At 63.8% G+C, this 56021-nt stretch carries 57 protein-coding genes, 1 tRNA gene and 1 riboswitch (2 of these 59 cut by a window edge); of the genes, 5 read left to right on the top strand and 53 right to left on the bottom strand.

What is annotated here, in order from left to right:
* From GWC77_RS10895 to GWC77_RS10860, 8 genes are all read right to left on the bottom strand, one after another.
* Positions 1–199 carry the start of an AAA family ATPase gene (locus tag GWC77_RS10895; protein WP_173256915.1) on the bottom strand. The gene continues 806 nt to the left of window position 1, outside the view, so only the first 199 of its 1005 coding nucleotides appear in the window; the start codon lies at positions 197–199; its stop codon lies off the left edge, out of view.
* A 494-nt stretch (positions 200–693) separates the two neighbouring features.
* Positions 694–769 (bottom strand) — tRNA-Thr (locus GWC77_RS10890).
* A 20-nt stretch (positions 770–789) separates the two neighbouring features.
* Complete coding sequence (locus GWC77_RS10885; protein ID WP_173256914.1) at positions 790–1272, bottom strand: ClpXP protease specificity-enhancing factor; 483 nt, start codon at positions 1270–1272, stop codon at positions 790–792.
* A gap of 70 nt (positions 1273–1342) precedes the next feature.
* On the bottom strand, positions 1343–1954 hold the full coding sequence (locus GWC77_RS10880) for a glutathione S-transferase N-terminal domain-containing protein (RefSeq protein WP_006052302.1): 612 nt from the start codon (positions 1952–1954) through the stop codon (positions 1343–1345).
* Between the two features lie 100 nt (positions 1955–2054).
* Positions 2055–2828, bottom strand: a complete 774-nt coding sequence (locus GWC77_RS10875) for a cytochrome c1 (RefSeq protein ID WP_173256913.1) — start codon at positions 2826–2828, stop codon at positions 2055–2057.
* A gap of 22 nt (positions 2829–2850) precedes the next feature.
* The gene (locus tag GWC77_RS10870; protein WP_173256912.1) at positions 2851–4236 is read right to left on the bottom strand and encodes a cytochrome bc complex cytochrome b subunit; all 1386 of its coding nucleotides are present in this window, start codon (positions 4234–4236) and stop codon (positions 2851–2853) included.
* Complete coding sequence (gene petA, locus GWC77_RS10865) at positions 4236–4856, bottom strand: ubiquinol-cytochrome c reductase iron-sulfur subunit (RefSeq protein ID WP_173256911.1); 621 nt, start codon at positions 4854–4856, stop codon at positions 4236–4238. Before petA ends, GWC77_RS10870 begins: the two co-directional genes overlap by 1 nt.
* A gap of 227 nt (positions 4857–5083) precedes the next feature.
* On the bottom strand, positions 5084–5830 hold the full coding sequence (locus tag GWC77_RS10860; protein WP_173256910.1) for a Nif3-like dinuclear metal center hexameric protein: 747 nt from the start codon (positions 5828–5830) through the stop codon (positions 5084–5086).
* A gap of 19 nt (positions 5831–5849) precedes the next feature.
* On the opposite strand from GWC77_RS10860, the gene GWC77_RS10855 reads away from it, so the two are divergent.
* The gene (locus GWC77_RS10855) at positions 5850–7055 is read left to right on the top strand and encodes a Do family serine endopeptidase (protein WP_173256909.1); all 1206 of its coding nucleotides are present in this window, start codon (positions 5850–5852) and stop codon (positions 7053–7055) included.
* Positions 7056–7139: 84 nt separating this feature from the next.
* On the opposite strand, the gene tatC is transcribed toward GWC77_RS10855, so the two are convergent.
* The 29 genes from tatC to GWC77_RS10710 form a co-directional block, all read right to left on the bottom strand.
* A complete protein-coding gene (gene tatC, locus GWC77_RS10850; RefSeq protein ID WP_173256908.1) occupies positions 7140–7937 on the bottom strand; it encodes a twin-arginine translocase subunit TatC in 798 nt (265 codons plus the stop codon).
* A gap of 78 nt (positions 7938–8015) precedes the next feature.
* Complete coding sequence (gene tatB / locus GWC77_RS10845) at positions 8016–8543, bottom strand: Sec-independent protein translocase protein TatB (protein WP_173256907.1); 528 nt, start codon at positions 8541–8543, stop codon at positions 8016–8018.
* A gap of 45 nt (positions 8544–8588) precedes the next feature.
* Positions 8589–8834, bottom strand: a complete 246-nt coding sequence (gene tatA, locus GWC77_RS10840; protein WP_173256906.1) for a Sec-independent protein translocase subunit TatA — start codon at positions 8832–8834, stop codon at positions 8589–8591.
* A gap of 141 nt (positions 8835–8975) precedes the next feature.
* Complete coding sequence (locus GWC77_RS10835) at positions 8976–9338, bottom strand: histidine triad nucleotide-binding protein (RefSeq protein ID WP_173256905.1); 363 nt, start codon at positions 9336–9338, stop codon at positions 8976–8978.
* A 28-nt stretch (positions 9339–9366) separates the two neighbouring features.
* The gene (locus GWC77_RS10830) at positions 9367–9759 is read right to left on the bottom strand and encodes a hypothetical protein (protein ID WP_173256904.1); all 393 of its coding nucleotides are present in this window, start codon (positions 9757–9759) and stop codon (positions 9367–9369) included.
* A gap of 51 nt (positions 9760–9810) precedes the next feature.
* Positions 9811–10173 (bottom strand): phosphoribosyl-ATP diphosphatase, encoded by a 363-nt coding sequence (locus GWC77_RS10825; protein ID WP_173256903.1) that lies wholly within the window; start codon positions 10171–10173, stop codon positions 9811–9813.
* A 14-nt stretch (positions 10174–10187) separates the two neighbouring features.
* On the bottom strand, positions 10188–10595 hold the full coding sequence (gene hisI / locus GWC77_RS10820; RefSeq protein WP_173256902.1) for a phosphoribosyl-AMP cyclohydrolase: 408 nt from the start codon (positions 10593–10595) through the stop codon (positions 10188–10190).
* A gap of 18 nt (positions 10596–10613) precedes the next feature.
* Entirely contained in the window at positions 10614–11387 is a 774-nt protein-coding gene (gene hisF / locus GWC77_RS10815; protein ID WP_173256901.1) for an imidazole glycerol phosphate synthase subunit HisF, read from the bottom strand.
* Positions 11388–11478: 91 nt separating this feature from the next.
* Positions 11479–12231, bottom strand: a complete 753-nt coding sequence (hisA, locus tag GWC77_RS10810; protein ID WP_173256900.1) for a 1-(5-phosphoribosyl)-5-[(5-phosphoribosylamino)methylideneamino]imidazole-4-carboxamide isomerase — start codon at positions 12229–12231, stop codon at positions 11479–11481.
* A gap of 142 nt (positions 12232–12373) precedes the next feature.
* Entirely contained in the window at positions 12374–13015 is a 642-nt protein-coding gene (gene hisH, locus GWC77_RS10805; RefSeq protein ID WP_173256899.1) for an imidazole glycerol phosphate synthase subunit HisH, read from the bottom strand.
* Positions 13012–13632: a YchE family NAAT transporter gene (locus GWC77_RS10800; RefSeq protein WP_173256898.1), complete on the bottom strand. Its 621-nt coding sequence runs from the start codon at positions 13630–13632 to the stop codon at positions 13012–13014. The genes hisH and GWC77_RS10800 overlap by 4 nt, the downstream gene beginning before the upstream one ends.
* Before the next feature lie 39 nt (positions 13633–13671).
* Positions 13672–14259 (bottom strand): imidazoleglycerol-phosphate dehydratase HisB, encoded by a 588-nt coding sequence (hisB, locus tag GWC77_RS10795; protein WP_173256897.1) that lies wholly within the window; start codon positions 14257–14259, stop codon positions 13672–13674.
* A 90-nt stretch (positions 14260–14349) separates the two neighbouring features.
* Positions 14350–15423, bottom strand: coding sequence for a histidinol-phosphate transaminase (gene hisC, locus GWC77_RS10790; RefSeq protein WP_173256896.1), 1074 nt, complete (start codon positions 15421–15423; stop codon positions 14350–14352).
* 11 nt (positions 15424–15434) lie between these two features.
* Positions 15435–16757, bottom strand: coding sequence for a histidinol dehydrogenase (hisD, locus tag GWC77_RS10785; protein WP_173256895.1), 1323 nt, complete (start codon positions 16755–16757; stop codon positions 15435–15437).
* 52 nt (positions 16758–16809) lie between these two features.
* Entirely contained in the window at positions 16810–17475 is a 666-nt protein-coding gene (hisG, locus tag GWC77_RS10780; RefSeq protein WP_173256894.1) for an ATP phosphoribosyltransferase, read from the bottom strand.
* Positions 17472–18788 carry a UDP-N-acetylglucosamine 1-carboxyvinyltransferase gene (gene murA / locus GWC77_RS10775; RefSeq protein WP_254366903.1) on the bottom strand — a complete coding sequence of 439 codons (1317 nt, stop codon included), beginning with the start codon at positions 18786–18788 and terminating at the stop codon, positions 17472–17474. The genes hisG and murA overlap by 4 nt, the downstream gene beginning before the upstream one ends.
* A 34-nt stretch (positions 18789–18822) precedes the next feature.
* A complete protein-coding gene (locus tag GWC77_RS10770) occupies positions 18823–19062 on the bottom strand; it encodes a BolA family protein (protein ID WP_173256893.1) in 240 nt (79 codons plus the stop codon).
* Positions 19063–19075: 13 nt separating this feature from the next.
* Positions 19076–19831 (bottom strand): ABC transporter permease, encoded by a 756-nt coding sequence (locus GWC77_RS10765; protein WP_173256920.1) that lies wholly within the window; start codon positions 19829–19831, stop codon positions 19076–19078.
* A 26-nt stretch (positions 19832–19857) separates the two neighbouring features.
* Positions 19858–20784: an ABC transporter ATP-binding protein gene (locus GWC77_RS10760; RefSeq protein ID WP_173256892.1), complete on the bottom strand. Its 927-nt coding sequence runs from the start codon at positions 20782–20784 to the stop codon at positions 19858–19860.
* A gap of 223 nt (positions 20785–21007) precedes the next feature.
* Positions 21008–21310 carry a lipid asymmetry maintenance protein MlaB gene (locus GWC77_RS10755; protein ID WP_173256919.1) on the bottom strand — a complete coding sequence of 101 codons (303 nt, stop codon included), beginning with the start codon at positions 21308–21310 and terminating at the stop codon, positions 21008–21010.
* 8 nt (positions 21311–21318) lie between these two features.
* Positions 21319–21963, bottom strand: a complete 645-nt coding sequence (locus GWC77_RS10750) for a phospholipid-binding protein MlaC (protein WP_173256891.1) — start codon at positions 21961–21963, stop codon at positions 21319–21321.
* 138 nt (positions 21964–22101) lie between these two features.
* On the bottom strand, positions 22102–23130 hold the full coding sequence (locus GWC77_RS10745) for a VacJ family lipoprotein (RefSeq protein ID WP_173256890.1): 1029 nt from the start codon (positions 23128–23130) through the stop codon (positions 22102–22104).
* A gap of 61 nt (positions 23131–23191) precedes the next feature.
* Positions 23192–23782, bottom strand: a complete 591-nt coding sequence (gene mlaD / locus GWC77_RS10740) for an outer membrane lipid asymmetry maintenance protein MlaD (protein WP_173256889.1) — start codon at positions 23780–23782, stop codon at positions 23192–23194.
* A 59-nt stretch (positions 23783–23841) separates the two neighbouring features.
* Entirely contained in the window at positions 23842–24618 is a 777-nt protein-coding gene (gene mlaE, locus GWC77_RS10735) for a lipid asymmetry maintenance ABC transporter permease subunit MlaE (protein WP_173256888.1), read from the bottom strand.
* Complete coding sequence (locus GWC77_RS10730; protein WP_173256887.1) at positions 24615–25442, bottom strand: ABC transporter ATP-binding protein; 828 nt, start codon at positions 25440–25442, stop codon at positions 24615–24617. The genes mlaE and GWC77_RS10730 overlap by 4 nt, the downstream gene beginning before the upstream one ends.
* A gap of 89 nt (positions 25443–25531) precedes the next feature.
* Positions 25532–26638, bottom strand: a complete 1107-nt coding sequence (thiE, locus tag GWC77_RS10725) for a thiamine phosphate synthase (protein WP_173256886.1) — start codon at positions 26636–26638, stop codon at positions 25532–25534.
* A gap of 10 nt (positions 26639–26648) precedes the next feature.
* Positions 26649–27458 (bottom strand): thiazole synthase, encoded by an 810-nt coding sequence (locus tag GWC77_RS10720; protein WP_173256885.1) that lies wholly within the window; start codon positions 27456–27458, stop codon positions 26649–26651.
* A gap of 45 nt (positions 27459–27503) precedes the next feature.
* Positions 27504–27701 (bottom strand): sulfur carrier protein ThiS, encoded by a 198-nt coding sequence (thiS, locus tag GWC77_RS10715; RefSeq protein ID WP_173256884.1) that lies wholly within the window; start codon positions 27699–27701, stop codon positions 27504–27506.
* Between the two features lie 160 nt (positions 27702–27861).
* Positions 27862–29064, bottom strand: coding sequence for an FAD-dependent oxidoreductase (locus GWC77_RS10710; protein ID WP_173256883.1), 1203 nt, complete (start codon positions 29062–29064; stop codon positions 27862–27864).
* Between the two features lie 133 nt (positions 29065–29197).
* Positions 29198–29330, bottom strand: a riboswitch (TPP riboswitch).
* A gap of 363 nt (positions 29331–29693) precedes the next feature.
* Between GWC77_RS10710 and GWC77_RS10705 the strand changes: the two genes are divergently transcribed.
* Positions 29694–31457 (top strand): ABC transporter ATP-binding protein/permease, encoded by a 1764-nt coding sequence (locus GWC77_RS10705; protein WP_173256882.1) that lies wholly within the window; start codon positions 29694–29696, stop codon positions 31455–31457.
* Between the two features lie 20 nt (positions 31458–31477).
* Here GWC77_RS10705 and thpR read toward each other — a convergent pair whose 3' ends face one another.
* The 4 genes from thpR to GWC77_RS10685 all read right to left on the bottom strand — a co-directional run bounded on the left by thpR (position 31478) and on the right by GWC77_RS10685 (position 39421).
* A complete protein-coding gene (thpR, locus tag GWC77_RS10700; RefSeq protein WP_173256881.1) occupies positions 31478–32074 on the bottom strand; it encodes an RNA 2',3'-cyclic phosphodiesterase in 597 nt (198 codons plus the stop codon).
* A 32-nt stretch (positions 32075–32106) separates the two neighbouring features.
* Positions 32107–33573 (bottom strand): glutamate synthase subunit beta, encoded by a 1467-nt coding sequence (locus GWC77_RS10695; RefSeq protein ID WP_173256880.1) that lies wholly within the window; start codon positions 33571–33573, stop codon positions 32107–32109.
* 84 nt (positions 33574–33657) lie between these two features.
* Entirely contained in the window at positions 33658–38358 is a 4701-nt protein-coding gene (locus tag GWC77_RS10690; protein ID WP_173256879.1) for a glutamate synthase-related protein, read from the bottom strand.
* A gap of 346 nt (positions 38359–38704) precedes the next feature.
* Positions 38705–39421, bottom strand: a complete 717-nt coding sequence (locus GWC77_RS10685) for a transposase (protein WP_173256878.1) — start codon at positions 39419–39421, stop codon at positions 38705–38707.
* A 182-nt stretch (positions 39422–39603) separates the two neighbouring features.
* Between GWC77_RS10685 and GWC77_RS10680 the strand changes: the two genes are divergently transcribed.
* Both GWC77_RS10680 and GWC77_RS10675 read left to right on the top strand, forming a co-directional pair.
* Positions 39604–40329 carry an OmpW family protein gene (locus GWC77_RS10680; protein ID WP_173256877.1) on the top strand — a complete coding sequence of 242 codons (726 nt, stop codon included), beginning with the start codon at positions 39604–39606 and terminating at the stop codon, positions 40327–40329.
* 263 nt (positions 40330–40592) lie between these two features.
* Complete coding sequence (locus GWC77_RS10675; protein ID WP_173256876.1) at positions 40593–40970, top strand: YqjD family protein; 378 nt, start codon at positions 40593–40595, stop codon at positions 40968–40970.
* Between the two features lie 54 nt (positions 40971–41024).
* Here the strand turns inward: GWC77_RS10675 and ugpQ are convergent, their stop codons facing one another.
* From ugpQ to GWC77_RS10615, 12 genes are all read right to left on the bottom strand, one after another.
* The gene (gene ugpQ, locus GWC77_RS10670; RefSeq protein ID WP_173256875.1) at positions 41025–41786 is read right to left on the bottom strand and encodes a glycerophosphodiester phosphodiesterase; all 762 of its coding nucleotides are present in this window, start codon (positions 41784–41786) and stop codon (positions 41025–41027) included.
* Between the two features lie 36 nt (positions 41787–41822).
* Entirely contained in the window at positions 41823–42908 is a 1086-nt protein-coding gene (locus GWC77_RS10665) for a sn-glycerol-3-phosphate import ATP-binding protein UgpC (RefSeq protein ID WP_173256874.1), read from the bottom strand.
* Positions 42909–42959: 51 nt separating this feature from the next.
* Positions 42960–43805 (bottom strand): sn-glycerol-3-phosphate ABC transporter permease UgpE, encoded by an 846-nt coding sequence (ugpE, locus tag GWC77_RS10660; RefSeq protein ID WP_173256873.1) that lies wholly within the window; start codon positions 43803–43805, stop codon positions 42960–42962.
* On the bottom strand, positions 43802–44686 hold the full coding sequence (gene ugpA, locus GWC77_RS10655; RefSeq protein ID WP_173256872.1) for a sn-glycerol-3-phosphate ABC transporter permease UgpA: 885 nt from the start codon (positions 44684–44686) through the stop codon (positions 43802–43804). Before ugpA ends, ugpE begins: the two co-directional genes overlap by 4 nt.
* Positions 44687–44842: 156 nt before the next feature.
* The gene (gene ugpB / locus GWC77_RS10650; protein WP_173256871.1) at positions 44843–46171 is read right to left on the bottom strand and encodes a sn-glycerol-3-phosphate ABC transporter substrate-binding protein UgpB; all 1329 of its coding nucleotides are present in this window, start codon (positions 46169–46171) and stop codon (positions 44843–44845) included.
* 79 nt (positions 46172–46250) lie between these two features.
* Entirely contained in the window at positions 46251–47477 is a 1227-nt protein-coding gene (locus GWC77_RS10645) for a deoxyguanosinetriphosphate triphosphohydrolase (RefSeq protein WP_367949033.1), read from the bottom strand.
* Positions 47478–47525: 48 nt separating this feature from the next.
* On the bottom strand, positions 47526–48602 hold the full coding sequence (gene aroB, locus GWC77_RS10640; protein ID WP_173256870.1) for a 3-dehydroquinate synthase: 1077 nt from the start codon (positions 48600–48602) through the stop codon (positions 47526–47528).
* Positions 48599–49150, bottom strand: a complete 552-nt coding sequence (locus GWC77_RS10635; protein ID WP_173256869.1) for a shikimate kinase — start codon at positions 49148–49150, stop codon at positions 48599–48601. Before GWC77_RS10635 ends, aroB begins: the two co-directional genes overlap by 4 nt.
* A gap of 104 nt (positions 49151–49254) precedes the next feature.
* Positions 49255–50856 (bottom strand): type IV pilus secretin PilQ, encoded by a 1602-nt coding sequence (locus GWC77_RS10630; RefSeq protein ID WP_173256917.1) that lies wholly within the window; start codon positions 50854–50856, stop codon positions 49255–49257.
* A 23-nt stretch (positions 50857–50879) separates the two neighbouring features.
* Complete coding sequence (locus GWC77_RS10625; protein ID WP_173256868.1) at positions 50880–51794, bottom strand: hypothetical protein; 915 nt, start codon at positions 51792–51794, stop codon at positions 50880–50882.
* Entirely contained in the window at positions 51791–52441 is a 651-nt protein-coding gene (locus GWC77_RS10620; RefSeq protein WP_173256867.1) for a hypothetical protein, read from the bottom strand. Before GWC77_RS10620 ends, GWC77_RS10625 begins: the two co-directional genes overlap by 4 nt.
* Entirely contained in the window at positions 52438–53442 is a 1005-nt protein-coding gene (locus GWC77_RS10615; RefSeq protein WP_173256866.1) for a pilus assembly protein PilM, read from the bottom strand. The genes GWC77_RS10620 and GWC77_RS10615 overlap by 4 nt, the downstream gene beginning before the upstream one ends.
* Before the next feature lie 218 nt (positions 53443–53660).
* Here GWC77_RS10615 and GWC77_RS10610 point away from each other — a divergent pair, with 218 nt between their 5' ends.
* A protein-coding gene (locus GWC77_RS10610; RefSeq protein WP_173256865.1) for a penicillin-binding protein 1A crosses the window boundary here: on the top strand, positions 53661–56021 show its 5' portion. Its footprint extends 78 nt past the window's final position; 2361 of the gene's 2439 nt are visible here — the first part of the coding sequence; it begins with the start codon at positions 53661–53663; its stop codon lies off the right edge, out of view.

The following is a 56021-nucleotide window of genomic DNA, read 5'->3' as shown; positions in this document are numbered from 1 at the left end:
ACTTCTTGAGATTGACGACCGAAAGCGATGAAGCGGACGAAGGACGCCCATAGAGAACTTTTTCGAGATCGTTGGCAAGCAAATGATGCTGCTTCCCTCTTTCCTCGGCGATAACTGCCTCGGACGCCCGGCGAAAGGCCTCGTGGTCGCCCTCGACACCCGCGCGTACCAATTGTCGTAGAAGTTTTCCGTTCGCCATGGTCGATACCCCTGCCCTCGTCACTGCCGAAGGAATACTATATGTGTATACGTACAGTATAAAGAAAGCTGCCGGCTAAAGCGACAGAGGCGCAGCATACAGAATTGCCAAAATTCCGTCTTCTTCTCGAAGAACGACTCGGTGACATCACCTGGCGAGTATGACATGCCTAGCATCGTCCAATTGCACATCGAATCTTCTTGAACGCCTTCGGCTGCTCCCCTCGACCACGGGCCCGAACTCTAGGCTGTTTCTGCTTCGCTGCCTGCCAACGCTCGTCCCGGGCCGTTAAGCACTCGCGAAAGCGCGGGGCAGTCGGAGTCTTTCAGTTGCTTCCGCTACACCGAGACCGAGAGGTACAAACACGGTCTCACGCAGAATTTCGCCCGGATGCGAATGATGTTTCATCATGGCGCGCCCTCTCGCCGTTGACGATCCGTTGACAGTCCGCAGATGCAACAAGGGCCTAGCCGAAGCTAAGCCCTTGTCAGATATGGTGCCGGCTGCAGGACTCGAACCCGCCACCTGATGATTACAAATCAACTGCTCTACCAGATGAGCTAAGCCGGCGTTGAGCCCGTGATTCTACTTCATTTCACGACCTTGAGGTGCCCTTTGCCGCCGCCTTTCGAGCCGTCGTCGGATGAGGGTCCGTCACCGTCGTCTTTTGTTGCCTGCGTCGGGGCCCCGACGCCGACATCCTCCGGTTCCGCATCCAACACCTCGGATTCGACAGGCGTGCCACCGGCCTCCCCCACCGCGGGCTCCACCGGAAACGCCATACCCTGCCCATTCTCGCGCGCGTAGATCGCCAGTACGTTGGCCACCTGCACTTCGATCTTGTGCGCCTTGCCCGAGAAGCGCGCACTGAACTCGATCCACTCGTTGCCCATCTGCAGCTGCGTCGTCGCCTCGAAGCTGATATTGAGCACGATCTCGTCGTTGTGCACGAACTGCCGCGGCACGCGCGTCTGATTGTCGACCCTCACCGCGATGTGCGGCGTGTATCCGTTATCCGTGCACCACTCGTAAAGCGCGCGCAACAGATACGGTTTCGTTGGAATCTCTTGCATCGACTGTCCTCGCCAAGGTGCAGCGCTTGCTGCCGGACTTCCGCCGCAAGCGCCGCACCCTGAAATTACATCAGCGGCGCATGACCTTTTCCGACGGCGTCAGTGCTTCGATGTACGCCGGCCGGCTGAAAATGCGCTCAGCGTACTTCATGAGCGGCGCGGCATTCTTCGAAAGCTCGATACCGTAATGGTCCAGACGCCAGAGCAGCGGAGCGATCGCCACGTCGAGCATCGAAAACTCTTCGCCCAACATGTATTTGTTCTTCAGGAAAATCGGGGCCAGCTGCGTCAGACGATCGCGAATCGCAAGACGCGCCTTCTCGTGATTCTTTTCCGCCGCCTTGCCCTTCTCGTTCTCGAGCGTGCCCACGTGCACGAACAACTCCTTCTCGAAATTGAGCAGGAACAGTCGTGCGCGCGCGCGCTGCACCGGATCGGCCGGCATCAGCTGCGGATGGGGAAAGCGCTCGTCGATGTATTCGTTGATGATGTTCGATTCGTACAGAATCAGGTCGCGCTCGACCAGGATCGGCACTTGCCCATACGGATTCATCACCGCAATGTCTTCCGGCTTGTTGAAGAGGTCGACGTCGCGGATCTCGAAATCCATCCCCTTTTCGAACAGCACCAGCCGGCAACGCTGGGAAAACGGGCAAGTTGTGCCGGAATACAGAACCATCATGTCTAAAATTTCCTCAAAAAACTGAAGGGCCAGCACGCCGAAAAGCCCGCCGAAGCGGGCTTCGAATCGCGCCGACCCTCACACCGCCGTCACGGCGTGATTATTTAACGTCCTTCCAGTACGCCGCGTTCAGCCGCCAGGCCAGGAACGTCAGCACGCCCAGGAACAGCAGCACCCATACGCCAAGCTGCCGGCGCCCATGTTGCGTCGGCTCGGACATCCAGGTCATGTAGGCGACAAGGTCGGCCACGGCAGAATCATAATCTACCCGGGACATCGCCCCCGGTTTTGCCTGCACGAAGCCAACGAAACGATGCTCCTTCTCCCCCGTTTCGGGGTTCAACTCGTCCTCGTATTTCGCCGTCTGCACGCCCTGCAACTGCCACAGGACATGCGGCATGCCGACGTTCGGGAACACCATGTTGTTCCATCCCGTCGGCCGTGTTTCGTCCCGGTAGAAGCTGCGCAAATAGGTGTACAGCCAGTCGCTGCTGCGCGCCCGCGCTTCCACTGACAAATCGGGCGGCGTCACACCGAACCACGCTTTCGCATCCTCCGGACGCATGGCCACGGTCATCGTGTTACCGACTTTATCTGTCGTAAAAAGCAGATTCTGCTCGATCTCCTTTTGTGAAAGACCAAGCTGCGTCAACGCGCTGTAGCGCATGAGGCTCGCGCTGTGGCAACTCAAGCAGTAGTTTACAAACAATTGCGCGCCATGCTGCAACGACGCCAGGTTCTCCGTGTTGTCGGGCGCACGATCGAGCCGAAATCCCTCTTCCTGCGCCCAAGCCCCGGGGGCCACGAGCATGCCGGCGGCCAGCGTGAGCACCACCGCGCCAATGCGGGCAAGCTTCGAAAGCAATGTCTTCATATCGTCTTGTCCTCGCTCGCGATTAATGGGGCTTGAACCGCACACGCTCGGGCGGCTCCTTGAACGTGCCGCGCGGCGTCCAGAACGGCATGCCGAGGAAGAACGCGAAGTAGACCAGCGCGCAGATCTGAGCGATCAACGTCGCGGCCGGCGATGGCGGCTTGGTGCCCAGATAAGCGAGGGTCAAGAACGCAAGCACGAAGATTCCGTAGAAGAACTTGTGGAACAACGGCCGGTAGCGGATCGACTTGACGGGGCTGCGGTCGAGCCAGGGCAAAAAGCAAAGCGATACCACCGCGGAGCCCATCACGACGACACCCCAGAACTTCGATTGCGTCAGGTACATCGCAACGATCACGAGCACCGCCAGGACCGGCAGGCCGATCTTCCACTTGCCGCGCGCCCGTACGAGCGCAAGGAGCCCCAGCAGCCCGATCACGATCATCAGCACGATCTTGAACGGATCGGTCGTGGCACGCAGCATCGCGTAAAACGCAGTGAAGTACCACACAGGCGCGATCTCGGGCGGCGTTTGCAGCGGATTGGCCGGAACGAAGTTGTTCTGCTCGAGGAAGTACCCGCCCATCTCCGGTGCGAAGAAGATGATCGCGGCGAATACCATCAGGAACACGCACACGCCCATGAAATCATGGACCGAGTAGTACGGATGGAACGGAATACCATCGAGCGGGCGACCCTTCGGATCTTTTTTGGCCTTGATTTCGATGCCGTCGGGATTGTTCGAACCGACTTCGTGCAGCGCGACGATATGCACGAACACAAGGCCGATCAGCACGAGCGGAATCGCGATGACGTGAAACGCGAAAAAGCGGTTCAGCGTGACGTCGGATACGACGTAGTCGCCTCGAATCCACAGCGAAAGGTCAGGGCCGACGAACGGGATCGCCGAAAAGAGGTTCACGATCACCTGCGCGCCCCAATACGACATCTGCCCCCACGGCAGCAGATAGCCGAAAAATGCCTCGGCCATGAGGCACAGGAAGATCGCGCAACCGAAGATCCAGACGAGTTCGCGCGGCTTGCGATACGAACCGTAAAGCAGCCCACGGAACATGTGCAGATAGACGACGACGAAGAACATCGACGCGCCCGTGGAGTGCATGTAGCGAATGAGCCAGCCCCACGGCACCTCGCGCATGATGTACTCGACCGAGGCGAACGCGAGCGTCGAATCGGGCTTGTAGTTCATCGTGAGGAAGATGCCCGTTACGATCTGGTTCACGAGCACGAGCAACGCCAGCGAGCCGAAGAAGTACCAGAAGTTGAAGTTCTTGGGCGCGTAGTACTCGGAAAGATGGGCCTTCCAGGTCGACGTCATCGGGAAGCGGCGATCGATCCAGCCGGCAAGACCCGTCGTCGTTACGGCTTCTTTTTCGGTCGTCGCCATTACGCTTCTCCTTTTTCGTCCTTGCCGATCACGATCGTGGTCGCCGACGTGAACATGTAGGGGGGAACGTCGAGGTTCTGCGGTGCGGGCTTGTTCTTGAAGACCCGGCCCGCCAGATCGTACGTCGACCCGTGGCAGGGGCAGAGAAAGCCTCCGGGCCAGTCGCCGGGCAGGTTCGGCTGGGGTCCCGGGGTGAACCGCGGCGTCGGCGTACAGCCCAGGTGCGTGCACACGGCCACGAGGACGAGAATGTTCTTGTGATCGGGGCGCGAACGGTATTCGTTCTGGCAGTACGCCGGTTCGGGCATCGAAAACGGATTCTTCGTGTCCGGATCGGCCACTTCCTTGTCGGCCTTGGTCACGTCGGCCAGCATGGCGTCCGTCCGATTGATGATCCACACGGGCTTGCCGCGCCAGGCAACGGTCTTCATGTCGCCCGGCTTCAAATCGCTGATATCGACCTCGACCGGTGCGCCGGCGGCCTTGGCCTTTTCAGAGGGTTCCAACGAGCTTGCAAACGGTATGACAGCGGCTACGCCTCCAATGCCGCCTGCTACGGACGTCGCAATCAGCCAGGTACGGCGGCTGCCGTCGACGCGTTCCTCTTCTTTATCTCGCATTACACGCCCCACTTCTGAGTTGGATTTCCGTCACGCTTTTTGCCACCGCCCGCTAGTTTGCGGGAATGGAGTCGTCATTTACAAGACCTGTCCGCCAAAAACCATGCGAACCGCTTGATCCGTAAGGGTTTTCCCCAGACACCAACACCTCGTCGATCCGGCAAACGATCCTTGTTCAAGCATTTCGCGTATCGGGCGGATCGTGCAACGCAGCGCAATTCCAATAATCAGACGGGATTATCGATATCGATAAAGAGGTGTTCGATATCGAACTGCTCGGACAAATGGGCGCCGAGCGCCTGCACGCCGAAGCGTTCCGTCGCATGGTGCCCCGCCGCAAGAAACGCGACGCCGCTCTCGGCAGCGATGTGCGTAGTCGGCTCGGAAATCTCGCCCGTCAGAAAGACATCGGCGCCCGCGTCGATGGCGGCCTCGAAATAGCTCTGCGCGGCCCCCGTGCACCACGCGATGCGGCGCAATTCGCGCTCGGGGTCCCCTAGGACGAGCGGCGTACGGCTGAGCGTATGCTCGACTTGTGCCGTGAAGTGAGCGAGCGTGATCGGCATCGGCAGCGTCGCCATCCAGCCGAGGTCGTCGGCGCCGAAGTGTGCATCGGCAATCAAACCCATGCGCGCGCCGAGCTGGGCGTTATTGCCATGCTCGGGATGCGCATCGAGCGGCAGGTGAAACGCGAACAGATTCATGTCGCTGGCGATGAGCGCCTTCAGGCGCCGATATTTGCGTCCGACGATCTGCGGCATTTCGTTGCGCCAGAAGTAGCCATGATGCACGAGCAATGCGTCGGCCCCCCACTCGCGCGCGGCTTCGACGAATGCAAGCGACGCCGTGACACCGGTCGCTATCTTCTCGATGCGGCGGCGCCCCTCGACTTGCAGCCCATTGGGGCAATAGTCCTTGAAGCGTGCCGTGTCGAGCATGTCGTTCAAGTACAATTCAAGTTCGATCCGATCCATAGAATCCTCTAATCTTCAAATGCTTAGACGCTTTTGGCTGTTCTTTGCCCAAGCGGTCACGGTGCTGCTCGCGCTGATGTTCATCGTCGTGACGCTCAAGCCGCAATGGCTGCAGCGGCAAGGACAGCTCGGCAAGCAACTGGCCTCGCCCATCGTGGCGCTACGCGAAGTCGCGCCGGGTACGGGCTCGACGCCGACGATCACGTCGTATGCCGATGCCGCGCAAAAGGCGATGCCGGCCGTCGTCAACGTGTTTTCGGGCAAAGCCGGATCGTTGCCGCCCAACCCGCAGGCCAACGACCCATTGTTCCGCTACTTCTTCGGCAATCCGAAAGGGGGCAAGGAACCGCCGCAGGACGAGCCGGCAACGAACCTCGGATCGGGCGTCATCGTCAGCTCGGAAGGCTACATTCTAACGAACCAACATGTCGTCGACGGGGCGGACCAGATCGAAATCGCCTTGGCCGACGGCCGCCGGACCAATGCGAAAGTGGTGGGCGTCGATCCCGAAACGGACCTCGCGGTGCTCAAGATCGGCATGACGAATCTGCCGACGATCACGCTCGGGCGCATCGACGAGGCGCGCATAGGCGATGTGGTGCTTGCAATCGGTAATCCATTCGGCGTCGGTCAAACCGTGACGATGGGCATCATCAGCGCGCTCGGGCGCAATCACCTCGGCATCAATACGTTCGAAAACTTCATTCAGACCGATGCGCCGATCAACCCCGGCAACTCGGGGGGCGCACTCGTCGATGCGCGCGGCAATCTGCTCGGCATCAATACGGCCATCTACTCGCGCTCCGGAGGCTCGCTCGGCATCGGCTTCGCCATCCCCGTCTCCACCGCCAGGAGCGTGCTTGAAAGCATCATTACGACCGGCTCGGTCACGCGCGGCTGGATCGGCGTCGAGCCGCAGGATGTGACGCCCGCGATCGCCGAATCGTTCGGGCTCCAGCAAAAGGGCACGATCGTCGCGGGCGTGCTGCAAGGCGGTCCCGCCGACAAGGCCGGCATCAAGCCCGGCGATGTGCTGCTCGCCGTCAATGGTCAGGAAATCACCGACACGACGCGGCTTCTGAACGTCATCGCGCAAATCAAGCCCGGCACCGATGCGAAGATACGTCTGATGCGCAAGAACAAGGAGATGCAGGTCGACGTCATGATCGGCAAGCGCCCGCCTCCGCCGAAAGGCAGCAGCGACGACAGCCAACAAGACGAGTGACGGGAGTGACGGAACGGGCCGGGGCCGATGAGGCCGGCTCCGGTTTGCGCCGCGGCTGGCTCGGCTTCAGCCGGCCGCGGACTTTCAACTCGTGGCGTTCTCGCCGTCCGCCACCGGCGGCGTCTTGCCCACGAGGAGCCGCGCGGCAATGATCCCGGCTTCGTAGAGCACGATGAGCGGCACGGCCAGGATCAACTGCGAGAACACGTCGGGCGGGGTGACGACGGCCGACACCACGAATGCGCCGACGATCACATAGGGGCGGATTTCCCTGAGCTTTTTCACGGTCAACAAACCCATGCGCACGAGCAGCACGACGACTATCGGCACCTCGAACGTCACGCCGAACGCGAGAAACATCGTCAGCACGAAGCTCAGATAGTTGTCGATGTCGGTCGACATTTCCGCGCCGAGCGGCGCGTTGTAATGCGCCATGACCCGGAAAATCGTCGGGAATACGACGAAGTAGGCGAACGCCATGCCACAGAGAAAAAGCGAATAGCTGCTGCCGATGAGTGGCGCGATGAGCCGCTTTTCGTGCTGATAAAGTCCGGGCGCAACGAAAGCCCAGATCTGGTACAGCACGATCGGCAACGCTATGACGAATGCCACGAGCATCGTCACCTTCATCGGCACGAAAAACGAGCCCGTGACGTCGGTGACGATCATCTTGCCGCCGCTCGGCAGGTTTTGCATCAGCGGCCGGGCCAGCAGCCGGAAGATATCGGGGGCCCAATAGACGAGCGCAACGAATACGACAATGACGGCGATGCCGGCCCGGATGATGCGGTCGCGCAGTTCGACGAGATGCGAGATGAATGTCTCTTGCGAATCGTCGCCCGGGTCCGGGTTGTGGTCCTGGTTCTGTTTCGGGTCGCTCACGCCGGCCCTCGTTGGAAATTCGAAAAGCGCGGCATCGCACGCTCGAAGACGGGAAGCGTCAAGGGCATGCCCATCCGGTCAGAGAAAGCGCCGCGGCCGGCGCAGGCTGGCCGGCGTATGGCGCGCGACGCGCGCCGCCCCGGAGAGCACATGCGTGCGCCGTCCCGTCGCCCGTTTGTACCAAGTTGGCATCGTCAAACGCTTCGAGCGCCAGTTGCGGCGTTTTTCGGCGAGCGCCGGGCCGCGCGACCACGTGGACGCCCCACTTTCAGAGCCATCCGACGACGCCCCACCGCCGGCGATGCTCGGCGAAACGCTCGTGCCGGCCTGCCAGGCCTCGTTGAGCTCGGCTTCGTGGCGCCGGACGTTTTCGTGAATCGTGTTTTCGACGTTGTGCGCGGCGGCTTCGAACTCGCTCTTCATGCGGCGCAACTCGTCGAGCTCGATTTCGCGCGTCACTTCGGCTTTGACATCGTTGATGTAGCGCTGTGCGCGGCCGAACAGCGCCCCGGCGGTACGCGCGACACGGGGCAGCCGCTCGGGGCCGAGCACGACCAGCGCGACCACGCCGATCAGCGCCATTTTGGTGAGACCGAGGTCGAGCATGGTTGTCGTTCTATCCCGGCAGGCCTCGCAGCGTCATTCCGCGCATCAGCGGTAGTCGCCCGAACGGGTTTTTTCCTTCGCCTCGACGTCGACCGTGCGCGCGTTCGGCAACTCGGGATGCTCGCCGCCGTTCGCAGTGGGACCCGATGTCTCGTTTTCCTTCATGCCCTCTTTGAAACCCTTCACGGCACTGCCCAAATCGCTGCCGATATTGCGCAGCTTTTTCGTGCCGAAAACCAGCGCCACGATCAGCAGCACGATCAGCCAATGCCAAACGCTAAACGAACCCATGAAAATCTCCAGAACCCCGCCGCTGCATGGAAATTCATGCCCGGCCAAGCAACATCGGCCTTGCAGCCGCAATCAGCGCGCATGCGCCCCGTCGTCTCTACCCCGCATACCCTTTTTGTTCTGCGCAATGCGCGTTGGACGTCAGCCCATCCGTTGCCACGGACGCGGCCCTGCGAGCAGATGCGCGTGCAGGTGATAGACCTCCTGTCCGCCGCCCGGCCCTGTGTTGATGACCGTGCGAAAACCTGTCTCGCCGCCCGTGTACGCGCAGCCGAGCTTATCGGCGAGCTGCGACACCAGAATCAACATTCTACCAAGCAGCGGTGCGTCGCTTTCGACGCAGTGAGACAGCGTATCGATGTGTCGTCGCGGGATGACGAGAATATGCGTCTGCGCCGCGGGGCGGATGTCCTTGAACGCGACGAACTCGTCGTCCTCGTGGACCTTCGTGCTCGGGATCTCGCCGGCGGCGATCTTGCAGAAAAGACAGTTTTCGTGGCTCATGGTCTTCCCGGTTGTTCAATGCGCCGCCTCAGAACCAGGAGGTCGGATCGAGCGGCTTCGTTTCGTAAAGATACAGCCAACCCTTGACGATCCGATAGAGCATCCAGATCGACACGGCCGCCAGAATCGGAAATCCGATTATCGCGAAAACGAGAACACCGCCGATGATGTAGCCCACGACACCGATCCAGAAGGTCCGAATCTGCCATTGGAAGTGATCGGCGTACGGCGTGCCCGCCGCATCGCCGCGTTTCAGGTAGTCGAGAATGATCGCGACGAGCCCCGACACGCCGCCCGTGAACCAATGCAGCGCATAGAGCCCATAAATGATGTGAGTCAGCGTGCGAATGCTGCGCTCACGATCGGCGTCGATCGTGCCCGTATAAGCCGCCGGGGGCCGTCCACCTTGCGGGTCTTCCATCGTGGCTCTCCTCGCTTCGTCAATGAAGCCGTCGATCGGCCGGCAGCCGATTCAGCCGCCGTTTTCCTCGCGCTCGCGCCGCTTTCGGAGCGCCTTTTCCTCGATGCCCGACATGCCCTCGCGCCGCTCGAGTTCGGCGATGACGTCCGCCGGGCTCAAGTCGAAATGCGACAGCATGACGAGGCAATGGAACCAGAGGTCCGCCACCTCGCCGACGAGCGCCACGCGCGCGCCGCCCTGGCGGACGTCCTTGGCGGCGAGAACGACCTCGGTCGCCTCCTCGCCGATCTTCTTGAGCACCGCGTCGTCACCGCGATGAAAAAGCCGCGCGACATAGGAGCTTTCGGGGTCGCCGCCCTTGCGGCTGTCGATGATCGCGGCAAGCCGGACGAGCGTATCTTCGGTCGAGGGCATCGGTTGGGTGGCCATTATCGATAAATCTGTTCGGGGTCTTTCAGCACCGGATCGACGGCGACCCAGTCGCCCTCGTCACTGGTGCCTTCGAACTTCTGGAAAAAGCATGAATGCCGTCCGGTATGGCAGGCAATGCCCGAGACCTGCTCGACCTTCAGAAGCACCACGTCTTCGTCGCAATCGAGCCGCACCTCGTGCACACGCTGTACGTGGCCGGACTCCTCGCCCTTGAACCAGAGCCGTTGACGCGAACGCGAGAAGTAAACGGCGCGGCCCGTCTCGATCGTTTTCGCGAGCGCCTCGCGGTTCATCCACGCGAACATCAGCACGTCGTTCGTCGAGACTTCCTGTGCGATGACCGGCACGAGACCGTTCACGTCCCACTGCACTTTGTCGAGCCAGGGTTTATCGGGTGTAGTCATGTTCGTACCGTCTCGATCCTAAAGGCGCACGGCAATGCCCTGCGCGGCCATGAAGCGTTTGGCCTCGCCGACCGTATGCTGGCCGTAGTGGAAGATACTGGCGGCCAAAACGGCGTCGGCACGGCCTTGGACAATGCCATCGGCCAGGTCTTGGAGCGAGCCCACCCCGCCTGACGCAATCACCGGCACCGGCACGGCATCCGAGACAGCCCGCGTCAGCGCCAGGTCGAATCCGCTTTTCGTGCCGTCGCGGTCCATGCTCGTCAGCAGGATTTCGCCCGCACCGAGTTCAGCCATCTTACGCGCCCACTCGACGGCATCGAGCCCCGTCGCCTTGCGCCCGCCATGCGTGAAGACTTCCCAGCGCGGGGCCTCGTCGGCACCCGAGACGCGCTTTGCATCGATCGCAACGACGATGCACTGCGCTCCATGCTTATCGGATGCGTCGCGCACGAGCTGCGGGTTGGCCACCGCGGAGGAATTCATGCTGACCTTGTCCGCCCCCGCGTTCAGGAGCCGGCGCACGTCCTCCACGGCGCGCACGCCGCCGCCCACCGTGAGCGGAATGAACACTTGCGAAGCCACGGCCTCGATGATCGGCAAAATCAGATCGCGCCCGTCGGACGTCGCGGTGATATCGAGGAACGTCAGTTCGTCGGCGCCTTGTTCGTCGTAGCGGCGCGCGATTTCGACGGGGTCGCCCGCGTCGCGCAGCTCGACGAAATTGACGCCCTTCACGACGCGCCCGGCGGTCACGTCGAGACAAGGGATGATGCGTTTAGCTAGAGCCATGATGGTGCAGGTGCCGCTGCTGATGGGCCGCCCTTCGCGAAAGCGGGCGGCGCCGTCCTTTCGAGAGCGATGAGTTGCGCGGGTACGGCGCTTAAGCGTCGTCCGATTCGCGCAAGGTATCGGCGCGCGTTTGCGCCGCGGTGAAATCGAGATCGCCCGAATAGATCGCGCGCCCGCAAATGACGCCTTCGATGCCTTCGTCCTCGACTTCGCACAGCGAATCGATATCCGCCAGGCTGGACAAACCGCCGCTCGCGATCACCGGGATTTTCACCGCGCGGGCAAGCCGTACCGTCGCCTCGATGTTGATGCCCTGGAGCATGCCGTCGCGCCCGATATCGGTGTAGATAATCGATTCGCAACCGTAGTCTTCGAATTTCTGTGCAAGATCGACGACTTCGTGACCCGTCAGCTTGCTCCAGCCGTCGGTGGCGACCTTACCGTCCTTGGCGTCGAGCCCGACGATGATGTGGCCGCCGAACGCCGTGCAGGCGTCTTGCAGGAAACCGGGATTCTTCACGGCCGCGGTGCCGATGATCACATACGAGAGGCCGTCGTCGAGGTACCGTTCGATCGTTTCGAGGTCGCGGATGCCGCCGCCCAGTTGGACGGGAATCTCGTTACCGACTTCCTCGATGATCGCTCGGATTGCTTCCTCGTTTCTCGGCTTGCCGGCAAATGCCCCGTTCAGATCGACGAGATGCAGCCGCCTCGCACCGCGATCGACCCAGTGACGGGCCATCGCGGCAGGGTCCTCGGAGAATATCGTGGCCTGGTCCATATCCCCTTGTTTCAGGCGCACGCACTGACCGTCCTTGAGGTCGATGGCGGGAATCAGCAGCATAGCAATCGCGTAAGTCTGGATGGTTGGATATCGTGGATGCCCGCCGGCGCGCCTGGATACGGGCGCACCGGCGAACCGTCTCGCTAGTTTAGTACACTCTTTCGACGCTCAAGCCGTCATTTCGATGCAAAAAGCGCGACATTCAAGGGTTCCAGTGCACGAAGTTGCGATAAACGCGCAGCCCCGACTCCGCGCTCTTTTCGGGGTGAAACTGCGTCGCAAACACGTTGTCGCGGGCCACTGCCGACGCAAACAGCCCGCCGTAGTCCGTTTCCCCGGCCGTATGCGCGCGATTGTCGGGCACGGCATAGTAGCTGTGCACGAAATAAAAAAAGCTGCCATCGGGCACGCCGTCCCACAGCGGGTGCGGCGCCGTCTGCCGGACGCGGTTCCAGCCCATTTGCGGCACCTTGAAGCGCGAACCGTCGTCCTGCAGCCGGCCATCGAGCTCGAAGCGCACGACTTTGCCGGGCAGCAGGCCCAGCCCCTTCGTATCGCCTTCCTCGCTCCAGTCGAACAACATCTGCTCGCCGACACACACGCCCATCAAGGGTTTGGTGCGCGCCGCCTCGAGCACCGACTCCTCGAGCCCCGATTCGCGCAACGAGCGCATGCAATCGCGCATCGCGCCCTGGCCGGGCAGCACGACGCGATCGGCGGTGCGGATGCCTTCGGGCCGATCGACGATCGCCACGTCCGCTTCCGGGGCCGCCTTTTTCAGCGCCTGCTGCACCGAGCGCAGGTTGCCCATCCCGTAATCCACAATCGCAATTGACGTCTTCATCTCAAGTTAGGCAGTAACGCCTTCAATCCGTCGACGATGAACTCCACCGCCAGCGCCGACAACATCAAACCCATCAACCGCGTGCCGATATTGATACCGGTCTGTCCAATCCAGCGGGCAATCGGCTCCGCGAGTCTCAGCGTTCCGAAGCAGATGACCGCGATGGCCAGGCCGATCGCCACGAGCCCGAGCCGGTCGTACCAATGATGCGCGCTCGCCGCATAGACGATCACCGTACTGATCGAACCCGGCCCCGTCAGCAGCGGGATCGCGAGCGGCACGACCGCGATGCTGTTTTTCGATTCCGCTTCGTCGCGCTCCTCCGCCGTGGCGCGCGCGTTGCCGACCTGCGCGTTGAGCATACTGATAGCCATCAGCAGCATGATGATGCCGCCGCCGACTTCCAGCGAGCCGACCGAGATGCCGAAGAAGCCGATGATTTGCTGGCCGAGCAGCGTCGTGACGGCAATCACGCAAAACACCGAAATCGAAGCGATGCGAATCGTGCGTCGCCGCTCGCCCTCCGAATGTTCGGACGTCAGGCTCAGGAAAAACGGCACGGCGCCGATCGGATTGATCAGCGCCAGCAGTGAAATAAACGATTTGAGAAGATCCATCGGTGTGCGCGGCGCGCGCGCCGGTGAGCCGTCCTCGCTTTAAAGAGTGCCTTTGGTCGACGGAATCTGCCCCACCGCGCGTTCATCGAGTTCGACTGCCATGCGCAACGCCCGGCCGAACGCCTTGAAGACCGTTTCCATCTGATGATGCGCGTTCGCGCCGCGCAAATTGTCGATATGGAGCGTCACCTTCGCATGATTGACGAAGCCGCGAAAGAATTCGCTCGCCAGATCGACATCGAACGTGCCGATGCGCGCGCGGGTGAACGGCACGTGCATGTCCAGCAGCGGCCGCCCCGAGAAGTCGACCACCACCCGCGAGAGCGCCTCGTCGAGCGGTACGTAGGCGTGGCCGTAGCGGCGAATACCCTTTTTGTCGCCGACCGCCTGGGCGAAAGCCATGCCGAGCGTGATACCCGTGTCTTCGACCGTGTGATGATCGTCGATATGGAGGTCGCCCTGCGCCTCGACCTCGAGATCGATCAAGCCGTGACGGGCGATCTGGTCGAGCATGTGGTCGAGAAACGGCACGCCGGTAGCGAGCTTTTGCTGACCGGTACCGTCCAAATTGACCTTGACACGGATCTGCGTTTCGCTGGTATTGCGAACGACTTCCGCTACGCGCATGGAAAACCTCGAATCTGACTGCAAAGGGTGTGGGGCGAAATGTGCCGGCCGCCGTACGCCCAGGGCGACGACGGCACGAATTTTCAGTAGTTACTTCAATATGAGCTTGAGTGCGGCCAGCATTTGGGCATTCTCTTCGGGCGTACCCACGGTCAAACGCACACAATCGGTCAGCAACGGGTGCATTTTACCCACGTTTTTGATTAAAACCCGCGCGGCCAGCAGCGTTTCGAACACCGCGTCCGCGTCGGGCACCCGCACGAGCAGAAAATTGCCTGCACTCGGGAACACGGTCGTACCCGGCAGCGCTGCGATGGCCTGCGCCAGAGTCTCGCGCTCGGCACGCAACCGGGCGGCCTGGACTTCCAGCACATCCTCGACATGATCGAGCATGAATTCGGCCGCCGCCTGCGTCAGGACATTGACGTTATACGGCGGGCGAACCTTGTCGAGCTCGTCGAGCCAGGCGGGCGAGCCCACCAGATAGCCGAGCCGGATTCCCGCGAGCCCGAGTTTCGACACGGTGCGCATGACCACGACGTTGTCGAACTGCAGTACGCGCGAAAGCCAGCTTTTCTGGGCAAACGGCTGGTAGGCCTCGTCGATGACGACGAGGCTTTGGGTGGCCGCCGCGATGATCCGCTCGATATCGGCGTCCGGGTACAGCGTGCCGGTGGGGTTGTTCGGATAGGCCAGGTAGACGATGGCCGGCGCGTGCTCGGCGATCGCGGCCAGCATTGCGTCGGTATCGAGCGTCAGATCGGGCCGGTGCGGCACGCCGACGAATTCGAGTTGCGCGAATTTCGCCGACATCTGATACATGACGAAGCCGGGCACGGGCGCCAACAGCTTCGCGCCCGGCTTCGCACAGGCGACGGCGATCATGCTGATGATCTCGTCCGAGCCGTTGCCGAGCAACACGGTGCTGCCCGCGGGCGCACCCATTACCCGCTTCAGTTTTTCGATGAGCGCGGCCGGACGCGGCGCCGGATAGCGATTGAGCGCCACGCCCGCGAGGCGTTCGCCGAGCTCCGTGGCGAGCGCCTCGGGCAGCGTGAACGGATTTTCCATCGCATCGAGCTTGACGAGCCCCGTTGCATCGGGAACGGGATAGCTCGTCATACCCAGCACGTCGGGGCGGATGATGTCTTGCGGTCGGGTCATGGTCGTCGCTCTCAGCCGGTTTGCTTCATGCGGTATTCGGCGCTCTTGGCATGCGCCGGCAGCCCTTCCCCATAGGCGAGTTCCGCCGCGATCTCGCCCAGCGTTTGCGCCCCCTCGGCACTGACTTCGATCACGCTCGAGCGCTTGAAAAAGTCGTAGACGCCGAGCGGCGACGAAAATCTCGCGGTACGCGAGGTCGGGAGCACGTGATTCGGGCCGGCGCAGTAATCGCCGAGGCTCTCGCTCGTGAAGCGGCCGATGAAGATCGCTCCGGCATGACGGATTTCGTTCGCCCACTGCTGTGCCTCGAGCGCCGAAATCTCGAGGTGCTCCGGCGCGATCCGGTTCGCGATCGCGCAGGCCTCGGCCATGTCGCGCACCTTGACGAGCGCGCCACGGTCTTCGAGCGAACGCTGAATCACGTCGCGGCGCGGCATCGTCGGCAAGAGCTCGGCAATCGCCTCCTCCACGCGCGCGATGAATGCTTTGTCCGGGCACAGCAGGATCGACTGTGCGAGCTCGTCGTGCTCGGCCTGCGAGAAAAGATCCATCGCGATCCACCGAGGATCCGTCGTTCCGTCGCACAGCACGAGGATCTCCGACGGGCCGGCGATCATGTCGATGCCCACCGTGCCGAACACGCGTCGTTTGGCCGACGCCACGTACGCGTTGCCGGGACCGCAGATCTTGTCGACGGCAGGCACCGTCTGAGTTCCGTATGCAAGCGCACCGATCGCTTGCGCGCCGCCGATCGTGAAGACGCGATCGACTCCGCCCAAGAGCGCAGCCGCCAGCACGAGCGGGTTTTGCACGCCGTCGGGGGTCGGCACGACCATGACGATCTCGCGTACGCCGGCCACGCGCGCCGGCACGGCGTTCATCAGCACGGACGACGGATAGGCGGCCTTGCCGCCCGGCACATAGATGCCGGCACGATCGAGCGGCGTGACTTTCTGACCGAGCACCGTGCCGTCGGCTTCCGTGTATTGCCAGCTATGGCTGCCGCATTCGATCTTCTGCTTCTCGTGGTAGCCGCGCACGCGCGCGGCCGCCGCTTCGAGCGCGGCACGCTGTTTCGGCTGGAGGCTCTCCAGCGCCGCCTCGAGCGCGGCCGGGGGCAGCTCCAACGCTGCCACACTGGTGGCGTCGAGCCGATCGAAGCGGTTGGTGTACTCGAGCACGGCTTCGTCGCCGCGCGCTTTCACGTCGGCGAGAATCTGTGCAACCGAGCGCTCGATCGCGTCATCCTCGCTCGCCTCGAAGGCGAGCACCGCCGCGAGCGTCGCGTCGAAATCGGCGGCGCTCGAATCGAGTTTGCGAATCTTCAAAGACATGCTGGTATCCGTTCGGTAAGGCGCGCGTTGCCAAGTCGGCTCGTCGCACCGCTTACGCGGGCGCCGTGCCTCGTTTCGACGCGCGTTCGAACGCGTCGAGAAACGGCTTGAGCGCCGCGCGCTTGAGCTTGAGCGCCGCCTGGTTCACCACGAGGCGCGAGGAGATCTCCATGATTTCCTCGACCTCGACGAGATTGTTCGCGCGCAGCGTTCCGCCCGAGCTGACGAGGTCGACGATCGCATCGGCCAGCCCGACGAGCGGCGCGAGTTCCATCGAGCCGTAGAGCTTGATCAGATCGACGTGCACGCCTTTCGCCGCGAAATGCTCGCGGGCCGTTTGCACGTACTTCGTCGCCACGCGCAGACGGGCGCCCTGGCGCACCGCGTTCGCGTAATCGAAGCCAGCCTTCACGGCGACCGACATGCGGCAACGCGCGATGTTCAGATCGATCGGCTGGTACAAACCGCCGCCGCCGTGCTCGAGCAGCACATCCTTGCCCGCGACGCCGAAATCGGCTGCGCCGTACTCGACGTAGGTCGGCACGTCGGTCGCGCGCACGATGATGACGCGCAAGTTGCCGGCGCTCGTCGGCAGGATCAGCTTGCGCGAAGTCTCGGGGTCTTCCGATACCTCGACGCCGGCTGCCGCCAGGAGCGGCATCGTCTCTTCGAAAATGCGCCCCTTCGAGAGCGCGAGCGTCAACGGTTGGGCACTCATGCGCGAGCTCCAGAATGCGCAGGAACGCGGCGCACGTTCGCGCCGATGCGCGTGAGTTTGTCCTCCATCCGGTCGTAGCCCCGATCGAGATGGTAGATGCGCTCGACGATGGTCTCGCCTTGTGCCGTCAAGCCGGCGATCACGAGGCTCGCCGAAGCCCGCAGGTCGGTGGCCATGACCGTCGCGCCCGACAGTTCGGGCACGCCAGTGACGAGCGCCGTATTGCCGTCGACGGCGATATGCGCGCCGAGGCGGTTCAACTCTTGCACGTGCATGAAGCGGTTTTCGAAGATCGTCTCGATGACTTGCGCACTGCCTTCGGCAATTGCATTGAGCGCCATGAACTGAGCCTGCATATCGGTCGGGAAGGCCGGGTACTCCGACGTGCGCACGCTGACGGCGCTCGGGCGCCCGTCCATCCGGACGCGCAGCCAGTCGTCGCCCTCTTCGATCGTCACGCCGGCCTCACGCAGTTTGGCTGTGACCGCATCGAGCGTACTCGGGCGCACGTCGCGCAGCATGACATCGCCCCCCGCCGCCGCGACGGCGCACAGGAACGTGCCGGCTTCGATCCGGTCGGGAATCACCGCGTGACGCGCGCCATGCAGCTTCTCGACGCCCTGGATCACGAGACGATCGGTACCGATGCCGTCGATCTTCGCTCCCATCGCCACGAGCAGATGCGCCAAATCGCCGACCTCGGGTTCGCGCGCGGCGTTTTCGAGGATCGTTTCGCCGTCGGCCAGCACGGCCGCCATCAGCAGATTTTCCGTTCCGGTCACCGTGATCATGTCGGTCACGATGTGCGCGCCCTTCAACCGGCGCGCCCGCGCCTCGATGTAGCCATGCTCGATGCTGATGTCGGCGCCCATCGCCTGCAAGCCCTTGATATGCTGATCGACCGGCCGCGCACCGATGGCGCAGCCGCCCGGCAGCGACACTTTCGCCGTGCCGAAGCGGGCCACGAGCGGCCCCAGCACGAGAATCGACGCGCGCATCGTTTTCACGAGCTCGTAAGGCGCGACCGGATTGTCGACGTGCGTAGCATCGAGCGACACCGTGCCGCCCGATAGGCGGGCCCGAACGCCCATCTGTTCGAGCAGCGTCAGCGTCGTGCGGACATCCTTGAGGTCCGGCACGTTCGCAAGCTCGAGCGAATCGGCCGCGAGCAGGCTCGCGCAGAGAATCGGCAAGGCCGCGTTCTTGGCGCCCGACACGCTCAATTCGCCGGAAAGGCGCCGGCCGCCTTCGATCGCAAGTTTATCCATGCCGAACTGTCCCTCGCGCGCGACGCCGCTGCCGGCTGCCGCCATATCGTCTTGTGTAATGCGCACTACGTTTCCTGGATTATGCGTTTCGCCATTCCGTCGGCGTCAGCGTTTTCATGCTCAGCGCGTGGATTTCCGCCTTCATGCGCTCGCCCAGCGCCGCGTAGACGAGCTGGTGACGCTGGATCGGGCGCTTGCCCTCGAAGGCGTCCGAGACGATCGTCGCGAAAAAGTGCTGACCGTCGCCCTCGACTTCGAGGTGGGTGCAGGCCAGTCCGGCCGCGATATATTGCTTGACCTCGTCGGGTGTCGGCAACATGGTTCATGACTCCTCAATAACGCAGCTTGTAGCCGGACGCGATGAGACGCATCGCGAACGCGGCGATCAGCGCGAAGAAAACGGCGACGACGGCCAGGCACGCAAGTGGATCGATGTCGGACACGCCGAAAAAGCCGTAGCGGAAACCGTCGATCATGTAGAAAAACGGATTGAGCCGCGACACATGCCGCCAGAGCTCGGGCAGCGAATGCGTCGAGTAGAACACGCCCGAGAGAAACGTGAGCGGCATGATCAGAAAATTCTGGAACGCCGCGAGCTGATCGAACTTCTCGGCCCAGATACCGGCGATGAGGCCGAGTGTGCCGAGAATCGCCGAACCGAATGCGGCGAAGAGCACGATATAAAGCGGCGCCGCGAATGTCATCGGCACGAACCAGATCGTCACGATGAAGACGCCCGCCCCGACGGCGAGTCCACGCACGACGGATGCAAGCACATAGGCGCCGAATATCTCCCAGTGCGTGAGCGGCGGCAGCAGCACGAACACGAGATTGCCCGTGATCTTCGACTGGATCAGCGACGACGAGCTGTTGGCAAACGCGTTTTGCAGCACGCTCATCATGACGAGCCCCGGAATCAGAAAGCTCGTATATTCGACGCCGGGATAGACCTCGACACGTCCGCGCAACGCATGGCCGAAGATCGTCAGATAGAGCAACGCCGTGACGATGGGCGCGAGCACCGTCTGGAACGAGACCTTCCAGAAACGCAGAATCTCTTTGTAAAAGAGCGTGCGAAAGCCGGTCATGCCGCGAGCCTGAGTGTGGGGATACATCATGCCAGTCCCTCCACCAGTTCGGGACCGCTCATCAATTGGACGAAAACGTCCTCCAGGTCCGCCTTGCGTACGTCGATTTCGTCGAACGCGCACCCTTGCTCGCGACAGCGCGCGAGAATGGGCTCCACATCGTCATAGCTCGCGAGCCGCAACAGATGCTCGCGCGCACCTGGCGGCGTCGCGTCGACCTCGAGCGCGCGCAGCTCCGCCGGCAACACCCCCGCGGACAAGCGCAGAAAAAGCTGCATGCCGGCGAAACGCGCGAGCAGGTCGCGCGTGCGATCGAGCGCCACGACTTCCCCGCGGCGCAGCATCGCAATGCGGCCGCACAGCGACTCGGCTTCTTCCAGATAGTGAGTCGTCAGCACGATCGTGTGCCCTTCGCGGTTCAACCGCGAAATGAATTTCCAGAGCGTTTGTCGCAGCTCGACGTCGACACCGGCCGTGGGCTCATCCAGGACGATCACGGGCGGCCGGTGCACCAGCGCCTGCGCGACGAGCACGCGCCGCTTCATGCCGCCCGACAACGCGCGCATGTTCGCATCGGCCTTCTCGGTGAGATCGAGATTGGCCATCACCTCGTCGATCCATTCATCGTTGCGATGCAGGCCGTAGTAGCCCGATTGAATGCGCAGCGTTTCACGCACGGTGAAAAACGGATCGAACACGAGTTCCTGCGGCACGACCCCGAGCGAGCGGCGCGCGCCGCGGAAATCGGACACGACATCGTGGCCGAGCACCGAGACGCTACCTTCGTCCGCCCGAGCCAATCCGGCCAGGATGCTGATGAGCGTGGTCTTGCCTGCGCCATTCGGGCCGAGCAGGCCGAAAAATTCGCCTTCGTCGATCGTCAAGCTGACGCCCTTGAGCGCTTGCAGCGCCTTGTAGCGCTTCTTGACGTTGCGGATTTCTATCGCTGACATGGATGTGCGCGGCCTTTCGCGAGTGGCGCGCCTTTGTTTAGACGTGACTGGACCTGATCGCCGGGCTGGCGCCACGGCAGCGCCGCGTCGCATCCCGGAAAAATCCGGGCCGATCGCATACCCGAAAAAACGGTTGATTATAGGCCAAGTCGAGGCGGCTCACTTGGCGCGCGTGGCTCTGGACCGCCGGAGCATTGCGCCACGGCGGTGCCGCGACTGCGGCTCAAAGCGGTGCCGTGACGCCTTCGGGGGCCGAGCGGTGTCGCGCCGTCAGAAGCGCATCCACACCGTACACCGCGGCGAGGCTTGCCAGCCCCTGCGGCACATTGACGATCTCGAACGCGCTGCCGCGCGCCTCGGCTGCGCGCTGCCATGCGAGCAGTACCGCGAGTGCCGACGAATCGAATTCGGCGAGCGCGGCGCAGTCCACGCCCGTCGCGCCGCCCGCAATGCTCGTCAAGCCGGCCGCAAGCACGCTTTTCGCGCTCGCGTGGGTGAGCGCCGTGCCCAAGGCAAAGCGGCTCATTGGGGTGCTCACGTCGGCTGCTTGCCGGCGGCAAGCTGCTGGTTGCGCTCGGTGAGGAACTGGATCAGCCCGCTCACGCCGCTTTCGTTGATCTTCTGGGCGAACTGCTGCTGATACGCCTGAATGAGCCATGCGCCGGCAACGTTCAGATCGTAGACGCGCCAGCCCTGCGGCGTCTTGTAGAGACGATAGTCGAGCTCGACCGGCTGTCCGTTGTTGATCACCGCGCTACGCACGACGACGTCCGTATCGGTCGGCGCCGCGCGGAACGGCTTGAACTGGACCTGCTGGTCGCGGAACTGCGACAGCGCGCCCGCATAGGTGCGGATCAGCAGCATCTTGAACTGCTCGACCATCTGGTCTTGCTGCTCCGGCGTCGCTTGGCGCCACGCACGGCCCATCGCCAGTTGCGTCGTACGGCGGAAGTCCGTGTAGGGCAGGATCTGCTTGTTGACCACTTCCGTGATGCGGTTGATGTCGCCCGAGCGGATCGACTTGTCCGCGCGGATCGTATCGAGCACCTGGTTGGTGACCGTCTTGATCATGACGTCGGGCGAACTCGCATCGACGCCGCCGGCGTTCGTCTGGGCGAACGCCGCACCGGCAAACGAAAGGAGCGCCGCGAAAAGTGGAATCAGAAAGAATTTTTTCATCGTCAACCCTGATATCGAAGAAACGCTGAGGTTGGAGCCCCGCCGAATCGTGCAAGTTCAGCCCGCATCTTGCACGGCTCGGCAGGATTCATGTCGCACGGCCTCGCAAGATTCGTGTCCAAGTGTTACCGCGAAAAGTCACTTCAGACGAATCATCGGCAAGCCCGTGCGTTGCGGCGGCGGCACGTATTGCTGGCCGGGCACCGTTCCGTCACTGGGTCCACCCAGCGGCGCCGGTACCGCCGTCGCGGACGCCGCCGATGCCGCCGCGGCCGGCTGCGCGCCCGAGGCCGGTTCAGGAGCGGACGGCGCCGCAGACGAAGCCGGAGCGGGAGCGGATGCCGGCGCTGCCGCACCGGTAGCACCCGTCGCACCCGGCGTCACGGCGGCTCCGGCCCCGGGTCCAGCGGCGCCAGGCGCCGCCCCATCGTCGTCGTACTTCGGCAGCGACTGATCGTAGTTCGGCAGTTGGGCACCGTCGCCGTCGCCCCCCGTGATCAGGAAGCGCCGCCGCTGCAGATAGGCGTTGCGCACGAACGAATACTTGTCGAGCGCCGCGCCCGACAGCACGTCGACCGTCGTCAACAAATTGGCGCGCGTATTGACGAGATTCAGGCCATACAGCGCCCAACTCACCGAAGACGGCTGCACGTACGTCAGCGGATTGCCATAGTAATCGACGACGAGACCCGTTGCGTCGCGCACCGTGCTCGGTCCCAGTAACGGGAGGACGAGGTAGGGGCCCGACGGCACGCCATAATGGCCGAGCGTGATCCCGAAGTCCGCAGCATGTTTGGGCAGCTTCGCCAGCGTCGCGACATCGAACAGGCCGCCCACGCCGAACAGCGTGTTGATCGTCACCCGCATGATGTCGCCGACGCCGTCCGCGATTTTCAGCTGCAGCAACTCGTTCGCGGCGATATAGACATCGCCGATGTTCGAGAAGAAGTTCGTGACGCTCCTGCGCACCGGTTCCGGCACGACCTGCTGGTAGCCCTTCGCGACGGGCTTCAACGCATAGGTATCGAGCGTATCGTTGAATTTGAACACGCCGCGATTCACGCTCTCCAGTGGGTCGCCCGGGGTGGGCGTCTGAACCGACGCACACCCGGCGAGCATCGCCACCGCTATTGCCAGCGTCACGTTTTTGGCGCGCGTGGTCTGCATTATTGTTCTCCGTGATGATCGGTGCCGGGCGGCACATTGCCGCCCGCGTCAAAGGTTCGCGTCAACCGCCCGCTCCGGACGCCGCGGCGTTGGCCGGCGCCGTGGCGGACGATGCCGCGGGAGCTGCGGGTAAGGAGGAAGGCGCTGCCGCAGGCGCCGCGGCCGGCGCAGGTGCCGTCTTGGCACCGCCCGCATCGGCCGCCTTGCCATAGAGAAATTGGCCGATCAGATTCTCGAGCACGATGGCCGATTGCGTCATCGTGATCGTATCGCCGGCTTTCAGCATTTCGGTATCGCCGCCCGGCTCGAGGCCGAGGTACTGCTCTCCGAGCAGACCGGCTGTCTGAATCTTCGCCGACGTGTCCTTCGGAAACGCGAATTGCTTGTCGATGTCGATCGTGACGAGCGCCTGATAGGTATTCGTGTCGAAGCCGATCGACGTCACGCGCCCGACGACGACACCGGCGCTTTTCACCGGCGCGCGTACCTTGAGCCCGCCGATATTGTCGAATTTGAGCTTCACGGGGTACGTCGGCTGAAACGAGAGTGAACTCATATTGCCGGCCTTCAGCGCCAGGAACAGCAGCGCGATGAAACCGAGCACCACGAACAAACCGACCCAGAAGTCGAGAACAGTCTTTTTCATCGTCATCCCAAAAGAAGCGCGCTCGCGCAGACGCCAATTGCGCCAGCGGTGCAATATGGACTGCGTCAGTTGAACATCAACGCTGTCAGCAGAAAATCGAGTCCGAGTACGGCGAGCGAGGCGTAGACGACCGTACGGGTGGTCGCCCGCGAGACGCCTTCGGGTGTCGCTTTTGCCTCATAGCCTTGAAAAAGCGCGATGAATGTGACGGCGAAGCCGAACACCACGCTTTTGATGACGCCGTTGCCGACGTCCGCCCAGACCTCCACCCCGCCTTGCATCTGCGACCAGAAGGCGCCCGAATCGACGCCGATCATCAGCACACCTACGACATAGCCGCCGAAAATGCCGACGGCGCTGAAGATCGCGGCGAGTATCGGCATGGCGATGATGCCCGCCCACATGCGCGGCGCAACGACGTTCGCGAGTGGATCGATGGCCATCATTTCAAGCGCTGTCAGCTGCTCACCCGCCTTCATGAGACCGATTTCCGCCGTCAGCGAGGTGCCCGCGCGCCCGGCAAACAACAGCGCCGTAACGACGGGACCCAGTTCGCGCACCAGCGACAGCGCGACGAGCAGTCCGAGCGCCTGCTCGGAACCATAGCGATTGAGCGTGTAGTAGCCCTGCAGGCCCAGCACGAAGCCGACGAAGAGCCCGGAAACCCCGATGATGACGAGCGAATAATTGCCGACGAACAGAATCTGCTTGATGACGAGGTTGGGCCGGCGCACGAGCGCGAAAAACTCGAGCACGAGGCGAACGAACATGCGGGTTGCATAACCGGTGCGCGCGATGCCCGCGAGCACCCAGTGCCCCAACGTTCCGATTGCACCGATCATGCGCGTCCTCCGCCGAGGCCGAAATCCGCTTCGAGCGGCGTTTGCGTCGGATAGTGAAAGCGAAACGGGCCGTCGGGCGCACCGTCGATGAACTGCCGCACCGAGGGGTCGACCGATTCCCGCAACTCGGCCGGCGTGCCTTCGGCAAGCACCGCGCCGTTCGACAGAAAGTAGACGTAATCGGCAATGGCGAACGACTCGGGGACATCGTGCGTCACGAGAATCGACGTGGCACCGAGCGCCCGGTTCAACGTACGGATGAGATTGGCCGTGATGCCGAGCGAAATCGGGTCAAGGCCGGCGAACGGCTCGTCGTACATCATCAACTCCGGATCCAGCGCGATTGCGCGCGCAAGCGCCACGCGCCGCGCCATGCCGCCCGAAATCTGCGATGGCGCGAGATCGCGTGCGCCGCGCAGGCCCACAGCGTTGAGCTTCATGAGAACCAGATCGCGAATCAACGCTTCGGGCAGATCGGTGTGCTCGCGCAGCGCGAACGCGACGTTTTCGAACACCGACATATCGGTGAAAAGCGCACCGAATTGGAACAGCATGCCCATCTTGCGGCGCAAGGCGTAAAGCCCTTCCCGGCTCTCTTTGCCCATGTCCCGCCCGTGGAACAGCACCTCGCCCCGGCGGGCACGCTCGAGCCCGCCGATCAGGCGCAGCACGGTCGTCTTGCCGCAGCCCGAGCCGCCCATGACGGCGACCACCTGGCCGCGCATGAAGCGCATGTTCAGGTTCGCAAGGACGAGACGATCCTCGTCATAGCCGAAATCGACGTTACGCAGCTCGAGAATGGGCTCAGCGGATGTAGGCGGCACGAAGCGGCGGCTCCTTTTACGCGGAAGCGGAATTATAGGGCCTCAGCGAGAACGTTGCCGTGACAGCCAACTTTCCAAGTGCAAAACTCTCACCGGTCCGCAAAAATTCGCTCGAGCGCGGCCACGGCCTCGGCCGGGTCGGGCGCCCCCGTCACGGCGCTCACGACGGCCGCGCTGCCCACGCCCGTCTCCAGCACGGCCGCAAGTGTGTCGAGCGTGATGCCGCCGATCGCCACGAGGGGCACCTTTTGGCCGATCAGCCGCGCGTAGCGCGCCAGCCGCGCAAGGCCCTGCGGCGCGCTCGGCAAGGTCTTCGTCGCCGTCGGGAAAACCGCGCCGACGGCCAGGTAGCTTGGCGCATAGTGCAGCGCGCGCAGTATTTCGTAGTAGCCGTGCGTCGACAGGCCGAGCCGCAGACCGGCCGCCGCGATGGCGCCCAGCTCGGCCGTATCGAGATCCTCCTGCCCCAGATGCACGCCGTACGCGCCCGCGTCGATCGCCTCGCGCCAGTAGTCGTTGATGAAAACGCGCGCGCCGTGACGCCGTCCCGCTTCGACGCTCTTTGCGATCTCATTGGCGAGCCGCGCCGGTGCGACATCCTTGACCCGCAACTGGACGGTGCGCACACCGAGGGCCGCGACGCGCTCCACCCAGTCGGCACTCGGCACGATCGCATACAGGCCGAGCCGCGACGGGCAATCCGGGAAGCGCTGCGGCGGCGCGCACGGCAGCGTGCGAATGCGCGGAAAACGGTCGAGTTGGTCGGGCCACGCATCATCGCCGCGTGTTTCGTCGCCGTCGCGCCAGGCCATGGCCAATACAAGCGCGTCGTGCGGTGCGAAGCCGCAATCGAGGAAGCTGGCCAGCGCGGCCAGCCAGTCTTCGGCGAGGGTGCCCGAGAGCGGATAGCGCGCCTCGCCCAACACTAAACAGGCGCCATCGGCCGACGTTTCGATCACCCCTGCGCCGGCAGCGAGCCACGCGGACTGGGCCGGCACAGCGCCGCTTTCGTCCATCGCGGCGACGATCAAATCGCCCGCGCTGGGCGCATCGGGCGGCGTCAGACAGATCCGCCAGAGTGCCTCCCCGCGTGGCCATTCGCCGAGGCGGGCGCGGATACGCTCGGCCGCTTCGACCAGTTCGTCGGCGGGGGGCCAGAAGATTTCACGATCCGCGAACGCAAGCGTACGGCTCATATACGATGCCTCAGCCTTGATCCTGGTGCCAGAACGGCATGCCGACCACCGGCGTGCTCGCCTGCGCGCTATCGCGCTCGTCCATCGGACCGGCGAGATAAGCAGCCCGCCCGGCCTCGGCGGCCATCGCGAATGCGCGCGCCATGACGGCCGGCTCGGTCGCCTGCGAGACAGCGGTATTGAGCAGCACACCGTCGAAGCCCCATTCCATGACCTGGCACGCGTGCGACGGCACGCCGAGTCCCGCATCGACGATGAGCGGCACGTCCTGCAGGCGCTGACGCAGCGTGCGGAGCCCATAAGGATTGACGATGCCCTTGCCCGTTCCGATCGGGGCGCCCCACGGCATCAACGCCTCGCAGCCCGCATCGATCAGACGCCGGGCGATGACCAGGTCCTCCGTGCAGTACGGCAGCACCTTGAAGCCGTCCTTCACGAGCCGGCCCGCGGCTTCGATCAGTGCCAGCGGGTCGGGCTGCAGCGTGTAGTCGTCGCCGATCACCTCGAGCTTGATCCAATCCGTTTCGAAGACCTCGCGGGCCATGTGGGCCGTCGTCACCGCTTCGTCGACAGTCTGGCAGCCGGCTGTATTCGGCAGCAGCGGCACGGCGTGGCGCTTGAGCAAATCGAAAAAGCCGGCCTCGGCCGTCTCGGCCTGCATCTGGCGGCGCAGCGCCACGGTCACCATGCCCGGTCGCGCGGCCTCGATCGAATCGGACAGCGCGCGCAGCGATGGATAGCGCGACGTACCTAGCAGCACGCGGCTGGCAAAGGGGGTGCCGTAGAGCGTGAGCGAATCGGCAGCGGGAGCGGAAGTCATCGCGGAAATCCTCAAGACGTTGGAAGCGTTGGCGGTAAAAGCGGCTCAGCCGCCCGCGACCGGATGAACGATATCGAGCTTGTCGCCGGCGTTGAGCGCGCGCTCGGGATGCTGCGCGCGTGCGACGAACTGTCCGTTGAGCGCCACGGCGAACGGCGGCCGCGCGCCGAACGCGGCGAGCGCATCGGCCACGGTCGCGCCGTCGGGAAGCGAAAGAGACTTCTGATTGATCTGGATTTCCATGATTCGAATGATTTCGCTGTGTAGTGTTCGGTGCTAAGCGGTGCTTATGGGCCCGCGTATTCGTGCTCGTGGCAAGGCGCAAACCGCAGCGATGCCTGGTGGCATCGCGAGGATTTGCAACGCCGCCACGGGCGCGAAGACGCGGCGCCATCAGTGCCGATTAGCGCCGAACACTGCACGATGAGGCGGGCGTCATCGCGCCCAGTTCGCAAGCGCCGTGCGCGCGCTCGCCCGCCAGATGCAGCATCGGTGCCCAGCGCGCTTCGCTGCGCCACTGCGCAAAGTCTTGTGCATCGGCGATCCGGCGTGTCAGCAGCGCGGCGGCAAGCGCAGCCGCCGCGCCCGCCACTTCGGGCGCGATCATGTAGCCGTGCCGGTAAAGACCGTTGACGGCGAGCGTCGCGGCACCGTCCCAGACGATCGACGGGCGGTGATCGGGCAGCGTGGGACGGCACTGCGTGTTCAGTTCGAGGATGCGCGCCTCGCCGAAACCCGGATGCACGGCGAACGCCGCGCTCAGCAGCTCGAGCGCGGAGCGTACGCTCATCGGCGAGCGGTCCTCGCCTTCGATTTCAGTGGCGCCGATCACGAACAGGCCATGCTCTTTCGGCGCAATGTAGATCGGATAGCGCGGATGCAGCATGCGAACGGGCCGTGTCAGTGCGATACCGGGCGCATGGACTCGCGCCACCTCCCCGCGAATGCCGCGCAGCGAGGGCAAGACTGCCTTCGCGCCAAGCCCCCGGCAATCGATCGTCACGCCCGCCGGCGGCCGCGACTCATCGTCGACGACCGTATTCCAGTGCGCGTCGACCCCGCGCTCCGCAAGACCCGCCGCCAGTGCGGCGAGCGTCTGGCGGTTGTCGAGTTGGCCTTCGTCGGGCAGCAACAGACCCTGAGCGAACCGTCCGGCCAGCGCCGGCTCGGCTGCCGAGAGCTGCGCCGCATCGAGCGCCGTCACATGGCTGCCGGACGCGAGCGTGCCCGGCGCATTGGCCTGCAAGCGCCGCTCGAGCAGCGCCGCTTCGGCGCGGTCGTTGCGGTGCCAGACCACGAGTGTGCCGTTGCGCTGGAAGAAGACGGGCGCCGGCAGCGCGGCGAGAACCCGCGGCCATGCGTCGAGCGAGGCTTGGCCGAGCTCGACGATGAGCGGCTCCGCGCTCGCCGCTTCCGCCAACGGCGCCAGCATGGCGGCGGCGACCCAGGCCGCCGAAGCCGTGCCCGCCGCGTCGCCGCGCTCGTAGAGCGCGACGCGGTATCCGTCGCCCGCGAGTTGCCAGGCCACGAGCCGGCCCACGAGTCCGCCGCCGAGCACGGCGACATCGGGCATGGGTGAAACTACGATTGAAGATTGAGCGGTCATCGGATCGATCCTTTCCGTACGACGAACTGCGCGTACCCAAGGACGAAACCGGCGGGTGAGGCCGGCCGGCGGCATCGGTGCGTCCGATGCTTCCGGCGGAGAAAGAGATGCGCGATACGGACATCCCACGCCAAAGCGTATTCCTGAAACTTCCCGCGCCGGTATTACCCGGATCGGGTGCGAAGGGTCTCTCTCAGCCTCGCCATGAAACGGTCCCACCTACCGGGACCCTATCCACTTCCAGCGAAGCACCCCTGTTTCGTCGCGCCCATTAGACCATAAAAGCGCGAGCGGCCGCAAACGAGGCGCAGCGACGCAGTGCCGCGAGCGAGCCCTTTTTGTGAGCGCCCAAGCTGCGCGAAAGGTCCGCTCACCGCTCTCTGGCACAATGTCCGATCGCGGCATGCCGTGGCGCGCTGCAGTCGATCGGCGCAAGGCAGGCGTTCGCACGCCGTGACGCACCGCACGACGCACCGCGCGCCACACCCGTCGATTAAGACTCGCTTAAGCGCTCCGCGCAACAATCCGCGGCGAACCGCGTACCGTGCATGCTCGACGCACGTACGCCTGCCGTCGGTTAGCGCAACTGATCCGGAAACTCCGTTACTCCGTTACCGTTCGGAAAATCTATGAATGCGTCCCTCAATCCCGTACCCTCGCGCGACGACACGCCGCTCCCGCCCTCTTCGACATCGGCTTGGGGGCTGATCAAACCGTACTGGGTCTCGGAGGATTGGAAAGCCGCATGGGGTTTGTTGGTGACGATCATCGTCATCAACCTGACGATCGTCGGATTCAACGTCTGGATCAACCAGTGGTACGCGAAGTTCAACAACGCGCTGGTGGCCAAAGATGGCCCGCACTTCTGGACACTGCTGATGCAGTTCACCGTCGCGGCCTTCGTCTTCATCACCTTGGCCGTCTATCGTACGTACTTGCGGCAGATGCTCGAGTTTCGCTGGCGGCAGTGGCTGACGACCCGCTATCTGAAGGGCTGGCTCGGCGAACTCGCCTTCTACCGGATCGAACGCGATCGGCTCGCCGACAACCCCGACCAGCGGATCAGTGACGATCTCCAGTCGTTTGCCACGAATACGCTCGAGTTGTCGCTCGGACTCCTGTCGACCGTCGTCACGCTATTCTCGTTCATCACCATCCTGTGGACGATCGGCGGCGCGCTGAGCTTCCATTTGGCCGGCTCGACGTGGACCATACCGGGCTACATGGTATGGATGGCCGCCATCTATGCGATCGGCGGTTCGTACGTGATGCATAAGGTCGGACACCCGCTGGTTTCGATCAACTACCAGCAGCAGCGTGTCGAAGCCGACTTTCGTTTCGGACTGATCCGTGTGCGCGAGAACTCCGAGCAGATTGCGTTGTACAACGGCGTTCGTACGGAAGAAAGCAACGCACAGAATGTCTTCACCCGGATCCGCGACAACTGGTGGCGGATCATGACGTACACGCGGCGCCTGAATTTCGTCACCAATTTTTATACGCAGGCGGCAATCATCTTTCCATACATCGTCGCGTCGCCGCGCTATTTCGCCGGTGCGTTCACGTTCGGCGTGCTGACGCAGATTGCGGACGCTTTCGGCACGGTCAGCGGCTCCCTCTCGTGGTTCATCAACAATTACGCGTCGCTCGTCGAATGGCGCGCCACGGTCAACCGGTTGCGCGAATTCAGCCGCATCGTTCAAAGCACGCATCTGCGCGAATCGGTCTCGCCCGGCACCGAACATGGCGGCATCAATCTGCACTATGTCGACGAGAATGCCCTGACCACGCACGATCTCCAACTGGCCTTGCCGAACGGCACGCCACTCGCCGCGATCGGCGACATCGTCGTCGAGCCGGGCGCCCGCTGGCTCGTGCGCGGCCCATCCGGTGCAGGAAAGAGCACGCTGTTGCGCGCGTTCGCGGGGCTGTGGCCCTTCGGCGAGGGCAGTATCGACGTACCGGTCGGCGCGCGTACGATGTTCCTGCCGCAACAAAGCTATCTGCCCATCGGCACACTGAAAGCCGCGCTCACGTACCCGGCCTCGGCCGACACATTCAGCGACGAAGCCTGCCGCGAGGTACTCGCCAGTTGCCGGCTCGAAAGCTACGGCGATCGCCTCGGCGAATCGGCGCACTGGACGCGCGTGCTCTCGCCCGGCGAACAGCAGCGGCTCGCGGCCGCACGCGTGCTGCTGCACAAACCTGATTTTCTGTTCCTCGACGAAGCAACGAGCGCCCTCGATCCCGACAACGAATCGCATGTCTATCGGCTACTCAATGAGCGTCTGCCGAAAACAGCGATCGTCAGCGTCGCGCATCGCGAGTCCATCGCGGGTTTCCACAACCGGACGCTTTTCATCGAGCGCGCGGGCGAGCGGGCGGTGGCATGACGCGTCCGCGACGGCCTGCCTCAATCGGATGATGCCGCCGGTACGGCGATAGCCGCGAGCGGCCGATACCGCGCGCCGCTGCGCTCGAGCGTGCTCGAGTAAAGCATCAGGGTGGCGAAACGCGACGCCGGCAATGCGAGAGCGGACCGTTCCCCCGCGAGCACGGCTTCGGGCGATACCGGCTGGCTATGGCGCGGCAAGCGCGCGAGCGTGACGTGCGGACGAAACGGGCGATGATCGTCGATGGGCAGACCGAGGCTGCGAACGAGCTCCCGAACGTTCGCCTGCAACTCGACGAGCGGCGGCGGACATTCGAACGTGAGCACCGCGAGGCGGGGATGGGCGGGATTCGGCCAATACGCGAAACGCTCGACCTTCAGCGCGGCAAGCGCAGTCACGGTCGAGGCGAGCCCCGCGGCGAGCGCCTGTCCGGACTCGCGCGGGATCGACCCGAGAAACGCCAGCGTCATATGCAGCTGATCCGCCGCAACGCGGCGCCCGGCCGCAGCTTCGCCGATGCGAACCTCATCCCACGCACTGCGGGTCCGCGCGTCGGGCACGAGTGCGATAAAGGTGCGATGCCAGTCCGCTTCCTCCGCACGGGGCGCAACGGGCATCGCTTTCTCGCGCGACGAGCGCGCGCTCCCGGTCAGCGGGGCAGATCCGATCTGCCCATCAGGTAGGCGTCGACCGAGCGTGCGCATTGCCGGCCCTCGCGAATCGCCCAGACGACGAGCGACTGCCCGCGGCGCATGTCGCCGGCGGCAAACACTTTGTCCGCCGACGTATAGTAGGCGCGCTCGCCTTCCGTCGCCGCGCGCACATTACCGCGCGCATCCTTTTCGACGCCGAACGCTTCGAGCACGGGTGCGACGGGCTGCGTGAAGCCCATGGCCAGCAGCACGAGATCGGCCTTCAGTTCGAACTCCGAACCCGGCACTTCCTGCATCTTGCCGTCCTTCCATTCGACACGCGCTGCGATAAGCTTCTCGACCTTGCCGTTCTTGCCTTCGAGCCGCTTCGTCGCAACGGACCAATCGCGCTCGCAACCCTCTTCGTGCGACGACGAAGTCCGCAGCTTGACCGGCCAGTATGGCCAGACGAGCGGCTTGTTTTCGTTTTCGGGCGGCTGCGGCAGCAGCTCGAACTGGGTCACGCTCTTCGCGCCGTGACGGTTCGAGGTGCCGACACAATCGGAACCCGTATCGCCGCCGCCGATCACGATGACATGTTTGCCTTTCGCGCTGATCTGGTCCGCCACCTTGTCGCCGGCGTTGACCTTGTTCTGCTGCGGCAGAAACTCCATCGCGAAATGAACGCCGGCGAGCTCGCGCCCCGGTACCGGCAAATCGCGCGGCGTTTCGGAGCCACCGGCCACGACGATGGCGTCGAAGCGCTCTTTCAGCTCATCGGGCGTAATCGTCTCCTTGGCCGTATTGCCGATGTGAGACGGCAACGGGTCCTTGCCGATGAAGACATTGGCGCGGAACGTCACGCCTTCGGCTTCCATCTGGCGCATGCGACGGTCGATCAGCCACTTTTCGAGCTTGAAATCGGGAATGCCATAGCGCAACAACCCGCCGATGCGATCGTTCTTTTCGAACACCGTCACGTCATGCCCCGCGCGGGCGAGCTGCTGCGCAGCCGCCAGGCCGGCCGGCCCGGAGCCGACCACGGCAACCTTCTTGCCGGTCTTTTCCTTCGGCGGCTGCGGCTCGACCCAGCCTTCCGCCCACGCCTTGTCGATGATCGCGTGCTCGATCGATTTGATGCCGACGGGATCCGCATTGATGCCGAGCGTACAAGCCGCTTCGCAAGGTGCCGGACAGATGCGTCCGGTGAACTCTGGGAAGTTGTTGGTCGAATGCAGGACTTCGATCGCCTGCCGCCAGTCCTGGCGATAAACGAGATCGTTGAAGTCGGGAATGATGTTGTTCACGGGGCAGCCGTTGTTGCAAAACGGAATGCCGCAGTCCATACACCGTGCGCCCTGAATCTTCGCGTCCTCGTCGCTGAGCGCGAGCACGAACTCCTTGTGATGCTTCAAACGCGCGAGCGGCGCTTCGTACGCTTCGTGGAGGCGCTGATACTCTAGAAAACCGGTTGCCTTGCCCATGGGGTCTCTTCTCTAATCTTGGTCGTCGTACTCAATTCATCGTTCGGCCGGCCTCGCAACACGCGAGGCCCAAGCCTCCGAGCCTCATGCCGCAAGCGCTTCCTTGGCGGCCTTCTTCGCACCCAGTTCGCCCAGTGCGCGCTTGTACTCGGTCGGGAAGACCTTCACGAAGTGGCGGCGCGAGGTATCCCACTCCTCGAGCAACGACTTCGCGCGCGTCGAGCCGGTGAACTGGAAGTGGCGCTCGACGAGCCCCTTGAGCAACGCTTCGTCGGTGACGCCCGTATGCCAGAGCGCGCGATCGACCGTGCGCTCCTGCTCGGCCTGCTGCAGCACCGGCTCGAGCGCGACCATCGACTTGTTGCACTTGGCGGCGAACGTGCCGTCGGGATCGTAGACGAACGCCACGCCGCCCGACATGCCTGCCGCGAAGTTGCGGCCGGTCTCGCCCAGCACGACGACGGTTCCGCCCGTCATATATTCGCAGCCGTGATCGCCCGTGCCCTCGACGACGGCGCTCGCCCCCGAGTTACGCACGCAAAAACGCTCGCCCGCGACGCCGCGCAGATAGGCCTCACCCTCGATCGCACCGTACATGACGGTGTTGCCGCAGATGATGTTTTCCTCGGACTTGCCGCGGAAATCGTTCGTCGGGCGAATGATGATGCGTCCGCCGGAGAGGCCCTTGCCGACATAGTCGTTGCCGTCGCCGACGAGATCGAGCGTGACGCCGCGCGCGAGGAATGCGCCGAAGCTCTGACCGGCCGTGCCCTTGAGCTGGATATGGACCGTATCGTCGGGCAGTCCGTCGTGACCGTGCTTCTTCGCGATCGTGCCCGACAGCATCGCACCGACGCTGCGGTTGACGTTGCGCACCGGCTGAATGAACGAGACGTGCTCGCCCTTGTCGATCGCGGCACGGGCCTTCTCGATCAGCGTGTGATCGAGCGCCTTCGCGAGGCCATGATCCTGCTCCTCGACATGGCGGCGCGCGATCTCTGCCGCCACGCGCGGCTGATAGAACACGTTCGAGAAATCGAGCCCCTTCGCCTTCCAGTGCTCGATGCCCTTTTTCATGTCGAGCAGGTCGGCACGACCGATCAGCTCGTCGAACTTGCGAATGCCGAGCTGCGCCATGATTTCGCGCACCTCTTCCGCCACGAAGAAGAAGTAGTTGACGACATGCTCGGGCTGGCCCTGGAACTTCGCGCGCAGCACCGGATCTTGCGTCGCGACGCCAACCGGGCAGGTATTCAGATGGCACTTGCGCATCATGATGCAGCCCTCGACGACGAGCGGCGCCGTCGCGAAGCCGAATTCGTCGGCGCCGAGCAGCGCGCCGATCACGACGTCGCGGCCCGTCTTCATCTGGCCGTCGGCCTGCACGCGAATGCGCCCGCGCAGCCGGTTCAGTACGAGCGTCTGCTGGGTCTCGGCGAGGCCGAGTTCCCACGGCGTGCCGGCGTGCTTGACCGACGAAAGCGGCGATGCGCCGGTGCCTCCGTCATGGCCGGCGATGACGACGTGATCGGCTTTCGCCTTGGCCACACCCGCGGCGACCGTACCGACTCCTACTTCCGATACGAGCTTGACCGAAATGCTCGATGACGGATTGACATTCTTCAGGTCGTGAATGAGCTGAGCCAGATCCTCGATCGAATAGATGTCATGGTGCGGCGGCGGCGAAATGAGACCCACGCCGGGTACCGAGTAACGCAGTTTGCCGATGTACTCGGAGACCTTGTGGCCGGGGAGCTGGCCGCCTTCGCCGGGCTTGGCGCCCTGCGCCATCTTGATCTGGATCTGGTCGGCCGATGCGAGATACTCCGCCGTCACGCCGAAACGGCCCGACGCAACCTGCTTGATCTTCGAGCGCAACGAGTCGCCATCCTTGAGCGGAATGTCGCGCACGACTTCCGGTCCGATCACCGAAGCGAGCGTATCGCCGTTCTTGATCGGAATGCCGCGCAGCTCGTTGCGATAGCGGTTCTCGTCCTCGCCGCCCTCGCCCGTGTTCGACTTGCCGCCGATGCGGTTCATCGCGACGGCAAGCGTCGCATGCGCTTCCGTGCTGATCGAGCCGAGCGACATGGCACCTGTGGCGAAGCGCTTGACGATGTCCTTGGCCGATTCGACTTCGTCGATCGGAATGGCCTTCGACGGGTCGACCTTGAACTCGAACAGCCCCCGGAACGTCATGTGACGGCGCGTCTGATCGTTGATCAGATGCGCGTATTCCTTGTAGGTCTGATACGAGTTGCTGCGCGTCGAATGCTGGAGCTTCGCGATCGCATCGGGGGTCCACATGTGGTCTTCGCCGCGCACCCGATAGGCATACTCGCCGCCCGCGTCGAGCATGGTCGCGAGCACCGGGTTGTCGCCGAATGCGTCGCGATGTAGGCGAATGGCTTCCTCGGCCACGTCGAAAAGTCCGATGCCGCCCACCTTCGAAGCCGTGCCCTTGAAGTATTTCTCGACGATATCGCTCGCCAGGCCGACCGCCTCGAAAATCTGCGCGCCCGTGTACGACATGTAGGTGGAGATGCCCATCTTGGACATGACCTTTTGCAGGCCCTTGCCGATCGCTTTCGTGAAGTTGTAGACGGCCTTCTCGGGCGAGAGATCGCCCTTCATGCCTTGCGCCAACTGCGCGAGCGTTTCCATCGCGAGGTACGGATGAACCGCTTCGGCGCCGTAGCCGGCGAGCAGCGCGAAGTGATGCACTTCGCGGGCCGAACCGGTCTCGACGACGAGACCCGTGCTCGTACGCAGCCCCTGCGTCACCAGGTGCGTGTGAATGGCCGCCGTCGCGAGCAGCGCCGGAATGGCGACGTTGTCGCGGTCCACGCGCCGATCGGAGACGATCAGCATGTTGTAGCCCGACTTGACAGCGTCGACCGCCTCGGCGCAAAGCGAGGCGAGCCGCGCCTCGATGCCTTCCTTGCCCCAGGCCACCGGATAGCAGATGTTGAGCTCGTACGAGCTGAACTTGCCGCCCGTGTATTGATCGATCGCGCGGATTTTCGCGATGTCCTTGAAGTCGAGCACGGGCTGCGACACTTCGAGGCGCATCGGCGGGTTGATGTTGTTCGTGTCGAGCAGGTTCGGCTTCGGTCCGACGAACGATACCAGCGACATGACCATGTTCTCGCGGATCGGATCGATCGGCGGGTTCGTGACCTGCGCAAAAAGCTGCTTGAAATAGTGGTAGAGCGTCTTGTTCTTGTTCGACATCACGGCGAGCGGCGAGTCGTTGCCCATCGAGCCGACCGCTTCCTCGCCCTGCTGCGCCATCGGCGCCATCAGGAATTTGACGTCTTCCTGCGTATAGCCGAACGCCTGCTGCCGATCGAGCAGGGCCGCGGCTTCGCGGCGTTCCGTCGCCACATCCTCGGGCTTCGGCTCGATCTCGTCGAGCTTGATGCGCACCGCGTCGATCCAGCTCTTGTACGGCTTGGCGTTGGCGAGGTTGTCCTTGAGTTCCTTGTCGCCGATGATGCGGCCATGTTCCATGTCGATGAGGAACATCTTGCCCGGCTGAAGACGCCACTTCTTGACGATCTTCGATTCGGGAATCGGCAACACGCCCGACTCCGACGCCATGATGACGAGGTCGTCCTCGGTGATGATGTAGCGCGCCGGACGCAATCCGTTACGGTCGAGCGTCGCGCCGATCTGCCGCCCATCGGTGAACGCGATCGCCGCCGGGCCGTCCCACGGCTCCATCATCGCCGCGTGGTATTCGTAGAATGCGCGCCGGTTCTCGTCCATCAGCGTGTGCTGTTCCCACGCTTCCGGAATCATCATCATCATGGCGTGCACGAGCGGATAGCCCGCCATCACGAGCAGTTCGAGACAGTTGTCGAAAGATGCCGTGTCGGACTGGCCCGGATAGATCAGCGGCCAGAGCTTCGGCAGGTCGTCGCCGAGCACGGCGCTCGCAATGGCGCCGGTGCGCGCATTGAGCCAGTTGACGTTGCCCTTGACCGTGTTGATTTCGCCGTTGTGCGCGATCATCCGGTACGGGTGGGCAAGCTCCCACGCCGGGAACGTGTTCGTGGAGAAACGCTGGTGCACGAGCGCAAGCGCCGAAACGACCCGCTCGTCCTGAAGGTCTCGGTAGTAGACGCCGACCTGGCCCGCGAGCAGCAAGCCCTTGTAGACGACCGTGCGCGCCGACATCGACGGCACGAAGTATTCCTTGCCGTGCTTGAGCTTGAGCGCCTGGATACGGTGGCTCGCCGTTTTCCGAATGATGTAGAGCTTACGTTCGAGCGCGTCGGTCACCATGATGTCGCGGCCGCGACCGATGAAAATCTGGCGGATGACGGGCTCCGTCGCCTTGACGGTCGGCGAGATCGGCATTGCGTGATCGACAGGCACATCGCGCCAGCCGAGCACCACCTGACCTTCCGCCTTGACCGTGCGCTCGAGCTCCTGCTCGCAAGCGAGCCGCGAGGCGTGTTCCTTGGGCAAAAAGATCATGCCGACGCCATACTCGCCCGCCGGCGGCAGCGTCACGCCCTGGCGAGCCATTTCCTCGCGATAAAAGGCGTCCGGTACCTGGATCAAAATGCCGGCGCCGTCGCCCATCAGCGCGTCGGCACCCACCGCGCCCCGGTGATCGAGATTCTCGAGAATCTTGAGCCCTTGCTGAATGATCTCGTGGCTCTTCTGGCCCTTGATATGGGCGACAAAACCGACGCCACAGGCATCGTGTTCGTTGCGCGGATCGTAGAGACCCTGGGCGGCGGGGACCGAAAGAATCGGTTGCTGGTCGTTCATGGGGACACCGTCTATTGGGGGGCCGGGCTTGGCCGTTCGCATAAGGGCTTCTCTCGGTTCCTGCGGCAACGCACTGGGCGCCGCCGATGGGCATGCCTGCCCCGAACCGCCGGAAATCGGAATATACGCGACGAATCAAAGGAATAGCAACAAAAATCGCTTGATATGGAACTAATTTGTGCGGCGCACTCGGTTGGTGCCTTTTTATTGGTTCCACATCAAATCGGTGCAAAAGAAAACGGCATCTCCTGCCGTTTTCGCGTGCTTGCGGGCTCGCCCCAGACCGCAGCGCCACTGCGCGCGGCCGGTCGGCCCCTGGCGCCAAGCGGTGACGCGGCAACCAGCGCTACTGCTGCGCCTTATGCGGAGTGGCTTCGCGGACCTTCCTGGGCCGGCCGCGCGGCAACGGTGAAACGCGGCGATTCGCGGCGCGCGCGGCCCACTCCCGATAGGTGTCTCCGCCGAGCACCCATCCTTTCAAGGTGGCCTGTTGAAGCTCGTTCGCCTCGCGCTCGTCGAGCGGCTGCTCGCACAGGTCCTTGTACGCGCGCTGTCGCTCGAACGGCGTATTGCCGAGCGACCAATAAAGCGGGTGATCGGTGACGAGGCTATCGACGGTGAGTCCGATGTGATGCCGGTAGCTGGACCATCGGTAATCTTCGGCCGCCGTGACGAGATGCTCGCGCACGGGGCAAAGCTCGATCACCCGGCTGGCGAGCAGAAAGTACCGCTCGCCCTCGATGACCGTCGCCCGATAGCGCCCTTCCCACAATGTGCCGCGCCGCGCGTAGCGGCGATTGAAATGCGCGACGTAGCGCCGGCCGACGGCCTGCATCGCTTTGGGCAAGCTCGATTCGTCGCTCGGCGTGACGAGCAGTTGAACCGCGCCCGGCATCAGCACATAAGCGTGAACCGCGAGGCGATGATCGCGCGACGCGGCTTTCAGGCAATCGACGAACAACTCGTAGTCCTGTTCGTCGACGAAGGCGGGCTGCTGATCGAGGCCGCGCAGTATGACGTGCTGCGGCTGTTCAGGGACGTAAAGACGTGCAAGCCGTGCCATGCTGGATTCCGTGAGTTCGTTGGTGATTACCCGAAGGCGAAGCGCCGCGCAAGCGTTCGCAACGGCCGAATGCGACTTGTGCCGCGAGCACGCAACGCTTAGGGAGAATGCTCTAGCGCGCGCGCTTGGTTTGTATGAAACCTTCTACTCATAATAGGCGGGCCTTTTATGGAGGAAGACATATGAAATTACAACAGGCCATTACGGGGGCCGTTGCCGCACTCGCGTGCGCAACGGCTGCACACGCGCAATCGGCCGGAACGTTCTACGCTGCAACCGGGTGGTTCCATTTTTCTCCTCAAAGTTCGAGCGATCCACTGCAGATCGTCAGCATCGGCGGTGCCCCCGTCAACAGACCGGTGGCGGGGACCGGCGCCTCGATCGACCAATCGGATACGCTCGGCTTGAGCGTAGGCTACTTCATCACGGATCACCTCGCAGCCGAGCTCGAAGTCGGCATCCCTCCGAAATTCAACATCGAAGGGGCCGGCTCGTTTTCCCAGTTCGGCAAGCTTGGCAGCGCGCGCCAGTGGAGCCCCGCCCTCCTCGTCAAATGGAACTTCCGGAAGCCCGATGACAAGTTCCGCCCGTACCTCGGCGTGGGCGTGACGCGCGTCTGGTTCACCGACGCGCAAATCACCAACAGCGCGTTCCAATCCGCCGTCTTGCACGGAGGTCCGACCTCCGTCTCGACGGATCGTTCCTGGGCGCCCGTTTTCAACGCCGGTTTCAATTACTCGTTCAACAAGCATTGGTTTGCAGGGGTATCCGTGTCGTACATTCCGGTCAGCGTCACTGCCGACCTCACTACGACCAACGTCGGGCCATTTGGTTTGACTGCCCATACGCAAGCAAAGATCAAGCTCAACCCGATCGTCACCTTCGCGAAGATTGGCTACGCCTTTTAGCATAGTCCAACTCGACCCTTCGCTCGCAACGCCACCGGACCGGTGGCGTTGTAATTTCAACCGCCGGTATTGCACTGCGCTGACGTTTCTACCCGATTTTCGTCGCACGTTTGCCGCTCGGCGTGACGGCCGGGCGACCGGAGTACAAGGGCGTTGCCCGTCCGAGGCGGCTTGGCATCGAAGTTGCGGAACAAGGGCTTTCCCGCCATTCGAAACAGGAACGCGGGTACCTTCACCCTGTCAATCATGCTCACGGAGCGACCATGAACACGCTACCGAATACGCGAGACGCGCTGGATACATCATGGACGAGCGCCAGCCGTCATGCACGCCGTATCGCGCGGCATAGTCGAAACGCAGCCGAGGACATCGGCTCGGAAATGCGAGAGCTGCTCTCCGAACTCGAAGAGGCACTTGCCGACGGCACGCAGGCCGATGTCGCCCAGTTGCGCGAACAGATGAAAAAACGTCTCGATGCGGCCCGCTCGCGGCTCGATGGCGCGAGACATACCATTCGCGCCCGCGCCGCGACCGCCATTTCCGGTGCCAACGATTACGTACGCGAGAACCCGTGGGAGACGGTCGCCGTGGTCGGCGGCCTCGCCCTGATCACGGGCTGGTTGATGGCCCGCTCGCGCTGAGCGGGACACGCGCGAGACGCCCGCGCCGGGGACTCGCGCGCCGGACCGCGTCCTTCAGTTGCGGTCGAAGAAATCCGCCCCGATCAAATCGATCCGGTCGGTGCAGAGCGTATCGACTCCCCACTCGGCAAGCGCTCGCGCGCGAGCCGGATCGTTCACGGTGTAGGCCAGGATGAAGAGCCCCGCAGACTTGATTTCGGCGACGAGCGCCGCATCGAGCTTGCGTTGATCCGCGTGTAGCGATACGCAACCGAGCTCCGCGGCGAGCGTGCGCCACTCGGCAGGCACGGCTCCCACGAGCAACCCGCGCGGCAGCACGGCTACGGCATCGCGGGCGGCCGCCAGCGCTTGAATCGAAAACGACGACAAGAGCGGCGGAGGCGAGGACTCGGCCCACAGCCTCGCCGCCTCGGTCGCCACGCGCCGCCCCGTTTCGATCTCGCGTCCCGCGCAGGGTTTGATTTCGATGTTTGCCATCAGCCCATGGCGCGCGCAGCGCTGTGCCACCTGCGCCAGCGTCGGCATCGATTCGCCCGCGAAGCGCGCATCGCACCAGCTTCCGGCATCGAGCGCGGCGATCTGAGCGTAGTCCATGCGCGCGGCGGCGCCATGACCATTGGAGGTCCGGTCCACCGTGTCGTCGTGCAGCAGAAAGACGACATCGTCCGCCGAGAGCTTCGCGTCGAACTCGATCATCTTCAACCCAAGCGCAGCACCTGTGTCGATACCCGCAAGCGTGTTCTCGGGTGCGAGGGTCCCGCCACCGCGATGCGCGACGACGCGCGGGTAAGGCCAACCGTTCAGTCCAGTCGTCATCTTCGTATTGCGCCTCCTGAAGCCAACATCATGCCGTCAACCGGCGCGTTTGCCCGTTTCGGGATCGAAAAAATGCAGGTGTTCGGACGGAAGCCCCACCGGCAGGATTTCGCCCGATAGGGGACGGTCTGCATGGGGCAGCCGGACCGTGACATCGTGGCTGCCCCAGCGGCCATGCGCGAGGTTGTCCGCGCCGAGCAACTCGCAAGAGTCCACCGCAAGACTCGCGCACGTTTGAGTGGCACGCGGCGCCATATGCTCCGGACGGATGCCGAGCACCCATTCGCGCCCGCACGCAATGGCGCTGCCGATAGCCGGATGCGCTGAAAGCGCGAGCACGGGTCCGCCGCCGGCCACCTCGAAGGCCCGCCCGTCGTCCGAGAGCCGGCCCGAGAGCAGATTCATCGCCGGCGAGCCGATAAAGCCGGCCACGAAAATCGTCGCCGGACGCTCGTAGACTTCCGTCGGCGCGCCGATCTGTTCGGCATATCCGCGGTTCATGACGATGACACGCTGAGCGAGCGTCATGGCCTCGACCTGATCGTGCGTGACGTAAAGGCTCGTCGTGGCGAGGCGGGCGTGCAGCCGCTGGATTTCCAGCCGCATCTGTACCCTGAGCTTCGCATCGAGGTTCGAAAGCGGCTCGTCGAAAAGAAACACCGACGGCTCGCGCACGATCGCGCGCCCCATGGCGACACGTTGCCGCTGCCCGCCCGAAAGCTCGCGCGGCTTGCGCCCGAGAAGCGGGTCCAACTCGAGTATCTTTGCCGCCGCGGCGACGCGGCTATCGATTTCAGCCCGCGCGAGCCCGCGGATCGTCAGGCCGTACGCCATGTTCTCGCGTACGCTCATATGCGGATAAAGCGCGTAATTCTGGAACACCATCGCAATATCGCGGTCCTTCGGCTCGAGGTCGTTGACGACGCGCTCGCCGATGGCGATCTGCCCTTCGGACACGCGCTCGAGCCCCGCGACCATGCGCAGCAGCGTCGACTTCCCGCAGCCGGACGGCCCCACCAGCACGACGAATTCCCCGTCGGACACGTCCACGTCGATGCCGTGCAGTACGAACTGCTTTCCATCGTAGGTCTTGCGAACGCCTCTCAAACTCAACGCAGCCATGGTCCCTCGCTGATATGACAACCCGTTATCCCTGCCGTCATCGGCATTGCACTATTTCTCCGCATCGACGAGCCCCCGCACGAACCAGCGCTGCATCGCGATCACGACCACGAGCGGCGGCAACATCGCAAGCAGCGTCGCCGCCATGACGAGATGCCATTCGGTCGCGGTGTCGCCCTGGCCGATCATGGTTTTGATGCCTACCACAGCCGTCGTCATCGATGGCTCGCTCGAGACGAGAATCGGCCAAAGATACTGGTTCCAGCCGTAGATGAACGTGATGACGAAAAGCGCCGCGATGTTCGTTTTCGACAGCGGCAGCACCACGTCGCGGAAAAAGCGCAACGGGCCAGCGCCATCGATGCGCGCCGCGTCCATCAGTTCGTCCGGCAACGTCATGAAGAACTGCCGGAACAGAAACGTCGCGGTCGCGGAGGCGATCAACGGCAGCGTCAACCCCGCGTAGCTATTGATGAGGTGAAGCGACGAAGCCACGTGCACGGTCGGAAAAATCCGCACCTCGACCGGCAGCATCAGCGTCACGAAGATGAGCCAGAACGCCGTATTGCGAAACGGGAAACGAAAAAAGACGATCGCGTATGCCGAGATGATCGATACAGCGATTTTCCCGAGCGAGATAGCCAGTGCCATGATGAGCGAGTTGAGCAGCATGCGGCCGAACGGGCTCGCGGCATCGCCGGCCCCATGGCTCCAGACGTGGACGATATTCTCGATGAGGTGCGTGCTCGGCAAGAGCGAAAGCGGCACCGAAAAGACCTGCTGCTCATTCATCGACGCCGCGCAAAACGCGACGTAGACCGGGAACGCGATCAGCGCCACGCCCAGGATCAGAACGGCATGGCAAAAAAGATCGAAGCCTCTGCGATTTTCGATCATGAGTATTGAACCTTGCGTTCGATGAAACGGAACTGAACGACGGTCAGCCCGACGACGATCACCATCAGCACCACCGACTGCGCGCCGGAGCTGCCCATATCGAGCCCCTGGAAGCCTTCGATGAAAATCTTGTAGATCAGCGTTTTTGTCGACTGCGCGGGGCCCCCGCCCGTCGCGGCGTCGATTACCGGGAACGTGTCGAAGAATGCATAGACGAGATTCACGACGAAAAGAAAAAACGTGGTCGGCGACAAAAGCGGCAACGCAATGCCGAAAAATCGCCGCACCGGACCTGCGCCGTCGATCGCCGCCGCTTCGATCAGTGAGCGCGGTATCGCCTGCAGCCCCGCGTAGAAGAACAGGAAGTTATAGCTGACCTGCTTCCAGACCGATGCCAGAACGACGAGAAACATCGCCTGCCCACCGTTGATCGCGTGATTCCAGACGATGCCGGCCTTCGCCAGCGCGAAAGTGACGAGGCCGATGCTGGGGTTGAACAGGAACGCCCATAGCACGGCCGCGATGGCCGGCGCGACGGCATACGGCCAGATCAGCAGCGTGCGGTAGGTCCGTGCACCGCGGGTGACGCGATCTGCGCACGCCGCGAGCAAGAGCGAGACGAAAAGACCGGTCACCGTGACGAGGGTGCTGAAGACGATCGTCGTCTTGAATGAACCGAGATAGAGCGGATCGGCAAACAGGTGCTGGAAGTTGCCGAGACCGACGAACTCGCTCGAGGTCCCGAACGCATCCTGCATTTGCGTGGACTGCCACAGCGCCTCGCCGGCCGGCCAGAGAAAGAAGATCGCGGTGATGGCCAACTGCGGCGCGATCAGCAGATAGGGCAGTGGGCTCGTGGGAAAGCGGGAACGTTCGTACATGGGGCGTCGCTCGATTAAGGCGCGGCGCCGCCGCCCGTGCGGGTCGGCGGCCATGCGCATCCAGCTTGGAAAGACGTTCGGTCCGCACCGCCCGCGCAGCTACTGACCCGCGAGCGTCGCGGCTCCCGGCAGCGCGGCGATGCGCGAACCCGTGCGTCAGGTACCGGACTTTTCGAAGCGGCGCAACAACTCGTCGCCGCGCGAAACGGCCGAATCGAGCGCCTCTTTCGGCGTCTTCTTTTGCGCCCAGACCTGCTCGAGTTCCTCGTCGACGATCGTGCGAATTTGCGGCATGTTGCCCAGACGCAAACCCTTCGTGTACGGCAGCGGCGGCTTGTTCAGCATTTGCTTGATCGCCGTATCCGCACCGGGGTTCTTCGCGTAAAACCCTTGCTGCTGCGTTTCCTCGTAAGCCGCCTTCGTCACCGGCAGGTAGCCGGTGTCCTGATGCCATTTTGCGGCGACCGCAGGCGAGCTCAGATAAGCGAGAAATTTGGCAACGCCCTTATACGTGTTCGCGTCCTTGCCGGACAGCACCCAGAGGCTTGCTCCGCCGATGATCGCGTTTTGCGGCGCACCCTTGACTGCGGCGTCGTACGGCATCATGCCCGTGCCGAATTGGAACTTCGCGTACTTGCGAATCGACGCCAACGAGCCCGAGGAGCTCGTCAAAATCCCGCAATCGCCGCTGTAGAACTTCGACATCGCTTCGTCCTTGCGGCCTGCATAGGTGAAGGTGCCGTCCTTCGCCATCTTCTGCAGAAACGCGATGTGCGCGATCTGCTGCGGGCCGTTGAACTCGAGCTTGGCGTCCGTGCCGTCGAAACCGTTATTGCGGGTCGCGAAAGGCAGTCCATGCCACGCGCTGTAGTTTTCGAGCTGGACCCATCCCTGCCACCCTGTCGTGAAGCCGCACGACATGCCCGAAGCCTTGAGCTTGGCCGCGTCCGCGGCCACTTCGTCCCAGGTCTTCGGCGGTTGGCTCGCATCGAGCCCGGCCTTCTTGAACGCATCCTTGTTGTAGTACAGCACCGGCGTCGAGCTGTTGAAGGGCATCGAAACGAGCTCGCCTGTCTTCGCATCGCTGTAGTAGCTCGCGATCGTCGGCACGAACGCCGATTGATCGAGCGGTACGCCAGCCTGCTTAAAGACCTCGGTCACCGGGACGATCGCCTTTTTCGCCTGCATCATCGTGGCCGTGCCGACTTCATAGACCTGGAGGATCGCCGGCGCATTGCCGCTGCGATAAGCCGCGATGCCGGCCGCCAGCGTCTGATCGTACGAACCCTTGAATGCCGGCACGATCTTGTAGTCGTTCTGGGAAGCATTGAAATCCGCGGCGATCTGATTCACCCGTTCGCCGAGCGCGGCCTCCATCGCGTGCCAGAACTGAATCTCCGTTGCCGCAAAAACGCCCTGACTCGCGCCCGCGAAGAGCGCAACCCCGATTGCCGCAGAACGGACCAGCGTTTTATATCCCTTCATGTCTTCTCCTCTCCGTAGTGGACGCAACATCGCGCCGGTCGGAGATGAAATCGATTTCAGCTCCAACCGGGCGAGCAGTTTAGTTATCGTTTATGACAAACAGACGTTGGTACTCCTTGAGCGCGTAGCGATCCGTCATACCGGCGATGTAATGCGCGATCCGCCGCGGCTGGAGGGCAGGATCTTCGGCAACGTAATCGGGCGGCAAGAGGCGCGGGTCTTCGGTGAATGCTTCGAAAAGGCCGGTGATGACGCGACGCGCCTTGTTCGCCATGCGCATGACGCGATAGTGCCGGTACAGGTTCTTGAACAGAAAACGCTTGAGTTCGACCGCTTGAGCCGCAATGGCGCTGCTGTGCGCCACGAGCGGTGGAGCCGCGCGCACGGCGTCGAGCGAATCGGGGCAGTGCTCGGCAAGGTTGGCGCGCGTCGTCTCGATCAAGTCGACGATCAGCGTGTTGATAATGCGGCGCACCGTTTCGTGCACGAGGCGGCGCCCTTCGAGTTCGGGATGCGCGTGCCTGGCCTCTTCGTAATGCCGATGCCAAAGCTCGACTTCCGCGAGTTGGCCGATCGTGAGCAGACCGGAACGCAGCCCGTCGTCGACATCGTGATTGTTGTACGCGATCTCGTCGGCAATATTGGCGATCTGAGCCTCGAGCGACGGCCGCTTGCCCGTCAGGAAACGCTCTCCCAGCTCACCGAGCTTCAATGCGTTCTCGCGCGAGCAATGTTTGAGAATGCCTTCCCGAGTCTCGAAGCAGAGGTTCAGGCCGTTGAAGCCACCGTAATGCTCCTCGAGCTCGTCGACGACCGCCAGGCTTTGCAGATTGTGCTCGAAGCCGCCGTGCGCACGCATGCAATCGTTGAGCGCATCCTGCCCGGCATGGCCGAACGGCGTGTGACCGAGATCGTGAGCGAGCGAAATGGCTTCGACGAGATCCTCGTTGACGCGCAGGTTGCGCGCCACGGAGCGCGCGATCTGCGCCACTTCGAGACTGTGCGTCAGCCGTGTGCGGAACAGATCGCCTTCGTGATTGACGAAGACCTGGGTCTTGTATTCGAGACGGCGAAACGCCGTCGAGTGAACGATGCGGTCCCGGTCGCGCTGGAATTCGGTGCGCGCGAGCGGCGCCGATTCCGGGTAGCGGCGGCCCCGCGAGCGCGCCGAATGGGCGGCATAAGGCGCCAGATGCGCTTCGAGCATTTCGACCGTGGGTGCGCCCCAAACGGATGAAGCCGCTTGCGGGCCGCGCTCGCCCGGCGCTGCCCCAGGCGATCGGTCATGCGTCGGGTTCTGCTCCACATGTCCCCCTTTCGAATCGGCGCGCTGCGCCGGACGTCCGCGCTCGCTTCAGACGTTGGCCGCGAGCGTCTCGCGCAATACGTTTTCCGGCACGCCAGTCATGAAAGGCCCGCCGATGCGTTCCAGCAATACGAACTTGATTTGTCCTGCCTCGGCCTTCTTGTCGACTCTCATCGATTCGATATAGCGATCGTCACCCAGCTGCGGTCCACGCACCGGCAGCCGTGCCGCCGCCACGACGGCGACGAGACGCCGGCGTGCGGCTTCATCGAGCCGGCCCACGCGTACCGACAAGTCCGCCGCCATCACCATCCCGCAGCCAACCGCCTCGCCATGTAACCACTGCCCGTAGCCGAGACCCGCTTCGATCGCATGACCGAACGTATGGCCGAAGTTCAGGATCGCGCGCAATCCGCCCTCTCGCTCGTCGGCCGCGACGACGGACGCCTTGATCTCGCAGCAGCGTTTGACCGCATGGGCAAGCGCGTCTTCGTCGCAGCGGTTGAGCGCATCGATATTGGCCTCGATCCAGTCGAAAAAATCGGCATCGGCAATCGCCGCCGTCTTGATGACTTCCGCCATGCCGGCAGCGAGTTCGCGCTCCGGCAGCGTGCGCAGTGTGCCGATATCGGCAATGACGGCGAGCGGCTGATAGAACGCGCCGATCATGTTCTTGCCCAGCGGATGATTGATGCCGGTCTTGCCGCCGACGGAAGAATCGACTTGCGACAGCAGCGTCGTCGGCACCTGGATGAACGGCACGCCTCGCATATAGCAGGCGGCCGCGAAGCCGGTCATATCGCCGATGACGCCGCCTCCGAGCGCGATCAGCGTCGTCTTGCGGTCCGCACGCGCTTCGAGCAGCCCATCGAAGATGCGATTGAGCGTTTCCCAATGCTTGTAGGACTCGCCGTCCGGCAGCACGACCGTCGACACTTCTTTGCCGAGCGGGGCGAGCGCCGCGCGCAGCTGCGCGCCGAAGAGCGGCTCCACCGTCGTGTTCGTGACGATCATGACCGATGCGCCGGCAATATGAGGCGCGAACAGCTCAGTGCGGCCGATCAGATCGGCCCCGATGTGAATGGGGTAGCTACGTTCGCCCAGATCGACGCTAACGGTAATCATGTATTTGCCTGCCGGGTGATGCCGGCCATTTCGAGTTGCATGAGGACCATATTGACCAGTCCGTTGACCGACGGACGCCCTGTCTCCACCACGAAATGCGCGCACTCGCGGTAAAGGGGGTCTCGCACCGCATAAAGCGCTTCGAGCTTCGCTTTAGGATCCTCCGTCTGCAACAGCGGCCGGTTTTTGTCCTTGCGGGTGCGCAGCCAGAGATCGTGCGGGTTGGCCCGAAGATAGACGACGATACCGCGGCTGTGCAAAAGTGCGCGATTTTCGGGACGCAGGACCGCCCCGCCGCCCGTCGCCAGGACGATCGCCTCACGCCCGGTCAACTCCGCGATCACGTGAGCCTCGCGGTCTCGAAAGCCCGCCTCGCCCTCCAGCTCGAAAATCACCGGGATTCGCGCCCCCGTGCGCGCTTCGATTTCGTGATCGGAGTCGAAAAACGGCCGATCGAGCCGGCGCGCGACCGCACGGCCCACAGTGGTCTTACCCGCCCCCATGAGCCCTACGAAGAAAATGCTGGTGTTTGCGCCCTGCTCTTGCAACAGTACCCTCTGATCAATTCGGATATGGTTCGTGGCGCAGCTTACTGGCAAAGGCGCCGGCTTGTCGAGTCGCCCACCCGGGCGCCGTCTGCCGCCCCGGCGCGTCAATCGATCGAAACGATGCGCGGCGTAATGAAAACGACCAGTTCGCTGGCATGCTCGCGCTGCGTCCGATGGCGAAAAAACGCGCCCAAAACCGGTATTTTGCCCAACAGTGGCACGCGAGTCACATCGTCGCGATCGCGCTTCTCATAGATGCCGCCGATCGATACGGTACCGCCATCCTCGACTTCGACACGTGTTCGCACATGTTTCGTGTCGATGGCGAGACCCGCGGCCGTCGCCTCCCCGACACTGTCCTTCGCAATATCGAGGTCGAGGATCACGCGGCCATTCGGCGTAATCTGCGGCTCGACCTCGAGTTTGAGCGTCGCACGGCGGAACTGGATGCCCGATACGCCGTTGCGCACCTTGGCCTGGTAGGGCAGCTCCTTGCCTTGTTCGACGACCGCCTTCATGCGATCCGCCGTGACGATACGCGGGCTCGACACGATTTCGCCCCGCCCCTCGGCCTCGAGCGCACTCAACTCGGCCGTTACGAGACGCGTGGCGCGCGCCGCGAAAAGCGTAAGCCCCGCCGTGGCGGCATCGAAGCCCGCCAGCGCTTGCGCGGACAAGTCATGCACGAGCCCGTTGCGATCGCCCGAGAACCCAATGACATCGTCGCTGGCTGCCCTCCCTGGGCTGCGCACGGACAGGCGCGCGCCGAGATCGCGCGAGAAACCCCGCACGCCCTCCACGATACGCGCTTCGATCAGCACTTGCCGGCTCGGCTTGTCGATCGCCGCGACGAGCTCCGCGACCTGTGCGAGCCGAGCCTCGAGATCCGTGACGAAAAGCAGATTGGTTCGGGCGTCGGCCATCGCGGCGCCGCGCTTCGAGAGCACCCGCTGACTGCCGGACGCGGTCAGAAGCCGCTGCACGTCCTCGGCCCGCGGATAACGCAGCGCGAACGTGCGGCTTGCCAGCGGCTCCAGATCCGCGGCGCGGGCATGGGCCTCGAAGCGCGATCGCTCGCGAGCGGCCAGCTCGGCGACTGGGGCCACCCATATCACGTTGTCGCGCCGGATCATGGCCAGCCCATTGGCGTCGAGTAACGTATCGAAGGCGCTGCGCCACGGCACGGCGTCGAGGAAAAGCGATACGTTGCCCTGTACACGGCCGCTCGCCACGATGTTCAGGCCCGTGAACCGGGCGAACGCGTCGAATACGTCGGCGAGGCGCGCGTCGCGAAAATGCAGCGTGATGGGTTTGCCATCCCCGTCTTCGCGCTCACCGTGGCGCCGCATGCCATCGCTCATTCGCTGGGGCGGACCGAGCGGCACCGGCGGCCCCTCGAGTCGCTTCGCTCCATCGTCGGAGGCGGGCTCCGGTGCCCGTCTGCCCGCGGCCTCGCCGGCGTTACGCGACGAAGTACTGTTAGCATCGGGCGCGTCGCCGTGTCCCGCAAGCTCCCCTATGCCAATGTCCTCATCGTGCTCGGCAGCCGTATCGCGGCCGTCGATGTCCGACAGCGTGCCGCGATTGGCATCCAGCCCGGCTTGCGCAGACCATGCGTCTTGGGTTGGCATGCCGGGCGGAAGCGGCGGCAGCAGCGGCACGCGTGCAAAGGCCGGGGTACCGGTCAGCAAGACAACGGCGACCATTGCAAGACGTGCGCATCGCGGCGTCACGATCCCGCTCCGATCGCCAACACGCGCGTACCCGATCGGTGCGCCAGCGTGATGCTGGCCGCCCCGATCCGCATCAGACGTTCGTTGCCGAGCATCTGACCAGGCACATAGACGGCGCCCTGGCCATCCGCCTCGATGAGTGCGAGCGAACGGGCGCCTTCGATCATGAGGCCAGTCAGCCGCAGCTCGGATGCCGGGCTCGGCACGGCTGCCGGCGGCGCCCCGAACGGATCGCCGGACGGGCCCCCAATCTCGCCTGCGCGCCGTGCCGGTACGCTGGGCAGCGAGTCGTGGACCTCGAGCGAAGCCTGGAGGAGAAGCCCCTGTGCGCCGTGTTCCAGTTTGAGTTCGGCCGGCACCACCAGTACCGGCAACGTGGAAAGCGCGCTCAGGAACGCGATGAAGGAAGCGAAGCTCGATGTGGCCGCGAACCTGATGACATGTCCTGCTTCCAAGCCGCCTGGCGGGCGGTCGCCCGGCTCCACCGATTGCAGCGTCATGCCGCTGCGCGTAGCCAGCGCAGCAATGGACTGCCAGGCCGTCGACCGCATTTCGTCCGAGGGGACTGCCGGCGCAGGCAAACCCTGCACGGCCCGCCGCAACTCAGGCAATGCCGCGGCTTTCGAGCGCGCATCGTCGAGGCGATGCGCCAATGCGGCGAGCGCAGCGCTCGCGGCCGCGACGCTCCGATCGTGGCGCAACGCTCTGCCGCCCTGCGCGGCTAGCGCAAACGCAACGCTTGCAACAGCGACGGCCATCAGTAGCCGATGCGCGCCGCCCCACCGTTCGGGCATCGAGACGAGCGTGCGGCACCACTCGCCCAGTTCCGAAGGGCGCGGCACCTCGATTGGGTGGCCGAGTGTGCGCAGCAGCCCCGACGGCCAGATCCGCGTGCGTTGGAGCGGACTCATCGTCGCCCCCGTTCGAAGGCGCGCGGCTCCGAAGCCTGCGCCTGAACATCGGCGCCGTTCACCGTCAGCCGCGCGAGGAACGCGACTGCCCCCTGGCCCGCGCCGCTGCCCGAGCCAAGGCGCAGGTCCGCGAGTTCGGCCGCGCGGATGCCCGGGACACGCCCAAGCCGCTCGAGTAGAAGCGCTGGCATTGCGGTGTCCACCGCACTCGCCGCGATCTCGATGCCGCGGCTGCGCAACTGCAGTCGCTCGAGCACGATACCGGCTACAGGCTCGCGACGCAGCACATCGACGACGCCCCAAAGCGCCTCGCGCGGGCGCGCGAGCATGCGTGAGCGCTCGCTGCGCGCACGCATGCTCGCCTGTACGCGCTCGAGCCGCCGATATTCCGCGACCGGCGCCGCCAGTTCGGCGAGATCGGCTTCGAGCCGATGACGCGAACGCTCGGCGCGCTCCTGCTCAGACGAGCCTGTCGCACTCCAGATCAGCGCGGTTGCCACACCCGCGAGACCGGCTGCCGCGCATTCGCGCAAAACGCGCCTGCGGAGCCTGCGCGCGTCGCGCTGCCGGTGCGGCAGCAGGTTGAAGCCCCCCACATGCAATCCGACAGCACGTCCGGAGCGATCGACGAGGACCCGGGCGATCATTGCTCTACCCCGCCCAGCGCGAGCCCATAAGCAACGGCGAACGCTGGCTCGTGCGCGCGTGAAAGCGACGAGCCCGCCGCCAGAAACGGAGTGCATGCGAATGGCAACGCGAGACACCCCAGCAGATCGCCGATATCGGCAAGCGCAAGGCGATCGCGCGCAAGCGCATCGAGGTCACCGCCGGCCACGGCACACGCGAGCGCGTGCGGCCCTGCCAGTTCGCGCAACATGTCAGGCACCTCCCGGCGTTGCAACGTCGGACAACACGCATGCGCCTCGATGGTGCTGCCGCGAATGCGCCAGCCGTAGACGCCGTCGTCGCCGGCCCAGAGCGCGGCGAAGGACTCCATGCCCCGCATCGCGGGCGCCGCGGTTCGAACGAGCGCGCGCAGCGCCGCGGCCGGCTCGCAGTCGACCGCAACGAGTGCGATACCGGCTCCCGCGGCCGCTTCGATCCGCGCTTCGAGGTGAGCGCGGGCCGTCGCAGCGATCGTCAGATGCGAAGCGCTCCCGGAGACGGCTGCCACCTGTGCACGATCGGAAGCGCTACGGCGCTCCACGCGCCAATCGACGGCCAACGCCTCGCGCTCGATGCCCGCAATGCGCTCCGCGTGCGCGCGCGCCGCGCTTTCGAGCGGATCGGCCGCGCCAGTACCCCGTGCGCCGTGGGACTCCGCGCGCAACTGCGGCAACGGCATCGAGGCAATCCATGTGAGGCTGCCCGGCACAGCCATCGCGGCCGGCAGCGCACAGACCGTGCGCGCGGCGGGCCAGCGGCCCAGAAGTGCGGCAAGCGCTGCGGCGATTGCGCGAACATCGGCGATATGTCCGCTCGCCATTGCCGAGCTCGGAAGCGGCTCCGCACCAAGCCATTCGACGCGCGAGGCGGCCAAAGGCCGAATGCACCGGCTGACCACGACGAGCCTCAATTCCTGTTCGCTCAGGTCGATGCCGGCGGCGAACCGACGCATCGGGGGCATCCATCGTGTTTCGATCAGCATCGACTTCTCCTTGCAGCAGCGAGGCGGCACGCGCGTGCAGCGCTCGCCTCCGTTGAGATGGAGAAATGGTGCCGGTCCTGATATCGTCCGAACATTAGACCGAACGGCCAGGCAAGGCGCATCGCTCCCGCGCCTGCCTGCCGCCTACGACGTTAAGCCAATCGAAAGCCCGTCCCGAGCGGTGGCTATAATGATGGGTTCCTCTGGACAGCCCTTTTATGCAGCCCCTCGATCCTCCGCCGCCTGCGCCTGAACCGCCGCGCCCGCCCACCCGGCGTTGGGCCCGCATTGCGATGAAGACGCTCGCCGTACTCGCTGGCCTCGCTGCAGCCGGCGTGCTATGCGTCGGCCTCGTGCTGGGCTATGGCTGGCTCGTCGCGAGTCAGCGCTTGCCGTCGATCGCTGCGCTCACCGATTACCGTCCGAAAATCCCGCTGCGCATCTATACGGCGGACCACGTACTGATCGGCGAATTCGGCGAGGAGCGGCGCGACGTCGTCCATATAGCCGAGGTACCCCGCTACATGAAGCAGGCGATACTCGCGATCGAAGACGCCCGGTTTTACGATCATGGCGGCGTCGATCTCGCAGGCATAGCACGCGCGAGCCTCGCCGCGCTCAGCAATGGGCATGCGACGCAAGGCGCGAGCACGATCACCATGCAAGTGGCGCGCAACTTCTTCCTGTCGAGCGAGAAGACCTTCACGCGCAAGATCTACGAGATGATGCTGGCTTACAAGATCGAGCAGGAACTGACGAAAGATCAGATCCTCGAGGTCTACATGAATCAGATCTACCTCGGCCAGCGCGCATACGGTTTCGCCTCGGCCGCGCGGATCTACTTCGGCAAGGACCTGCGTCAGGTCACGCTCGCTGAGGCCGCCATGCTGGCCGGGTTGCCGAAAGCGCCGTCGGCGTACAACCCGGTCGTCAATCCGGCCCGCGCCAAAGTCCGTCAGCAATACATCTTGCAACGCATGCTCGAGCTCGGCGACATCACGCAAGCGCAATACGATGCGGCCGTCAACGAGCCGCTCGTCGTCGCGAAAACGAGCGTGCAGCAATTCAGCGTGCATGCCGAGTACGTCGCGGAGATGGTTCGGCAGGCCATGTATGCGCAATATCGCGACGAAGCGTATACGCGCGGGCTCAATGTCGTGACGACAATCGATTCGGCCGATCAGGCCAACGCATACCGCGCATTGCGCCGCGGTTTGATGAGCTACGACGCCCGGCGCGGCTATCGCGGCCCGGAAGGATTCATCGACTTACAGGCCGCGGGCAGTGCACGTGAGCAGGCCATCGCCGATGCACTCGCGAGCCACCCCGATAACGGCGACGTGGCGGCAGCGGTCGTCGTCTCGGCCACGCCTCGCGAAGTCCACGCCATGCTCGCCAATGCGAGCACGATCGCCATCACGGGCGAAGGACTGCGTTTTGCCGCGCCCGCCCTCGGCGCGAAGGGCTCACAGGCCGCCCGCATCCGCCCCGGCGCGATCGTGCGGGTCATGAAACGCGACGACGGGCAATGGGCGATCGTCCAGCTGCCGCAGGTGGAAGGCGCGTTCATTTCGATCGCGCCCGCGGATGGCGCGATACGCTCGCTCGTCGGCGGCTTCGACTTCAACAAGAACAAGTTCAATCATGTCACACAGGCGTGGCGCCAGCCCGGCTCGAGCTTCAAGCCGTTCATCTACTCGGCGTCGCTCGACAAAGGGCTCGGGCCCGCAACGATGATCAACGATGCGCCGCTCTTTTTCAGCGCGGCGCAAACGGGCGGCACGCCGTGGGAGCCCAAGAACTACAGCGGCGGATTCGACGGCCCGATGACGATGCGCACGGCGCTGCAAAAATCGCGCAATCTCGTGTCGATCCGCATCCTCGCGCACATCGGCACGCACTACGCGCAAGACTACATCACCCGTTTCGGATTCGATGCCGAGCGGCACCCCGCCTACCTGCCCATGGCGCTCGGGGCGGGACTCGTGACGCCGCTGCAGATGGCCGGCGCGTATTCGGTCTTCGCCAACGGCGGCTATCGCGTCAATCCCTATCTGATTGCCGAAGTCACCGATCCTCAAGGCATCGTGCTCGCCCGCGCGCAACCGATCGTCGCCGAGCAAAACGCGCCGCGCGCCATCAACGAAGCCAATGCCTACATCATGAACAGCTTGCTGCAAAGCGTGGCGCAGCGCGGCACAGGGGCCAAGTCGAACCAGCTCGGACGCAAGGATCTGGCCGGCAAGACAGGTACCACCAACGAATCGCGCGACGCCTGGTTCGCCGGCTACCAGCACACGCTCGCGGCCATCGCCTGGGTCGGCTATGACAATCCGCGCAGCTTGGGCGACCGCGAAACCGGCGGCGGCGTCGCACTGCCGATCTGGATGGACTACATGCGCGAAGCGCTCAAGGGTGTGCCGCCGTACGAGATGCCGATGCCCTCGGATGTGATGGCGCTCGGCGGCGAGTTCTACATCGACGGATTCGAACCGGGTCAGGGTTTCGTGGCGTCAGTCGGTGTCCCGCAATCCGCGCAGGAGGGAGAGGCGGGGTCCGAAACCGCCGCGGCATCGGAT

This window comes from Paraburkholderia sp. NMBU_R16 (genome assembly GCF_013282575.1).
In the GTDB taxonomy this organism is placed as follows: Bacteria; Pseudomonadota; Gammaproteobacteria; order Burkholderiales; family Burkholderiaceae; genus Trinickia.
This window is presented reverse-complemented; position numbering and strand designations above follow the sequence as displayed.

Excerpts from the sequence above, each read along its gene's own strand:
- GWC77_RS10885 (WP_173256914.1), bottom strand. The coding sequence starts at position 1,272 with ATGCAAGAGATTCCAACGAAACCGTATCTGTTGCGCGCGCTTTACGAG.
- GWC77_RS10880 (WP_006052302.1), bottom strand. The coding sequence starts at position 1,954 with ATGATGGTTCTGTATTCCGGCACAACTTGCCCGTTTTCCCAGCGTTGC.
- GWC77_RS10875 (WP_173256913.1), bottom strand. The coding sequence starts at position 2,828 with ATGAAGACATTGCTTTCGAAGCTTGCCCGCATTGGCGCGGTGGTGCTC.
- GWC77_RS10870 (WP_173256912.1), bottom strand. The coding sequence starts at position 4,236 with ATGGCGACGACCGAAAAAGAAGCCGTAACGACGACGGGTCTTGCCGGC.
- petA (WP_173256911.1), bottom strand. The coding sequence starts at position 4,856 with ATGCGAGATAAAGAAGAGGAACGCGTCGACGGCAGCCGCCGTACCTGG.
- GWC77_RS10860 (WP_173256910.1), bottom strand. The coding sequence starts at position 5,830 with ATGGATCGGATCGAACTTGAATTGTACTTGAACGACATGCTCGACACG.
- GWC77_RS10855 (WP_173256909.1), top strand. The coding sequence starts at position 5,850 with ATGCTTAGACGCTTTTGGCTGTTCTTTGCCCAAGCGGTCACGGTGCTG.
- tatB (WP_173256907.1), bottom strand. The coding sequence starts at position 8,543 with ATGCTCGACCTCGGTCTCACCAAAATGGCGCTGATCGGCGTGGTCGCG.
- tatA (WP_173256906.1), bottom strand. The coding sequence starts at position 8,834 with ATGGGTTCGTTTAGCGTTTGGCATTGGCTGATCGTGCTGCTGATCGTG.
- GWC77_RS10835 (WP_173256905.1), bottom strand. The coding sequence starts at position 9,338 with ATGAGCCACGAAAACTGTCTTTTCTGCAAGATCGCCGCCGGCGAGATC.
- GWC77_RS10830 (WP_173256904.1), bottom strand. The coding sequence starts at position 9,759 with ATGGAAGACCCGCAAGGTGGACGGCCCCCGGCGGCTTATACGGGCACG.
- GWC77_RS10825 (WP_173256903.1), bottom strand. The coding sequence starts at position 10,173 with ATGCCCTCGACCGAAGATACGCTCGTCCGGCTTGCCGCGATCATCGAC.
- hisI (WP_173256902.1), bottom strand. The coding sequence starts at position 10,595 with ATGACTACACCCGATAAACCCTGGCTCGACAAAGTGCAGTGGGACGTG.
- hisF (WP_173256901.1), bottom strand. The coding sequence starts at position 11,387 with ATGGCTCTAGCTAAACGCATCATCCCTTGTCTCGACGTGACCGCCGGG.
- hisA (WP_173256900.1), bottom strand. The coding sequence starts at position 12,231 with ATGCTGCTGATTCCCGCCATCGACCTCAAGGACGGTCAGTGCGTGCGC.
- hisH (WP_173256899.1), bottom strand. The coding sequence starts at position 13,015 with ATGAAGACGTCAATTGCGATTGTGGATTACGGGATGGGCAACCTGCGC.
- GWC77_RS10800 (WP_173256898.1), bottom strand. The coding sequence starts at position 13,632 with ATGGATCTTCTCAAATCGTTTATTTCACTGCTGGCGCTGATCAATCCG.
- hisB (WP_173256897.1), bottom strand. The coding sequence starts at position 14,259 with ATGCGCGTAGCGGAAGTCGTTCGCAATACCAGCGAAACGCAGATCCGT.
- hisC (WP_173256896.1), bottom strand. The coding sequence starts at position 15,423 with ATGACCCGACCGCAAGACATCATCCGCCCCGACGTGCTGGGTATGACG.
- hisD (WP_173256895.1), bottom strand. The coding sequence starts at position 16,757 with ATGTCTTTGAAGATTCGCAAACTCGATTCGAGCGCCGCCGATTTCGAC.
- hisG (WP_173256894.1), bottom strand. The coding sequence starts at position 17,475 with ATGAGTGCCCAACCGTTGACGCTCGCGCTCTCGAAGGGGCGCATTTTC.
- murA (WP_254366903.1), bottom strand. The coding sequence starts at position 18,788 with ATGGCGGCAGCCGGCAGCGGCGTCGCGCGCGAGGGACAGTTCGGCATG.
- GWC77_RS10770 (WP_173256893.1), bottom strand. The coding sequence starts at position 19,062 with ATGTTGCCGACACCCGACGAGGTCAAGCAATATATCGCGGCCGGACTG.
- GWC77_RS10765 (WP_173256920.1), bottom strand. The coding sequence starts at position 19,831 with ATGACCGGCTTTCGCACGCTCTTTTACAAAGAGATTCTGCGTTTCTGG.
- GWC77_RS10760 (WP_173256892.1), bottom strand. The coding sequence starts at position 20,784 with ATGTCAGCGATAGAAATCCGCAACGTCAAGAAGCGCTACAAGGCGCTG.
- GWC77_RS10755 (WP_173256919.1), bottom strand. The coding sequence starts at position 21,310 with ATGAGCCGCTTTGCCTTGGGCACGGCGCTCACCCACGCGAGCGCGAAA.
- GWC77_RS10750 (WP_173256891.1), bottom strand. The coding sequence starts at position 21,963 with ATGAAAAAATTCTTTCTGATTCCACTTTTCGCGGCGCTCCTTTCGTTT.
- GWC77_RS10745 (WP_173256890.1), bottom strand. The coding sequence starts at position 23,130 with ATGCAGACCACGCGCGCCAAAAACGTGACGCTGGCAATAGCGGTGGCG.
- mlaD (WP_173256889.1), bottom strand. The coding sequence starts at position 23,782 with ATGACGATGAAAAAGACTGTTCTCGACTTCTGGGTCGGTTTGTTCGTG.
- mlaE (WP_173256888.1), bottom strand. The coding sequence starts at position 24,618 with ATGATCGGTGCAATCGGAACGTTGGGGCACTGGGTGCTCGCGGGCATC.
- thiE (WP_173256886.1), bottom strand. The coding sequence starts at position 26,638 with ATGAGCCGTACGCTTGCGTTCGCGGATCGTGAAATCTTCTGGCCCCCC.
- GWC77_RS10720 (WP_173256885.1), bottom strand. The coding sequence starts at position 27,458 with ATGACTTCCGCTCCCGCTGCCGATTCGCTCACGCTCTACGGCACCCCC.
- thiS (WP_173256884.1), bottom strand. The coding sequence starts at position 27,701 with ATGGAAATCCAGATCAATCAGAAGTCTCTTTCGCTTCCCGACGGCGCG.
- GWC77_RS10710 (WP_173256883.1), bottom strand. The coding sequence starts at position 29,064 with ATGACCGCTCAATCTTCAATCGTAGTTTCACCCATGCCCGATGTCGCC.
- GWC77_RS10705 (WP_173256882.1), top strand. The coding sequence starts at position 29,694 with ATGAATGCGTCCCTCAATCCCGTACCCTCGCGCGACGACACGCCGCTC.
- thpR (WP_173256881.1), bottom strand. The coding sequence starts at position 32,074 with ATGCCCGTTGCGCCCCGTGCGGAGGAAGCGGACTGGCATCGCACCTTT.
- GWC77_RS10695 (WP_173256880.1), bottom strand. The coding sequence starts at position 33,573 with ATGGGCAAGGCAACCGGTTTTCTAGAGTATCAGCGCCTCCACGAAGCG.
- GWC77_RS10690 (WP_173256879.1), bottom strand. The coding sequence starts at position 38,358 with ATGAACGACCAGCAACCGATTCTTTCGGTCCCCGCCGCCCAGGGTCTC.
- GWC77_RS10685 (WP_173256878.1), bottom strand. The coding sequence starts at position 39,421 with ATGGCACGGCTTGCACGTCTTTACGTCCCTGAACAGCCGCAGCACGTC.
- GWC77_RS10680 (WP_173256877.1), top strand. The coding sequence starts at position 39,604 with ATGAAATTACAACAGGCCATTACGGGGGCCGTTGCCGCACTCGCGTGC.
- GWC77_RS10675 (WP_173256876.1), top strand. The coding sequence starts at position 40,593 with ATGAACACGCTACCGAATACGCGAGACGCGCTGGATACATCATGGACG.
- ugpQ (WP_173256875.1), bottom strand. The coding sequence starts at position 41,786 with ATGACGACTGGACTGAACGGTTGGCCTTACCCGCGCGTCGTCGCGCAT.
- GWC77_RS10665 (WP_173256874.1), bottom strand. The coding sequence starts at position 42,908 with ATGGCTGCGTTGAGTTTGAGAGGCGTTCGCAAGACCTACGATGGAAAG.
- ugpE (WP_173256873.1), bottom strand. The coding sequence starts at position 43,805 with ATGATCGAAAATCGCAGAGGCTTCGATCTTTTTTGCCATGCCGTTCTG.
- ugpA (WP_173256872.1), bottom strand. The coding sequence starts at position 44,686 with ATGTACGAACGTTCCCGCTTTCCCACGAGCCCACTGCCCTATCTGCTG.
- ugpB (WP_173256871.1), bottom strand. The coding sequence starts at position 46,171 with ATGAAGGGATATAAAACGCTGGTCCGTTCTGCGGCAATCGGGGTTGCG.
- aroB (WP_173256870.1), bottom strand. The coding sequence starts at position 48,602 with ATGATTACCGTTAGCGTCGATCTGGGCGAACGTAGCTACCCCATTCAC.
- GWC77_RS10630 (WP_173256917.1), bottom strand. The coding sequence starts at position 50,856 with ATGGTCGCCGTTGTCTTGCTGACCGGTACCCCGGCCTTTGCACGCGTG.
- GWC77_RS10625 (WP_173256868.1), bottom strand. The coding sequence starts at position 51,794 with ATGAGTCCGCTCCAACGCACGCGGATCTGGCCGTCGGGGCTGCTGCGC.
- GWC77_RS10620 (WP_173256867.1), bottom strand. The coding sequence starts at position 52,441 with ATGATCGCCCGGGTCCTCGTCGATCGCTCCGGACGTGCTGTCGGATTG.
- GWC77_RS10615 (WP_173256866.1), bottom strand. The coding sequence starts at position 53,442 with ATGCTGATCGAAACACGATGGATGCCCCCGATGCGTCGGTTCGCCGCC.